This window comes from Niallia taxi (assembly GCF_004005475.1).
Taxonomy (GTDB): Bacteria; Bacillota; Bacilli; order Bacillales; family Cytobacillaceae; genus Niallia; species Niallia taxi.
In genome coordinates, this window is record NZ_RZTZ01000001.1 from 115344 (window position 1) to 173014 (window position 57671).

General features: G+C 39.5%; 53 protein-coding genes (2 of these 53 cut by a window edge). All 53 read right to left on the reverse strand.

Translation table 11 applies throughout. The features are described 5' to 3' along the window. A protein-coding gene (gene recA / locus EM808_RS00690) for a recombinase RecA (RefSeq protein ID WP_127734443.1) crosses the window boundary here: on the reverse strand, positions 1-500 show its start. The gene continues 550 nt to the left of window position 1, outside the view; the window shows 500 of its 1050 coding nt (coding positions 1-500); it begins with the start codon at positions 498-500; its stop codon lies beyond the left edge, outside the window. A gap of 177 nt (positions 501-677) precedes the next feature. Beyond that, entirely contained in the window at positions 678-1919 is a 1242-nt protein-coding gene (locus EM808_RS00695) for a competence/damage-inducible protein A (RefSeq protein ID WP_127734445.1), read from the reverse strand. Positions 1920-2004: 85 nt separating this feature from the next. Further along, a complete protein-coding gene (pgsA, locus tag EM808_RS00700) occupies positions 2005-2583 on the reverse strand; it encodes a CDP-diacylglycerol--glycerol-3-phosphate 3-phosphatidyltransferase (protein ID WP_127734447.1) in 579 nt (192 codons plus the stop codon). A gap of 243 nt (positions 2584-2826) precedes the next feature. Then, the gene (locus EM808_RS00705) at positions 2827-3747 is read right to left on the reverse strand and encodes a RodZ domain-containing protein (RefSeq protein WP_127734449.1); all 921 of its coding nucleotides are present in this window, start codon (positions 3745-3747) and stop codon (positions 2827-2829) included. Between the two features lie 20 nt (positions 3748-3767). Further along, the gene (locus tag EM808_RS00710) at positions 3768-4559 is read right to left on the reverse strand and encodes a YmfK family protein (RefSeq protein ID WP_127734451.1); all 792 of its coding nucleotides are present in this window, start codon (positions 4557-4559) and stop codon (positions 3768-3770) included. 281 nt (positions 4560-4840) lie between these two features. Then, on the reverse strand, positions 4841-5101 hold the full coding sequence (locus tag EM808_RS00715; RefSeq protein WP_127734453.1) for a DUF3243 domain-containing protein: 261 nt from the start codon (positions 5099-5101) through the stop codon (positions 4841-4843). 96 nt (positions 5102-5197) lie between these two features. After that, the gene (gene ymfI, locus EM808_RS00720) at positions 5198-5920 is read right to left on the reverse strand and encodes an elongation factor P 5-aminopentanone reductase (RefSeq protein WP_127734455.1); all 723 of its coding nucleotides are present in this window, start codon (positions 5918-5920) and stop codon (positions 5198-5200) included. A gap of 78 nt (positions 5921-5998) precedes the next feature. Continuing rightward, positions 5999-7285 (reverse strand): EF-P 5-aminopentanol modification-associated protein YfmH, encoded by a 1287-nt coding sequence (gene yfmH, locus EM808_RS00725; protein ID WP_127734457.1) that lies wholly within the window; start codon positions 7283-7285, stop codon positions 5999-6001. Beyond that, on the reverse strand, positions 7285-8562 hold the full coding sequence (gene yfmF, locus EM808_RS00730; protein WP_127734459.1) for an EF-P 5-aminopentanol modification-associated protein YfmF: 1278 nt from the start codon (positions 8560-8562) through the stop codon (positions 7285-7287). Before yfmF ends, yfmH begins: the two co-directional genes overlap by 1 nt. Before the next feature lie 191 nt (positions 8563-8753). Then, positions 8754-9716, reverse strand: coding sequence for an ABC transporter permease (locus tag EM808_RS00735; RefSeq protein ID WP_127734461.1), 963 nt, complete (start codon positions 9714-9716; stop codon positions 8754-8756). Continuing rightward, entirely contained in the window at positions 9717-10775 is a 1059-nt protein-coding gene (locus EM808_RS00740; RefSeq protein WP_127734463.1) for an ABC transporter permease, read from the reverse strand. After that, positions 10768-12303: an ABC transporter ATP-binding protein gene (locus EM808_RS00745; protein ID WP_127734465.1), complete on the reverse strand. Its 1536-nt coding sequence runs from the start codon at positions 12301-12303 to the stop codon at positions 10768-10770. Before EM808_RS00745 ends, EM808_RS00740 begins: the two co-directional genes overlap by 8 nt. A 268-nt stretch (positions 12304-12571) precedes the next feature. After that, a complete protein-coding gene (locus EM808_RS00750; protein ID WP_127734467.1) occupies positions 12572-13633 on the reverse strand; it encodes a BMP family lipoprotein in 1062 nt (353 codons plus the stop codon). Between the two features lie 75 nt (positions 13634-13708). Further along, positions 13709-14440, reverse strand: a complete 732-nt coding sequence (locus EM808_RS00755; protein WP_127734469.1) for a GntR family transcriptional regulator — start codon at positions 14438-14440, stop codon at positions 13709-13711. 303 nt (positions 14441-14743) lie between these two features. Beyond that, complete coding sequence (locus EM808_RS00760) at positions 14744-17113, reverse strand: DNA translocase FtsK (RefSeq protein WP_127734470.1); 2370 nt, start codon at positions 17111-17113, stop codon at positions 14744-14746. Positions 17114-17253: 140 nt separating this feature from the next. Beyond that, positions 17254-17466 (reverse strand): YlzJ-like family protein, encoded by a 213-nt coding sequence (locus tag EM808_RS00765; protein WP_127734472.1) that lies wholly within the window; start codon positions 17464-17466, stop codon positions 17254-17256. Then, positions 17463-18134, reverse strand: a complete 672-nt coding sequence (locus tag EM808_RS00770; RefSeq protein WP_396898630.1) for a ClpP family protease — start codon at positions 18132-18134, stop codon at positions 17463-17465. Before EM808_RS00770 ends, EM808_RS00765 begins: the two co-directional genes overlap by 4 nt. A 262-nt stretch (positions 18135-18396) precedes the next feature. Further along, the gene (locus EM808_RS00775; RefSeq protein WP_127734476.1) at positions 18397-18552 is read right to left on the reverse strand and encodes a DUF3934 family protein; all 156 of its coding nucleotides are present in this window, start codon (positions 18550-18552) and stop codon (positions 18397-18399) included. 148 nt (positions 18553-18700) lie between these two features. Continuing rightward, positions 18701-20389 (reverse strand): ribonuclease J, encoded by a 1689-nt coding sequence (locus EM808_RS00780; RefSeq protein ID WP_127734479.1) that lies wholly within the window; start codon positions 20387-20389, stop codon positions 18701-18703. Positions 20390-20571: 182 nt separating this feature from the next. After that, on the reverse strand, positions 20572-21909 hold the full coding sequence (locus EM808_RS00785; protein ID WP_127734481.1) for an amino acid permease: 1338 nt from the start codon (positions 21907-21909) through the stop codon (positions 20572-20574). Positions 21910-22150: 241 nt separating this feature from the next. Next, positions 22151-23014: a 4-hydroxy-tetrahydrodipicolinate synthase gene (gene dapA / locus EM808_RS00790; RefSeq protein WP_127734483.1), complete on the reverse strand. Its 864-nt coding sequence runs from the start codon at positions 23012-23014 to the stop codon at positions 22151-22153. 37 nt (positions 23015-23051) lie between these two features. Continuing rightward, on the reverse strand, positions 23052-24278 hold the full coding sequence (gene dapG / locus EM808_RS00795; RefSeq protein WP_127734485.1) for an aspartate kinase: 1227 nt from the start codon (positions 24276-24278) through the stop codon (positions 23052-23054). A 224-nt stretch (positions 24279-24502) separates the two neighbouring features. Next, positions 24503-25552 carry an aspartate-semialdehyde dehydrogenase gene (gene asd, locus EM808_RS00800; RefSeq protein WP_127734486.1) on the reverse strand — a complete coding sequence of 350 codons (1050 nt, stop codon included), beginning with the start codon at positions 25550-25552 and terminating at the stop codon, positions 24503-24505. 176 nt (positions 25553-25728) lie between these two features. Next, positions 25729-26322 carry a dipicolinate synthase subunit B gene (locus tag EM808_RS00805; protein WP_127734488.1) on the reverse strand — a complete coding sequence of 198 codons (594 nt, stop codon included), beginning with the start codon at positions 26320-26322 and terminating at the stop codon, positions 25729-25731. Continuing rightward, positions 26323-27222: a dipicolinic acid synthetase subunit A gene (dpaA, locus tag EM808_RS00810; RefSeq protein ID WP_127734490.1), complete on the reverse strand. Its 900-nt coding sequence runs from the start codon at positions 27220-27222 to the stop codon at positions 26323-26325. 178 nt (positions 27223-27400) lie between these two features. Further along, positions 27401-27652: a YlmC/YmxH family sporulation protein gene (locus EM808_RS00815; protein WP_127734492.1), complete on the reverse strand. Its 252-nt coding sequence runs from the start codon at positions 27650-27652 to the stop codon at positions 27401-27403. Positions 27653-27750: 98 nt separating this feature from the next. Further along, the gene (locus EM808_RS00820) at positions 27751-28989 is read right to left on the reverse strand and encodes a M16 family metallopeptidase (protein WP_127734494.1); all 1239 of its coding nucleotides are present in this window, start codon (positions 28987-28989) and stop codon (positions 27751-27753) included. Between the two features lie 129 nt (positions 28990-29118). Beyond that, the gene (locus EM808_RS00825) at positions 29119-30078 is read right to left on the reverse strand and encodes a polysaccharide deacetylase family protein (protein WP_127734496.1); all 960 of its coding nucleotides are present in this window, start codon (positions 30076-30078) and stop codon (positions 29119-29121) included. A 185-nt stretch (positions 30079-30263) separates the two neighbouring features. Further along, entirely contained in the window at positions 30264-32390 is a 2127-nt protein-coding gene (gene pnp / locus EM808_RS00830; protein WP_127734498.1) for a polyribonucleotide nucleotidyltransferase, read from the reverse strand. A 257-nt stretch (positions 32391-32647) separates the two neighbouring features. Then, the gene (rpsO, locus tag EM808_RS00835; RefSeq protein WP_127734500.1) at positions 32648-32917 is read right to left on the reverse strand and encodes a 30S ribosomal protein S15; all 270 of its coding nucleotides are present in this window, start codon (positions 32915-32917) and stop codon (positions 32648-32650) included. A gap of 199 nt (positions 32918-33116) precedes the next feature. Further along, positions 33117-34064: a bifunctional riboflavin kinase/FAD synthetase gene (ribF, locus tag EM808_RS00840; RefSeq protein ID WP_412973735.1), complete on the reverse strand. Its 948-nt coding sequence runs from the start codon at positions 34062-34064 to the stop codon at positions 33117-33119. Positions 34065-34134: 70 nt separating this feature from the next. After that, positions 34135-35052, reverse strand: coding sequence for a tRNA pseudouridine(55) synthase TruB (truB, locus tag EM808_RS00845; protein ID WP_127734502.1), 918 nt, complete (start codon positions 35050-35052; stop codon positions 34135-34137). A gap of 141 nt (positions 35053-35193) precedes the next feature. Next, a complete protein-coding gene (rbfA, locus tag EM808_RS00850; RefSeq protein ID WP_127734504.1) occupies positions 35194-35550 on the reverse strand; it encodes a 30S ribosome-binding factor RbfA in 357 nt (118 codons plus the stop codon). A 20-nt stretch (positions 35551-35570) separates the two neighbouring features. Beyond that, on the reverse strand, positions 35571-35852 hold the full coding sequence (locus EM808_RS00855) for a DUF503 domain-containing protein (RefSeq protein WP_127734506.1): 282 nt from the start codon (positions 35850-35852) through the stop codon (positions 35571-35573). Further along, complete coding sequence (gene infB / locus EM808_RS00860; RefSeq protein ID WP_127734508.1) at positions 35849-38008, reverse strand: translation initiation factor IF-2; 2160 nt, start codon at positions 38006-38008, stop codon at positions 35849-35851. The genes EM808_RS00855 and infB overlap by 4 nt, the downstream gene beginning before the upstream one ends. A gap of 19 nt (positions 38009-38027) precedes the next feature. Beyond that, positions 38028-38330 carry a YlxQ family RNA-binding protein gene (locus tag EM808_RS00865; RefSeq protein WP_127734510.1) on the reverse strand — a complete coding sequence of 101 codons (303 nt, stop codon included), beginning with the start codon at positions 38328-38330 and terminating at the stop codon, positions 38028-38030. Further along, positions 38327-38614, reverse strand: a complete 288-nt coding sequence (gene rnpM / locus EM808_RS00870; protein ID WP_127734512.1) for an RNase P modulator RnpM — start codon at positions 38612-38614, stop codon at positions 38327-38329. The genes EM808_RS00865 and rnpM overlap by 4 nt, the downstream gene beginning before the upstream one ends. Positions 38615-38623: 9 nt before the next feature. Next, a complete protein-coding gene (gene nusA / locus EM808_RS00875; RefSeq protein WP_127734514.1) occupies positions 38624-39754 on the reverse strand; it encodes a transcription termination factor NusA in 1131 nt (376 codons plus the stop codon). Positions 39755-40271: 517 nt separating this feature from the next. After that, a complete protein-coding gene (gene rimP / locus EM808_RS00880; RefSeq protein ID WP_127734517.1) occupies positions 40272-40742 on the reverse strand; it encodes a ribosome maturation factor RimP in 471 nt (156 codons plus the stop codon). A 300-nt stretch (positions 40743-41042) separates the two neighbouring features. Next, entirely contained in the window at positions 41043-45365 is a 4323-nt protein-coding gene (locus tag EM808_RS00885; protein ID WP_127734519.1) for a PolC-type DNA polymerase III, read from the reverse strand. Positions 45366-45560: 195 nt separating this feature from the next. Beyond that, complete coding sequence (locus EM808_RS00890; RefSeq protein ID WP_127734521.1) at positions 45561-47261, reverse strand: proline--tRNA ligase; 1701 nt, start codon at positions 47259-47261, stop codon at positions 45561-45563. 95 nt (positions 47262-47356) lie between these two features. After that, positions 47357-48625 carry an RIP metalloprotease RseP gene (gene rseP / locus EM808_RS00895; protein WP_127734523.1) on the reverse strand — a complete coding sequence of 423 codons (1269 nt, stop codon included), beginning with the start codon at positions 48623-48625 and terminating at the stop codon, positions 47357-47359. 15 nt (positions 48626-48640) lie between these two features. After that, positions 48641-49783, reverse strand: a complete 1143-nt coding sequence (locus tag EM808_RS00900) for a 1-deoxy-D-xylulose-5-phosphate reductoisomerase (protein ID WP_127734525.1) — start codon at positions 49781-49783, stop codon at positions 48641-48643. A gap of 89 nt (positions 49784-49872) precedes the next feature. Then, positions 49873-50667: a phosphatidate cytidylyltransferase gene (locus EM808_RS00905; protein WP_127734527.1), complete on the reverse strand. Its 795-nt coding sequence runs from the start codon at positions 50665-50667 to the stop codon at positions 49873-49875. A gap of 16 nt (positions 50668-50683) precedes the next feature. Next, on the reverse strand, positions 50684-51460 hold the full coding sequence (locus EM808_RS00910; RefSeq protein ID WP_127734529.1) for an isoprenyl transferase: 777 nt from the start codon (positions 51458-51460) through the stop codon (positions 50684-50686). Between the two features lie 404 nt (positions 51461-51864). Then, on the reverse strand, positions 51865-52422 hold the full coding sequence (gene frr / locus EM808_RS00915) for a ribosome recycling factor (RefSeq protein ID WP_127734531.1): 558 nt from the start codon (positions 52420-52422) through the stop codon (positions 51865-51867). Then, positions 52422-53147 carry a UMP kinase gene (pyrH, locus tag EM808_RS00920; RefSeq protein WP_127734533.1) on the reverse strand — a complete coding sequence of 242 codons (726 nt, stop codon included), beginning with the start codon at positions 53145-53147 and terminating at the stop codon, positions 52422-52424. Before pyrH ends, frr begins: the two co-directional genes overlap by 1 nt. A 216-nt stretch (positions 53148-53363) precedes the next feature. Beyond that, positions 53364-54248 carry a translation elongation factor Ts gene (gene tsf, locus EM808_RS00925; protein WP_127734535.1) on the reverse strand — a complete coding sequence of 295 codons (885 nt, stop codon included), beginning with the start codon at positions 54246-54248 and terminating at the stop codon, positions 53364-53366. Between the two features lie 229 nt (positions 54249-54477). Beyond that, positions 54478-55179, reverse strand: coding sequence for a 30S ribosomal protein S2 (gene rpsB, locus EM808_RS00930; protein ID WP_127734537.1), 702 nt, complete (start codon positions 55177-55179; stop codon positions 54478-54480). A gap of 144 nt (positions 55180-55323) precedes the next feature. Next, positions 55324-55953, reverse strand: coding sequence for a hypothetical protein (locus EM808_RS00935; RefSeq protein WP_127734539.1), 630 nt, complete (start codon positions 55951-55953; stop codon positions 55324-55326). 15 nt (positions 55954-55968) lie between these two features. Next, positions 55969-56277 carry a hypothetical protein gene (locus tag EM808_RS00940; protein WP_127734541.1) on the reverse strand — a complete coding sequence of 103 codons (309 nt, stop codon included), beginning with the start codon at positions 56275-56277 and terminating at the stop codon, positions 55969-55971. A gap of 11 nt (positions 56278-56288) precedes the next feature. Further along, complete coding sequence (locus EM808_RS00945; protein ID WP_127734543.1) at positions 56289-57053, reverse strand: FliA/WhiG family RNA polymerase sigma factor; 765 nt, start codon at positions 57051-57053, stop codon at positions 56289-56291. Positions 57054-57567: 514 nt separating this feature from the next. Then, on the reverse strand, positions 57568-57671 hold the end of the coding sequence (locus tag EM808_RS00950; RefSeq protein WP_127734544.1) for a chemotaxis protein CheD. It continues 394 nt past the right edge of the window; the window shows 104 of its 498 coding nt (coding positions 395-498); the start codon falls outside the window, past its right edge; its stop codon occupies positions 57568-57570.

Sequence of the window (57671 nt, forward strand, 5' to 3'; positions counted from 1 at the left end):
CGGGCCTGCAAACCAACATGGGAGTCACCCATTTCCCCTTCAATTTCAGCTTTTGGCACAAGTGCTGCAACAGAGTCAATAACTAGGATATCAACTGCGCCACTTCGAACCAATGCTTCAGCTATTTCAAGCGCTTGTTCCCCTGTATCCGGCTGAGAAAGAAGCAATTCATCAATATTAACACCTAGCTTTTGTGCATAAACAGGATCCAGCGCATGCTCAGCATCGATAAATGCAGCTTGTCCTCCTTTTGCTTGCACTTCTGCGATTGCATGAAGGGCAACAGTAGTTTTACCAGAACTTTCAGGACCGTAGATTTCAATAATACGGCCTCTTGGATATCCGCCAACCCCAAGCGCTGCATCCAGTGCTAATGAACCACTAGGAATAGTGGATACAACTCGGTCTGCCTGTTCTCCGAGTTTCATGATGCTACCTTTACCAAATTGTTTTTCTATCTGTTTTAATGCCATTTCTAAAGCAGCTTGACGATCGCTCAAAAAATTCTCCTCCTTAATATATAAAAATGAATCATTCTCCATTCGGTAGATTCATTTGGTGTTCAAGAATATATATTAAATATACTCCTTTTCTTCGAGTTTGTACAGTAAAAAGTAGAACATTCATTCGTTTTTTTACAGCCCATAAAGATGCATAAGGAGACTAAAAGAAATCGCTTATAGCTTCTGTAATTCTTTTAGCAGGAAGAATTGACCGTATTTTGCCGACCTGCTTCTGTTTGCGGACCGCCCGCCCCCTAGAAGAAGCTTTTCACAAGTTGTCGGCTGGCCTTTTATGGAAATACCAATATAAACAGTACCTACAGGATGACCTTCTAATTCATCTGGCCCTGCTACACCTGTGAAGCTAATGCCGATATCTGTGTCAATCAGCTTAGCAACATTTTCCGCAAGCTCAATGGCACACTGTTCGCTCACAACACCATCATTGGCTATGGTCTCCTCTTTAACAGAAAGGACATTTTGTTTTACTTCATTTGTATAACAAACAACTCCGCCGCTAAACACATTTCCTGCTCCAGGGATGTTCGTCATCTCCTGCTGGAACAGTCCGCCTGTCAGGCTTTCTGCTGCAGAAATTGTAAGGCCGTGTTTTCCAAGCTCCTTAGAAAGCTCTTTGGCAAGCGTTGTGTCGTCGTATCCATAGAAGAACTCGCCGACGCGTTCAAAGATTGCCTTTTCCGCCTCATCTATGAGTCGTTCTGCTTCCTCCTGTGAATCATGCTTGCACGTAATGCGAAGTGTAACCTCCCCTTCTCCTGCAAGCGGTGCGATTGTTGGATTTGATTGCTTTTCAATCAAGTCGAGGATTTCTGTTTCCAAAAGCGATTCTCCAATTCCGAAGAAGCGTAGCACTCTGGAAACAATCAGCTCTTTCGTTGTCAGCTTCTCTTGAAGCGCGACATATCCATATGCGTCAAACATCGGCTGCATTTCCTTAGGTGGTCCTGGCAGAAGCATATAAAAACGGCTGCCTTTTTCCAAAAACATTCCTGGTGCCATGCCGTGATCGTTAGCAAGGATACGCGATCCTTCCAAAACAAGCGCCTGTTTTTTATTGTTTTCTGTCATTTGTCGCTTAGAGCGGACAAAATACTGCTCAATAGAGTGAAGGGCAGCTTCATCAAAAACAAGCTCTTTTCCAAGATGGCCTGCTATAGTTTCCTTTGTCAAATCATCCTTTGTAGGACCAAGCCCACCTGTAAATACAAGAAGATTAGAGCGAGATTCAGCAACCTCAATGGCTTCCTTTAAACGGGCTGGGTTATCTCCAACCGCTGTATGAAAATATACGTTAATTCCTAATTGAGCCAATTGCTTTGAAATGTATTGTGCATTCGTGTTAGCTATCTGCCCTAGTAATAATTCGGAGCCAACCGCTATGATTTCTGCATTCATCCGTCTATTTCCCCTTTCTTTCCCTCGTTATCTATATAACCTTATTCCCTTACTACATGAAACTAAAAGTTTTTTCCAATTAAAATTACTTAGAATTAGCAAAAACATGTTTATTTTTGTTGAAATAATCCCACCCAGACCAAATCGTAAAGATTAAAGCAACCCACAGAGCAATATCACCAAATGGAAGTCCAACTAATTGGAAAATCATATTATGTAAAAGCAACGCGGAAATCGCGACGATTTGTGCCCATGTCTTTATTTTTCCGAGCATATTCGCAGCAACCACTTCTCCGCCGCCTGCAAGGATAGCACGAAGCCCTGTCACAGCAAATTCTCTGCTTATGATGACAATAGTGATCCATGCTGAAGCCATATCATAGTTAACAAGCACAACAAGCGCTGCAGATACTAGCAGTTTATCTGCAAGCGGATCAAGAAACTTCCCTAAATCTGTGACAAGATTATATTTTCTCGCAAAGTATCCGTCGACCCAGTCTGTTGTCGATGCTAATATGAACAGCAGCGCTCCAACAAAATGAGAAACAGGCAATGTCACGCCAAGTAAAGTCATTTCGCCCCATGAAAAATCAGCGAGCATAATGACAAGAAATACCGGTATTAACAGTATTCTCGAAACAGTTATTTTGTTTGGTAAATTCATCTTACTTCCTCCGTTTTATGTACAAAAATATCGATTTCTCAAATATTGGCTTGAAGTCTTTTTAATTCTCTTAATAAAAGAACGGAAAAGAAATTAGCCAAAATAGTATGAAAACATTAGTATTATACCCAAAAATAGTAGAAAAAGCGAAAAATAGCCATCAGAAAACGATGACTCTCCTACACTTTTCTATTAAAGCAAAAGCAAGAAAGAGCTGATTACACAGCCCTTTATGCTTAACTTTTACTCTTTTTCTTCTTTCACATACTTTATTGTAATATCCTGTCGTACAGAATCTGACGGGGAAACAGCAAAATCAATTTTCTCGTCATTAACATAAACATCTGTTTGGCTGCTGTTGCCAATAACTAGTACTGCTTCTGTTTCCTTTGAGTAATCAACTGTCTTCGAATCTTCCCCAGCTTTATCTAAAATGCCCTGATAGAAGGAATATCCTTTGCCGTTTTGCATGTTTACCCATGTTTGCCCTGTTGAAACAAGCTTAACACTGAACTTGTCCGCATTTTTCAACTCATAAACCGTAGAGCTTCCACTTGTTTCCGCAACCTTTATTTCCTGCTTTGGCGTTTCTTTTTCCTTCTCTTCTTCCTCGGCAGCTTGCTCTTTATCAGCATCTGTGTCTGCTACCTTTTGGTCCGTTGCATTTTCATCCGTTTTCTTTACTTTTTCAGCGTCCTTTAATGTCGCTGACTCTTCATACTTAGCTCCAGTTTGATCGTTTGTTGTGTCTGCAGCAGAATCATCACTTCCACGATTTTGGATTAAGTACCAAGCAAGTGCAATAACACCGACAACAAGTAATGTGATCAGAACTTTAGGCAATATATCCATTACCTTCGATCCGCCTTCTGACATGGTTTGTCTTGATGTTACTCTTGACAGCTTTTCTGGAATTTCCTCATTGCCGCTTGACGGAATTTCACTTTTATACTCCTCAAACAAATCCTCCGGAGGCAAATCCACCGCTTCGGCATATTGTTTGATGAATGCTCTAGCATAAAACTTCCCTGGCATCATACTAAAATTGCCCTCTTCAATCCCTACCAAGTAACGGGTTTGAATTTTTGTCATTTCTTGAAGCTCCTCAAGACTTAAGCCTTTGGCGAGCCTCGCTTCTTTTAATCTGTTTCCTAATTCACTCACAAATAACACCTTCCAACTTGCTAAAAATCAAATCCTTGAAACTCATTTTCTAATAGTAGTGCATTCTTTTTTCTGACATCGAGTATAATTTCTTCATTCGGCTCATGTCGAAGCTCAATAATATAATCAAAATCATCAAGCGTATATTCTGTATTATGTACAAACACATCTGGATGCTCGACCACTTTAACTGCAGGAAGTCTCATCACTTCCCTAATAAGCTGCCAATGCTTCTCATTAATCTGCTTGCTTGAAACAACTCCATCTATAATAAAAAGATTGTTTTCACTATACTCATCTTGTATTAACGTACTCCTGACAGTCTGCTTCAGTAACGTAGAGCTGATTGGCAGCCATCGCTTGTTGGAGCTGACGCTCGCTGCGACAATGGACTCTGTTTTACCAACCCTTGGCATCCCTCTTATACCTATTAGCCGATGCCCTTCTAACTTAAACAATTCTGCCATAAAATCGACCAATAGCCCCAGTTCGGTTCGAACAAACCGAAAAGTCTTCTTGTCATCTGCATCCCTTTGTATGTATCTGCCATGGCGAACGGCCATCTTGTCCCGAAGTGTCGGTACACGAAGCTTAAACACCTTAATCGTATCCATCGTATACAGGATGGATTCCAGCCTTTTCACCTGTTCATCATCTGTTGTAGTCATAAGCAAGCCGCGTCTGCCATCATCCACTCCATTAATCGTAATGATATTAATGGAAAGCATACCTAATAACGATGCGATTTCCCCTAAAAGTCCAGGTCGATTTTTTTGAATTTCATACTCTAGATACCATTCCTTCTCGCTCAAAAAATCCTCCCCAAATCATGTTCTGTTCGTTTTTTTAACTCTATATAATAATAAAGGAAAGTCCATAAAGATGAAAGAAAAAACCAAGCACTTTCCGATAAAATTAAAAACCATTGTCCTTATGTATAAATTCTTTATTATATTTAACAAAAATTGTCATTATCATGGAAAAAGAGGCAGCTCATCAACAAGGTGAGCATAAAAATAAAAAAAGGAATAGCTGAAAATGCCTTCTTGCTTTTTACGTTCTCCCTATTTGATAAGCCGCCCCTAAAAGCTAATTAACGGTCAGATCCGTTGTTTTGAACAAGCTTGACCATAATGTTCGCAATTGCATGCTGCTCTTCTTCAGATGCAACAGACCAAAGATCAGCAAGGATTCTTTCCTGATCATTTTTTGGTTCTACTTGATTGGACAAGTAATCACCAATTTGGAATGCAAGATCGCCAATAACGCCTTTATTCATTCCATCATTTTGAGCATGATGAAGGCGGTCACCTAAAAAGTCTTTCCATTGATCCCAGTTTTGCAATATAGACATAGTGGTACTCCTTTCCATTCTATAAGTTGTATTACATAGTTATTTTGGATTGTTCGTCTCCATAATATGCATCAACTTACAGGAAAAAAAATTCATTTACATATGCCAGCCGCCATTAAGGGATAAAACTTGTCCAGTCATATAGGAAGAACTGTCTGAAAGGAGAAACAACACACTTTCTGCTACTTCCGCTGCACTTCCTAGCCTCCCCATCGGAATTTCCTCTGTCATCCATTCCTTTTCTTCTGCAGTAAACATACTAAGCATTTTTGTGTCAATTGCTCCTGGTGCAACTGCATTGACGCGGATACCGTTTCTTGCCATCTCCTTGCTTAATGCTTTAATAAAGGCTATTTGGGCACCTTTTACTGTAGAATAAGCAACCTCCATTGAAGCACCAACCTGTCCCCATATGGAGGATACGGCAATAATACTGCCAGCTTGCTTTTGCGTCAGTTTGGGCAGCAGTTCCCTTGTTATCGATATAAGCGAGGCAACATGGAGGTTCCAAAGCTGATCAAGTGTCTCATCCTGTAAATCTGCTAGCATTCCATACACACTGACACCACTCGCATACACAATTCCATCAAGTGCAAAAATAGAGCTTGTTACATGTCTATAGGCATCACGTTTGCTTAAATCAGCCTTGATTGGAATATATTCCTGTCCATATTGTGATAGGTCGTTTAATAATGTGCGGAGACTCTCCTCATTTTTGTGATAATGCAAGTATAAAGAATAGCCTTTACTTGCCAAAAGCTTTGCGACACTTGCACCGATTTCTCCAGTTGCACCTGTTATTAAAATATGTTTCCCCATTGTTTTCCTCCGAAATTCGATTATGTACAGCAAAAAAGGAAGTGGGCGAACCCAATTCCTTTACAACTTTACAATCGGTTATGCCTTTGGCACAACCTGACATACAGTCATTCTGTTCTCGTCAATAAAACGCTGTGCAGCAGCTTGTATGTCTTCTACTGTAATTTGCTCCATTGTTCCAACAACATCAAATAAATTCATGCCATTAAAGGAATACCTTGTAAACTGGTTTGCAATATACTCAGGCGAGTTTACTGCTCTTAAAAAAGCACCAATTCGTTTCTTTTTTGTTCTTTCCAGTGTATCCTCTTGGATGTTCGTTGATTTTGCTTCAAGTAAAATCTTTTGAATACGATCTGCAAGCTCATCAGGCTTGCCTGTATCTCCGCCTATCATGGCAAAGCCGAAGCCCTTTTCCTGTGTGTAATCATAGGAGAACGTATCATCGATTAAACCTTCTGAAAACAAATCCTGGTAATTTTCCGAGCTATTTGAGAAAAGCATATCAAGCAATGTATTAATACTAAGCTCATTTTTAAGCATTTCAGCACCTTGCTGCTCTACATCCAGTGCTTTAATGCCAACAAGACATTTTGATGTTTGCACATTCATTTTAAGCACTTGCTTTTTCTTATCAACCGCTTCTGGCTCTTCCTCGAACCTTCTTTTAATTTCAGACTTTTTCGTGTAGTCCTTTTTCTGTTGGTTCATTCTAATATTCTTCATATATTCTTCTGGATCAACAGGACCTACAACGAATAAGAGCATATTGCTTGGGTGATAAAACGTGTCATAGCACTCATATAGCAAATCCTTCGTGATAGGGGTAATAGACTCAATCGTTCCAGCAATATCAATTTTAACTGGATGGTTGGCATACATATTTTCAATTAAACCGAAATATAAGCGCCAGTCTGGATTATCATCATACATCGTAATCTCTTGACCAATAATGCCCTTTTCCTTTTCCACTGTTTTTTCAGAGAAATAAGGATCCTGCACAAAATCAATTAACGTCTCTAAATTATTTTCGACATTTTGCGTACTTGAAAACAAATAAGCCGTTCTTGTAAATGAAGTGAATGCATTAGCCGACGCACCATTTTTGCTGAATTCCTGAAAAACATCGCGATCCTTTTTCTCAAATAGCTTATGCTCTAAGAAGTGTGCGATGCCATCAGGAACCTTTTTATATTCGGTGCCATTTAAAGGAACAAACATATTATCTACAGAACCATAATTTGTTGTAAACGTACAAAAGGTTTTATTAAAGCCTTTTTTCGGAAGAATATATACTTTTAATCCGTTGTCTAGCTCCTCAAAATATAGCTCTTCCTGCAGCTGCTCAAAAGAGATTTTTTCCATTAGTTATTCCCCTCCGATCCTGATAGGAAATAGATTGTATCTAATTCGATTTTTTTGGCCACATTTTGTATTTCTTCTTTTGTTACCTTGCTAATTGATTGAAGCCAATGGGACATATCTACGTCTACTCCACTAACAGCATTATGATAGAAAACCTCAATCATGCCTCTTGATGTATCGAGAGTTTCCAGCATTTGATTATGGGTAACTGCCTTTGTTTGCATGATTTCATCCTCTGTAAAATCACCTTGCTTCATAAGCTCAAGCTGCTCCTTAATAATGGAAACTGCCTTTTCATAATTTTGCTGGTCAATACCGGACAATACCATTAATAAACCTTTATGGCTTTCAATACGGCTCGCCGCATAATAAGCAAGACTTTCTTTTTCCCTAACATTCAAAAACAGCTTCGAATGAGAAAAACCGCCATAAATCCCATTGAAAACCTGCAAAGCAAAATAATCCTCATCCCCGTATAATACATTTGTTCTGTATCCAATATGAAGCTTACCTTGTTTAACATCTTGGACTTCCTTTACTTCCTTTTCCTTTACTTGGTTATGTACCGCTCTTTCTCCTGCGGTAACTGTTCGTTGTTCAAACGGCAGCTTTTCATTAATGTAGGAAGCAATTTCATCTTCCTCTATATCTCCAACAATAAAAATGTCAATCTGATCCTCCTTGCGAGCTGTTTCGTAATATTCATACAGCTTTGCTGAGGTAATTGTGTCGACTTTCTCCGCCTCGCCGTTTACTCCTAAAGCATAAGGCTCTCCTTTGAACATTTCTTCAATAAGGCGAAAATTTGCATATCTCATTTTATCATCATATATCGATTGAATTCTTTGCTTTAATGCCCTTTTCTCATCATCCACAGGTTTTTGTGCAAATGATTTACCATCAGCATTTGGATGAAAAAGAATTTCCGCTAAAAAGTCGACCCCTTTTTTCAGGAGTGGTTCTGGATCACTTAAAAATTTTTCATTAGCAATTTCCAAGGAGAAAGAAATGACTTGATAATCCCCTTTTTTCGATAAATCAATAAAAAATGTCGCTCCATATAATTCCTCTAAATACGAACGAAGTGCTGCCGTAGTTGGGTACTTGTTTGAACTGTTTTGAAGAACATACGGCAAAAGTGCCCTTAATGTAGCTGTTTCCTCTATGATAGGTGCCTTCCACTTTACTACTATAGTATTCGTTTTAAATTTATCTGTCTTGACAGTATGCAGATTATATCCGTCATACTTCGTGACTTTTTCTTCCGCAACACTCATTGGCTACCTCCTAGGTTCACTGCAAACATGCAAATTTTTTATAGCTTTAGTATTGACTCAATTTGTAAGGATATTCTTACTATAACTTTGTTGAACTCTGTTTTTCAAGTTTTTGGGTATATGAATATATTTATCAAAAAAATAACATAAAAAAACTCCTGCTGCATTTTTGCAAACAGGAGTTTTTATTATTATCTGCTTCCTTTAATATAAGGCACACCAGAAGCTTTCGGAGCGTCTGCTCTGCCAATAAAGCCTGTAAGTGCAATGATTGTCAACACATATGGAGCAATCAGCAGGTACACATTCGGAATATTCTCAAGGAATGGAAGACTGCTTCCTACAATGCTCAATGATTGGGCAAATCCGAAGAACAGTGCCGCACCCATTGCACCTAATGGATTCCACTTTCCGAAAATCAATGCTGCAAGTGCCATGAAGCCTTGTCCGCTGATTGTAGAATGAGTGAAATCATTTGTAATAGACTGGGCGAAAACACCACCGCCGATACCACCTAAGGCACCTGACAGAATAACACCGATATAACGCATTCTTGTAACATTAATACCCATTGTATCTGCAGCCATAGGATGCTCCCCAACAGCACGGAGACGGAGACCAAATGGTGTTTTAAACATTACAAACCAAGATAGAATTGCGACAATAATCGCAAGATAAGATGTCCAGTACGTATTTTGGAAGAACAGTTCCCCAATGACAGGAATGTCTTTTAGTACAGGAATATCCACTTTTTTGAAGCTGTATTGAATCGTTGCAGTTTGTCCTTTTCCATCATATATCAGCTTCACAAGGAACATCGCAAGACCTGCTGCTAGCAAGTTAATCGCAACACCAGAAACAGTTTGATCAGCACGGAATGTGATGGACGCAACTGCATGAAGTAAGGAAAAGAGCGCGCCGACAACCATCGCACATAATAGTGCAACCCATGGTGTCCAAGCTCCTAAACTATCTGCGAATGTTAAATTGAATACGATGGAAGAGAATGCCCCCATCAACATAAGCCCTTCTAGCCCGATATTAACAACACCGGAACGCTCTGAGAAGTTACCGCCTAGGGCAGTAAAAATCAGCGGAGCAGCCCATAATAGCGAAGAAGGAATGACAATTAATAATACATCCATTAATCCCACTTACTTCTCCCCCTTTTTACTTTTATTTTTGCTCAATTTCTCTAAGAAGATACGAATCATATAGTTAGCTGCCACAAAGAATACGATTAATGCGATGATAATATCAACCATCTCATTTGGCACACCAGCTTCTAGAGGCATATTTAACGCGCCGACTTTCAAAAAGCCGAATAAAGCGGCTGCAAATACGATTCCAAGAGGTCCATTTGCACCAAGAAGAGCTACGGCGATTCCATCAAAACCTACCCCTGTAAATCCAGCTTTATTGCTTACATATTCAAATGTTCCTAAGCCTTCCATTGTACCTGCAAGACCTGCAAACGCACCAGAAATCACCATGGAAAGAACAATATTTCTATTAACATTCATCCCTGCATATTGTGATGCGTTTTGGTTAAAGCCAACTGCTTTCAGTTCATAACCTTTAACTGTTTTCTCAAGGATAAGCCACATGATAAGTACACACGCAAGGGCAATCAAGATTCCCCAATGCAAACGGGAATAGTCTGTAATGCTGCTCAAGAAATCTGAGCGCAGGGACGCAGATGCTGGAATATTTTCCGTGCGGTCTGCTTTATCTGTTAATACATTACGAATTAGGTAGTTAGATACATGTAATGCGATATAGTTCATCATAATACTGACGATTACTTCATGCACACGGAAGCGGGCTTTTAAAAAGCCTGGCACAAATGCCCATAATGCACCTGCTGCCGCTCCTGCAAGGACTGCTAACGGCAAATGAATGATCTTCGGCAAATCAAATGCGACACCTACCCAAACTGCTGCAAGCCAGCCGACAATTAATTGACCCTCTACCCCGATATTAAACAAGCCAGTGCGGAAAGCAAATGCTACCGCAAGTCCTGCAAGGATTAACGGAGTAATCTGACGCACTACTTCACCGACAAAGTATACTTCACCAAATGCTCCGTTCCATAACGCTGTATATGCTGCAGCAGGATTATAGCCGGTAACGAGCATGATGATTGTTCCAACTATGACACCAAGCAATACCGATATAACAGGTATACTAATTTTTCTGATTGTATTAGACATTCTTCTCCACACCCACTTTTTTATCTTTCGATCCTGCCATTAATAAACCTAATTCTTGTTCTGTCGTATTTTTCGGGTCAACCTCTGCAATGATATTCCCTTCAAAAATAACAGCAATTCGGTCACTCACGTTTAAGATTTCCTCGAGTTCAAAGGAAATAAGCAATACTGCTTTCCCTTTATCTCTTTGCTCAATGAGACGTCTGTGAATAAATTCAATCGCCCCAACATCGAGTCCGCGAGTCGGTTGTGCTGCGATTAAAAGATCAGGGTTTCTGTCCACTTCTCTTCCGATAATCGCTTTTTGCTGATTTCCTCCTGATAAAGCTCTCGCAGGAGTATGTGCACCAGGTGTTCTGACGTCATACTCTTCAATCAGTGTTTTCGCCTTCAAGTCAATTTCTCGTTTGTTAAGGAAGCCTGCTTTAGAGAATGGCTGCTTATAATACGTTTGCAGCACCATGTTTTGCCCAATTGGGAAATCAAGCACCAAACCGTGCTTATGTCGGTCTTGCGGAATGTGGCCAATGCCGCTTTCTGTGATTTTCCTTGGTGTCAGCACACTGAGTTCCTTCCCATTTAGCTTAATGCTGCCATTATCTTTTTTAAGCAAGCCTGTGATTGCTTCAATCAGCTCAGACTGACCATTTCCATCAACCCCGGCAATTCCCACAACTTCACCTGCACGAACGTTTAAGCTAAGTGAGTTTACTACAGGTACTCCTCTATTGTCCTTAACGGTTAAATCAGAAATTTCCAGAACCGTTTCTTTTGGCTGTGACGCTATTTTATCTGTTTTAAACGTAACTTCTCGGCCGACCATTAAGTTTGCCAGTTCTGTAGGATTTGTTCCGCTTACATCGTATGTACCAATACCTTCACCCTTACGGATAACTGTTACTCGGTCACAAACTTCCATGATTTCTTTTAGCTTGTGTGTAATTAGGATGATGGATTTGCCTTCCTTAATTAAGGTTTTGAAGATGGCAATCAGCTCCGTAATTTCCTGTGGAGTTAGTACGGCAGTTGGTTCATCGAATATAAGAATTTCTGCACCGCGGTACAAGGTTTTCAGGATTTCTACCCGTTGCTGCATCCCGACAGAAATATCAGAAATTTTCGCTTTTGGATCAACAGCAAGGCCGTATCTCTCACTAATTTCTCTAACTTCCTTTTCTGCCTTCTTTAAGTCTATTTTCCCTTTACTTACTGTTTCTTTTCCTAAAATAATGTTTTCTGTAACAGTAAATGTGTCAATCAACATGAAATGCTGATGGACCATCCCAATGCCCAATTCATTTGCGACGTTCGGGTTGGAAATGTTAACGACTTTCCCTCTTGCTTTGATTTCTCCTCTTTCCGGCTGGTAAAGACCGAATAAGACGTTCATCAATGTTGATTTGCCTGCACCGTTTTCCCCTAACAATGCATGAATTTCACCCTTTTTCAATTGAAGGTTTATATTGTTATTGGCAACAATTCCTGGGAATTCTTTTCGGATATTCAGCATCTCAATAACGTATTCCATCTAACTCACTCCTTCTTATCCACAAACGATTATCAAAAAATTAAAATTAGAGCTGGTAAAAAAATACTTAAACGGAAGCAGTGTGGAAGAGTTTCTGCCACCTTTATTCATTCATTATCTTGCTATAGTTTCACCATCGTAAAATTTTTAATAAAAAACAGAAATTTTCTGCCTTTTAGTTAAAATTCTAGGTTATGGTCGTAAAAAAGGAATAAGTGTTTGCCATGCAAACCACTTATTCCTGTAAAAAACTTTTTAATGAAGAAAATTATTGTACAGTATCAGGAACAGTGTACTCACCGTTTTTAATTTTGTCTGTCCATTCTTTAACAGCAGCTTCAATATCTGCTTTGTTTTCGACTTCGTCGTTGATAGCTGCCAAGCCTACACCATCTTCAGCAAGACCGTATACAGAAGTTTCTCCACCTGGGAAGTTTCCTTCTTTAGCTTTAGTAGAGATATCTTGTACTGCAGCAGATACTCCTTTAAGTGCAGAAGTCAACACAACATTGTGGTCTCCGACAACACCTTCAGATACTTGGTCAGAGTCAACACCGATTGCCCAGATTGCTCTTGAAGGATCTTTTTCTTTCAATTCACGTGCTTCTGTGAAAAGACCAGCACCAGTTCCGCCTGAAGCGTGGAAAATTACGTCTACATCAGAAGAGTACATTTTACTTGCAATTGTTTTTCCAACTTCTGGCTTATCAAATGCACCAGCATATTGGGAATCGATTGAAGCATCAGGGTTTGATTCTTTCACACCTGCTTCAAAACCAGCTTCAAAGCGTGTGATTACTTCACTTTCCACCCCGCCGATGAATCCGATTTTGTTAGTTTTTGTTGCTTTACCAGCAGCAACTCCAGCAAGGAAGCCTGCTTCTTGTTCTTTAAATGTAATGCTTGCTACGTTTGGCTGATCAACTACAGCATCAACAATTGCAAAATGAGCATCTGTTTGTTGTTTTGCAATTTCCTCCACTGCACCTTCCATCATGAAACCAATACCATACACTAAGTTATACTTTTGACGAACTAAGCTGTTCAAGTTCGTTGAATAATCAGAATCTGATTGTGATTGTAAATAGTCGATACCATTACCTTTATCAAGTCCATTTGCCTTACCGAAAGCTTGTAGGCCTTCCCATGCTGACTGGTTGAATGATTTGTCATCAACACCACCAACATCTGTTACCATTGCTACGCTGAAAGAATCACTCTTGTCTTCGCCAGAAGATCCTTTGTTGTCATCGCTTTTACCACAAGCCCCTAAAACAGTCCCAGCAGCAAGTACTAAGGACAGCGCTAAACCAAATTTACGCTTTTTCAAGGTTTGTACCCCCTAATTTTTTGTTTTTTTTGAATTTCATAGTGAGAAATGCAATAACGATAGTTTCTCCGATTGTCACGAATAAATTCGTTTTCTTAGCACTTGAAAGCTAAACTTATCGGCCCTAAAGTAATTGACTGAAAACAGAATCGGCTCATCCCTATCATCATAATGCATCTGCTTTAGAACTAGCAGAGCAGTTTCAGGCTCGCATTGTAAGATGGGAGAGATTTTCTCGTGATATCCGATTGGCTCAATTTGCGCGACAGCATATGTAATATTCTTCTGTGCATCCGATTCCAAAAATTGAAAAATCGAGTCATTTTCATACGAAAATTTATCTGGCACGATTTTCTGCGGAAGCTTGTCTATGCAATATACAACCGGTTCACCATTAGCGGTTCGAACACGTTCGATTACCACTAGCTCCTCGTCTTGCGGGCAGGAAAATCGCCTAGCATCTTCTTCAGTTGAACCCTGAGTTGTTGAGCTTAGAAAAATGGTTCCTGGATTCATACCAGCTTGCTTAATCATGTGGGTCACACTGTAGAGCTGTTCAATGCCTGAATTAAAAAGCGGCTTGCTGTTGACAAATGTCCCGACGCCATGACGTCTTATGATGACATTTTCCTCTTCTAATGTGCGCAGTGCCTCTCTTAATGTGGCTCTGCTGACACCTAAAGTTTTGGCAAGCTCAAATTCAGAAGGGAATTTTTCTTTTTCTTTATAGATCCCTTTCTCAATATCCCGTTTCAGTCTGTCCACAACCTGCAAATATAAATGCCTTGTATCTGACTTAATTAGCATGCTATTTCCTCCAAAAACTTTCTAAGACATCAGACATCTGATGTTCAATCATTCCTACTAATCGAAAATACTATAACACTTTTTTACTAATAAATAAATAGAGAATTGTGAAATAAGTCGAAAAAAAAAGAGAAAAGAAACAATTGTCCGGAAATGACTTCCAAATTTCTAGTTTCTTTCTCTTAATATTCGCCTTTATAACATAATCTATCCTTTAATCAAGTAAAACATTTGTATGGAAATGACCAAAACCGAACAATATAAGTATAACCTATTTCGCATCTCGAAATATATTATTTCTTCTTAATTTATTTCTTCTGATACTTTTGGCACAAGAACAGTCCTCGGTTTACTTCCCTCATATGGGCCGACAATTCCTCTTGCTTCCATTTCATCGATAAGTCGTGCTGCTCTTGTATAGCCGATTCTAAACCGTCTCTGTAGCATGCTGACAGATGCCGTCTGCATCTCCACTATCAAATCAACTGCCTCACCGTACAAATCATCCTCCACATCCTTAGCAGTTGTTTCGGTGATTTCATCAGGAATCATTTCCTCCTGATATTGTGCCTTCTGCTGTCCAATAACAAAGTCGACAACCTCTTCTACCTCTTCATCTGACAGGAACGCACCTTGTACACGGACAGGCTTGCTCGCACCATATGGGAAGAACAGCATATCACCTCGTCCAAGAAGCTTTTCTGCACCGCCCATGTCGAGAATTGTTCGAGAATCTGTTTGTGATGACACAGCAAAAGCAATTCTAGAAGGAATATTCGCCTTAATGACACCTGTGATAACATCGACAGAAGGACGCTGTGTAGCAATAATTAAATGAATGCCCGCAGCACGTGCCATTTGCGCAAGCCTTGTAATAGCATCCTCTACGTCATTTGAAGCAACCATCATTAAATCAGCAAGCTCATCAACGATTACGACGATGTATGGCAATAATGGCTGCTTTTCGTCTTCCTCTGCATTATACCTATTCACATAGTCATTATAGCCTTCAATATTACGAGTGCCTGTATGAGAAAAAAGATCATATCTTCTTTCCATCTCACTGACAACCTTTTGCAGCGCCTGAGAGGCTTTTTTTGCATTTGTAACAACAGGTGCCAGAAGATGAGGTATACCATTATAAACATTCAGCTCAACCATCTTCGGATCAATCATCATCATCTTCACTTCATGGGGCTTTGCCCTCATTAAGATGCTTGTGATAATACCATTAATACACACACTTTTCCCGCTTCCTGTTGCACCGGCAACAAGAAGATGGGGCATTTTATTAAGCTCTGCACAAACAGCATTTCCCGTAATATCTCGCCCGAATGCAATCATCAGCTTGCTGTCTGGCTTATCATTTTTGTTTGTTTCAAGCACTTCCCGCAGTGAAACCATCGCAACCTCTGAATTGGGCACTTCAATTCCAATCGCTGATTTCCCTGGAATCGGTGCTTCAATACGAATATCTTTTGCAGCAAGCGCTAATGCTAGATCATCACTTAAATTGACGATTTTACTTACCTTAACACCTTCACTAGGGTGAACCTCATATTTAGTAACAGCTGGTCCAAGATGTACCTCTGTTACCTTCGCCTTTACACCAAAGCTGTGGAAGGTTCGCTCAAGCTTCGCCGCATTCGCATGTATCTGTTCATATTCGCCGCTTTGATCAGCCTTTTTCGGCGCCTTCAATAGTTTAATAGGAGGCAGCTTATAATCCTTGTTCTCTACCTCTGTGAAGGTAATCGGTACAATCGCTTCTTCCTCTGTATCATTTTCCGCAGGCGCTTGGCTTACTTCCTCCTGTGGTTGTGTATCTTCATAAGCATTTGCAGTAAACGATGAGATTATCGGTTCAGCATACGGCTCCTCGCTGTGCGCAATCGGAGGATTGACGATTAAAGGCTGCACCTCCTCTTCCTGCAGCTGTTCTTGTTCTTGCGTTCTTTGTCTTCTTTGTGACTGCGATCTTGCTCTTGAGGCTTGCTTGTCCGCTTTTTTCGCTTCCCGCTTTGCCGCTGCAGACTCCTTCCACTCTCTTATATCCTCTATAAATGCAAGCCACTGTCGTTTGATGAAATTCCACACGGATAGCATCATTTTGCGAAAAGCCCCGCTTAATGTTTTACCTGTCAGCAGAATAACACCTGTTATAATTGCTAAGAAACTGACAATCTGTGTTCCGGCAGTATCAAACAGGAAATGGAACATTGCGAACAGGACTGCACCAACCATGCCTCCCCCTAAATCCATCCCAGTAGATTTACCGTTCACCTCAAGCCAAAACAGCTCCCAAGTATTGAAAATAACACTTGGATTGTCGAATCGCCCTTCACTTGAGAGCATATTAAACAATGTGACATGACTTAAAAGCAGAATCGCACCGACGATTAAGTAGATTCCATTTAATTTAGTATGAAATAAATACGGCTTCTCCCTCTTCCACATTAAATAGCCGCCGTATACGATCAGCCCAAGGAGACAGAGAATATACCATTCTCCTGTAAAAAAACGAAAGAACAGCACAATAGTCGTACCAACTGCGCCCAGCTTTAATATAGAGATAAAGCTTAATGTGATTAAAATAAGTGCAGCAAGCTCAAATTGAATTGTCTTTTTGAGATGCTGCTGCTTTTTCGTTTTTCTGGTTTTTCTTTTTGCCATGTTATCACCTAATGTTTCTATATGTTTTCTTTTCGTTCGCTTTTGTTTTTTGGTTTATGTACGAAATAAGCAGCCTTGTTTCGGCTGCTATAATTTTGGTTATTCTATTTTTCATTATATCATAAGATGAAAAAATACAGCTATATTAATGGTATTTTTGCTCCTGGCTGAACCGGCGCATGCAGGTAATGACTTGGATCTGTTGAAAGGACACGGACCACTTCATATTCATGCATGTCGTTTTTTGCCACAAGTAGCGGAATACCATTATAATCAATCACCTGTTGCTTTTCAAATGTCTCTTGGCCAATGGGAAAAATCAATTCATCTGGCATCATGGTATACATTATCATTGCACTAAACCTTCATTCTTGTCTTTTTTCAAATCAATAAGTTCATTCAGCTTTGTCATTGCTTCTCCAACACCGCCAACACTGTCAATTAATCCAGATGTTACAGCATCAGCGCCAATTACATTTGTCCCAATATCTCTTGTCAGGTTGCCTTTTGCAAACATTAAGTCTTTAAAGCCCTCTTCTTCAATGTTGCTGTGCTTTGTGACAAACTTAACGACTCTTTCCTGCATTTTGTCTAAGTATTCAAAGGTTTGTGGCACACCGATTACAAGCCCCGTTAATCGAATCGGATGGATTGTCATCGTCGCCGTTTCAGCTATAAAGGAATAATCGCACGATACGGCAATTGGTACACCTATAGAATGTCCTCCACCTAAAACTAACGATACAGTCGGTTTAGACAGAGAAGCGAGCATTTCTGATATAGCTAAGCCTGCTTCCACATCTCCACCGACCGTATTTAAAATAACTAATACGCCTTCAATTTTCGGATTTTGCTCAATCGCAACAATTTGCGGAATAAGATGCTCATATTTCGTTGTTTTATTTTGCGGTGGGAGCTGTAGGTGTCCCTCTATTTGTCCGACAATTGTTAAACAATGTATTTTCGAATCCTGAGATAGCTGAGGCACATTTGTTTGTCCTAGCTGCTGGATTTTTTCCATAAGCGTAGACGATGGTTTATCTTCCTTCGGCTGCTGCTCTTCTGTATTATTATAATTCTCATTTCGGTTAGCCATTATTTTCTCCCTTCCTACACATTATGTTTTTATTATGAAGCTAGAAAGGGAATTTCATGCGAACCAAAATTAAATTTCCATCGGCAGCATTGCTTATAAACAGCTTTTGGGCTACGCAAAGCTAATCTGTTAAGGTTTGTCTTATTAAAAGAAAGGGCCGTGCTTTATCAGCACGACCAGTTTTGTTCTATTCTTGCTCAGTACCGCTGTCTTTATTGTGTTTTACACCTTTGCTTTTATAAGGTTTCGCACTTTTGGCTTTTTTCGCGCCTGCTTGCCAACGATTCCAGCCTTTTTTACCAGTACCTCTGCCAGTACCGCCCTTACCCTTTGCTTTGCTCATTTTTGTCACCTCTTATGTTGAGTGCTTCTTCATCATTGTTTTCATCATGTCTCTCCTACATACAGACATGCATAAAAAATGCACCTCCAATTGTTTAGCGTCTTCGGTAAACAATTGGGGTGCACATTAAAAGAATGCGCTAAATTACTTACTTCGTATCCTTATTTCTTGGCGTTTTCACTTCCATAATAATTGGAAGTATCATCGGTCTGCGTTTTGTTTTTTCATACAAGAACTGATTCAGTGTATCTCTTATGTCTTGTTTGATGCCCGTCCAGTCAAAGCTGTCTTTGCTGATGCTTTTTTCGACGATATCTTTAACACGGTTTGCAGCCTCTTCCAAAAGCTGCTCGGATTCCCTTACATACACAAATCCTCTTGTAATAATCTCAGGTCCTGCAGAAATCTTGCGCTCCTGTTTGTTTAATGTAACAACAACCGTCAAAATTCCGTCCTGAGACAAGAGCTTACGATCTCTTAAAACGATATTGCCGACATCACCAATACCGCTGCCATCAATTAAAACATTGCCAGCAGGAACCTTTCCGCTTGTACGAAGCTTGCCGTCTTTAATTTCCATCATTTCTCCCTGTTCAGGAATATGGATATTTTGCGGCAGAACTCCACATTTCTCAGCAAGCTGCGCATGTGGTTTTAATACACGATACTCTCCGTGAATTGGAATGAAGAACTTTGGCTTCAAAATATTAATCATAAACTTAAGCTCTTCCTGACTTCCGTGGTTAGAGCTGTTGAATGTCTTGTTACCAGTAAGAACACTTGCACCTAAACGGTAAAGCATATCGATTGTTTTGCCAACAAACACTTCACCACCAAGCAAGGAGGATGCTGCAAACAAAATAGTATCTCCATCACCGATGTTTACTTGTTTATGGTTTTTCCTTGCCATTCTATGCAATGCTTCAACTGGCTCACCCTTGTTGCCTGTTGTTAAGATGATTGTTTCGTTTTTCTCACGACCTTGAATCTCTTGGAACGAGACAAGGATATCTTCTTGAATATCAATATAGCCATGCTTTAGCGCAATATTTAATATAACTTGAAGATTTTTACCCATTACAGCAATCTTACGGTTTGCTTTTGCGGCTGCATCAAAAATATGCTGAATTCTGTTTAGATCTGTTGCAAAAACAGTTGCGATGATTCTGCCTTTCGTACGAAGGAAGGCATTTGTCAATTCCTCTGTTACAACTGAATCTGAAGTAGAGTAGCCAGGCTTGTCCGCATCTGTACTGTCAGATAACAAACATAGAACGCCTCTTTCACCTAGTTTTGCCATCTCAGCATAACCTGGTTTATACAGGTCACCAGCAGTTTGATCAAATTTAAAGTCCCCAGTGTGTACTATTGCCCCTTCAGATGTATGAATGACAATAGCAATGCTATCAGGTATACTGTGGTTCACCTTGAAGAACGACACAGAAGCAGAACCGAATTTCAATACTGATTTGGAAGTAATAATTTCAAAACGAACTTGTCCTTTAAAGTCTTGCTCCTTCATTTTCTCTTTCGCCAATTCAGCCGTAAGCCTTGTAGTGTAAACAGGTACGTTCAGCTCTCTAAGAAAGAAGGATAGTCCCCCAATATGATCTTCATGTCCGTGCGTTAAGAAGATTCCCTTCACTCGTTCTTCGTTTTGTTTTAAGTAAGTGATATCTGGAACGACAATATCGATTCCGAGCATCTCATTTTGCGGATACATTAAGCCAGCATCAATTACAAATATGTCTTCATCGACTTCGACTGCAAACATATTTTTACCGTTCTCCCCTACTCCTCCGAGGGCAACCAGCTTTATCTTTTCATTTTTCTTCACTTTTTGTTTCCTCCTATGTTGAGTTAGCCGACCATTGATCAGTTAACAATATTATACTTTATCTATTTAAATGTTTACAACCAATTTCAAAGAAAACGCGTACAGCATGGAGGAAGAAAGCAAGAGCAACCAGTTACTGACTTTTCCAGTAGTGTTGATGAAAAGCCAATCAACAGGTTACATCATTTTACTTTTTTGAATTTAAAAATAGACATAATGATCAAAAATGCCAGTACAACCAAACAAGCAATAATACTGATTCTGTTATCCTCATTCATGATAAAGCTGATACTTATTAGTGCAAGTGCTGCTGCTGCAAGCCCTGTAATATATGGATAACCCCATAAACGAAAACTTGGCATTGTTGTATAGCTCTTACGCAGTTTAATTTGAGCTAGGCATATACTTATCCAAACAATTGAAACGACAAAGCCTGGGAATGCCATCAGCAGTGTAAATACTTCATTTTGTGCAACAAGAGCAATCATTGATCCAAGCAATAATACGACACCTGTTAAAACAAGGCTATATGTCGGAACACCGCTTTTTGAAAGCTTACTGAACGCTTTTGGCGCCTCTCCCTCTTCTGCAAGAGAGTGAAGCATTCTTGTACATCCATAAATGCCAGAGTTAGCTGCAGACAATACAGCAATAATCAAGATAAAGTTCATGATATGTGCAGCACCTTGCAGACCTGATATGGACAGTACTTGTACAAACGGACTTGATGATTCCGTTAATTCATTCCATGGAATTAATCCACAGATAATTAAGATTGGCAATGTATAAAAAAGGACGATTCTGAAAATAAAGCTTTTAATAACCTTTGGCAGTATTTTCTCCGCGTCTTGGGCTTCCGTTACCGTAACACCGATAAGCTCAGAGCCTCCATATGAAAACATTACAACTAAAAGAGCAGCAAAAATGGATGTAAAGCCATTCGGGAAGAATCCGCCATGCTCTGTGAAATTCCGGAAATAATTAGAGCCGTCAGAAGGTATAATACCAAATAAAATCCCTGCACCTAAAATAATAAATACAATAATCATAGCAATTTTTATGCCTGCAAACCAAAACTCAAACTCTCCGTAGTGCTTAACATTCATTAAGTTTATACTCAAAATGAAGATAGTACAGATAATACTTAATAACCATAATGGCACATCTGGAAACCAATATTGCAAAAAGCTTCCGGCAACAACTACCTCAATAATACACACCGCCAGCCAAAGAACACAATAAAGCCAGCCAATAATAAAGGACATTCTGCTTCCAAACGCCTTTAAAATAAATCCCTTCATGTTTGTGTTTGGATAAACGATCGCCATTTCAGCAATGGCGCCCATCACAACCAATAACAATAAACCTGCAAAAATATAGGCAACAACTACTCCAGGTCCAGCAACGCCTACCGTTTCACCGCTCCCTTTAAAAATGCCTGTCCCAATAGCTCCACCCATCGCCATTAAGCTGATATGTCTCGGCTTCAGTTTTTTCTGCAGCGTATTTTTTGTTTCCATTTTGCTCCTCCTTCATTTAATAAACCCTCCAATTAGCATCAATCAAACAAGCTTTAGTATATATCCATTTGCTGTTCAGAAATAAAAATAACCAAATTTCCCGAAAAACCCTGTTCCACTGCCGATGCAGTAGGGATTAACGGGAAATCTGGTTTTATTTCTATAAACCTAAATTAAACTGATTCGTCTATATGGATAGACTAGCTATGTAATACTGATCTACCCATCAAAATAAGCTTTATTAGAAAAAGCTTGCCAGTTTTGTTCTTTCCTCTTCTGTCAGTGGTACAAGAGGCAATCGGACTGAACCGACATCAATGCCTTTTAATTGAAGAGCTGTTTTAACTGGTACAGGGTTAGGTGCAGCAAATAGTGCTGTCATAACTGGCAGCAATTCTTGATGCATCTGTGCTGCTTTTGCGATATCTCCCTCAAGGAATGCAGCTACCATTGCCTGCATCTCAGGACCAATTACATGTGAGGCAACGGAAATAACACCTGTTCCGCCGACAGACAGCAATGGCAATGTTAAACTATCATCTCCACTATATACATAGAAATCACTTGGCGTACCTGCAATAATTTTTGTGATATTATTTAGGTTGCCACTTGCTTCCTTAACTGCCACAATATTTTCAACAGCTGATAATCGAATAATTGTTTCGGGTTCGATATTAACAGCAGAACGACCTGGAATATTATAAATCATAACAGGAAGGGATGTAGCATCTGCAACTGCCTTCACATGCTGATACAGCCCTTCTTGGTTAGGCTTGTTATAATATGGGCCTACAACCATTACAGCATCAACGCCTGCCCGTTCTGCTTCTTTTGTCATCTCGATGGAGTCATAAGTGTTATTACCACCAGTCCCTGCGATGATTGGAACTCTCTTTTCCACTACCTTTACCACATGCTTAAATAATGCAATCTTTTCTTGTTTTGATAATGTTGGAGATTCGCCAGTTGTTCCTGCAACAACTAAGGAATCTGTTCCATTTGCAATCAAATGATTAACAATCTGTGTTGTTTTCGGAAAATCAATATGTCCCTTTGCATCAAATGGTGTAATCATGGCCGTTGACACTCTACCAAATAAACCCATCGTTCCACTCCTATTCTCATTTTCAATCTTGTTGTGTTTAATGCTGTTCCTTATCTAATTCAAATGAATCATGCAATACGTTTACAGCGCGGATTAAATCCTCCTGTTTAACGAGGACCCAAATAGTCGTATGGCTATCCGCAGATTGTAAAATGCGAATTCCTTTATTAGAAAGTGCTGTGACAATTTTTGAAGTAACGCCTGGCACGCCTGCCATGCCGGCACCAACCACTGAAACCTTCGCACATTCTTTCTCTACTATTGGCTCATAGCCCATTTCCTGTAATACAGCTGTTGCTTTTTTTGCCATTTCATCTGTTACTGTGTATATCACACTGTTCAGTGAAATATTAATGAAGTCAACACTGATTTCTTCATTGGCCATAGCCTTAAATACTTGAGATTGCAGATCATACTGGTCTTTTTTTGCAAGAACCTTAATCTGCGTTACGTTTGCGACATGAGCAATTCCTGTCACAGGTCTTTCTTTAATATCACTGCCTTTATTCTCATGGCTGCTTGATGTTACAAGTGTTCCTGTTCCTTTTGAATGTGTGGAACGGATGCGAATTGGAATTTCCGCCTGCATAGCAATCTCCACCGCTCTTGGGTGAATAACCTTTGCACCTTGATATGCCATATTGCAAACCTCCGTATACGTCACAACGGAAAGTGGTCTTGCATTTTCAGCAATTCGCGGATCTGCCGTCATAATACCTTCCACATCTGTGAAGATATCGATTACTTCTGCATTTAACGCGGCACCTAATGCAGCAGCGGACGTATCACTTCCGCCTCTGCCCAATGTTGTTGTATCACCGTTTTGAGCAGCCCCCTGGAAGCCGGCAACAACTACGACATCATAAGTTTCAAGCTCTTGATGAACGCGTGTGCAATCCATTTCTAGTATCCTTGCATTAGTGAAATCATCATTTGTAACAAATCCGGCTTGAGCGCCTGTAAGTGCTGTTGCTTTTATGTTGTTTTCCAGTAACAGCTGTGTAAACACGACACTGGAAATGATTTCTCCACAAGACAATAGCAAGTCATTTTCACGTTTGCTTAACTGACTCTCAGAACCACCGATAAGAGATAAAAGAGTATCTGTTGCATACGGTTCCCCTTTTCTTCCCATTGCGGAAACGACTACTACTACTTTTTGGCCATTTGCTAAGGCATCTTGTATATGCTCTTTAGCTTGATTACGGCTTTGTTCATCCCTTACAGATGTTCCACCGAATTTTTGTACTACTATTTTTGTCATTGCTATACACCTCTGTACACCTAAAAAAGTGTTTTCTATTAAAAAGGGGCACATCCGAGCATCCGCATCTTCGTATAACAGAAAGCTGCAGTTTCTCAAGACATCCCCTTATTGCTATTATATGAAAACAGGTGGCCGTATTTTTGCTCTCATCTGCGGTTTTTCGACCGCCTGTTTTAGCGAATATAATAAAGAGATGTGCTGCATTAGATGTGTTAGTCTGTTTATTTCACTAGTCCTAGCTTAACAAGACTTTCAGCAATTTGAACTGAATTCCAAGCAGCACCTTTTAGCAGGTTATCTGAGACAACCCACATATGAAAACCGTTTTCTGCATCTAGGTCTTTGCGAATTCGTCCAACAAATACATCATTTTGTCCGACACAATCAGCCGGCATTGGATATACTTGGTTTTGGATGTCGTCCTGTAGGATAACACCAGGAGCCGCTTTAAGCAAGCTTTGAACATCACTTGCTGTTACGTCTGCTGCATCCACTTCAAAGTAAACAGACTCAGAATGACCTGTAGCAACAGGAATTCTTACACATGTTGCAGCAACCTTCAGGTTCTCGTCATGCATAATTTTTTTCGTTTCGTTGATCATTTTCATTTCTTCATACGTAAATCCATTTTCCGTAAATACATCAATTTGCGGAATGGCATTAAAAGCGATTTGGTAATGCTTTTTATCGCTTTTAACTGGAAGGATTGCCGGTTCAAAGCTTTCTTCATTAATAATGGCTTTTGTTTGGCTGTGAAGCTCCTCAACAGCAGCAGCTCCTGAACCAGATACAGCTTGGTATGTGGATACAAGTACTTTTGACAAACCGTATTTTTCTCTCAACGGCTGTAATGCAACAACCATTTGGATAGTCGAACAGTTTGGGTTTGCGATAATTCCATTATGCTTGTGCAGATCCTCTTCATTTACTTCCGGAACGACTAAAGGTACATTCTCATCCATGCGGAATGCACTTGTGTTGTCAACAACGATTGCCCCGTGGGAAACAGCATGTGGAGCTAGCTCCTTCGATACACCACCGCCTGCTGAGAACAATGCAATGTCAATTCCTTTGAAGCTCTCAGGTGTTGCCTCTTCTACAGTAATTTCAGTATCTTTATAAGTAACCTTTGTCCCTGCAGAACGCTTTGAAGACAAAAGAGTTAATTTTGAAATAGGAAAATCTCTGCTTTCCAATGTTTTAATCATTTGTTGTCCTACTGCTCCAGTTGCTCCAACTACTGCTACATTAAATCCTGTTTTCTGCTCCATAAAGGGTCCCCTTCTTTCAGGTGTTTTCTCTGTATATTATACAATAATGACGGCGACAAGCTCGCCGCCAAATGAATATTCTCTATTTTAACATATTCGCGCTATATGAACAGAACCTTTTTTCTTGAAATGTGGCAAAAAGTTAAAAATCATGCATAATTATGCTATTATTTCTACTAATCTAAAAATTTCTCGATAATGACAGGCTGAATTTGTTTCCCTTCTATTGCCGCATCAATCGTTTCAGCAAGACTACTCATTCTTGCAACCATGGAATTTGGTTTTTTGACCGGATCGTCCTGACCGAAAGGAATGAAATATATATGTTTGGTTGCCATCAGACGCATTAAGTTAACTCCGTTTAGCCCTAAAGCATCATTTGTTGATATTCCTAAAACAACTGGCTTTTGATTTCTTAATGTTGCTTTTGCTGCCATAAGTACTGCATTGTCTGTCATGGCATTAGCGAATTTGCTCATGCTGTTTCCGGTAAGCGGGGCAATTACCATGCAATCAAGCGGAATTTTCGGACCAAGAGGCTCCGCTTTGACAATGCTGTCAATAATCTCATTACCTGTTACTTCTTCCAGTTTGCCAATCCATTCCAATCCTTTGCCAAATCTTGTATCTGTATTTTGCACATTCCCTGTAACAACTGGAACTACTTCAGCCCCAAGACTAACAAGCTTTTCTACTTGCGGCATTACTTCTGCATATGTGCAGTGGGAGGCAGAAATTCCGAACCCAATACGTTTTCCTTGTAAGCTCATTTATGATTGCTCCTTTCGACTTTGCCATTCTTCTTGCAGCAGCTGTGATAGTACCTCTGCTAAAATATTCCCAGCAGTCTTAGGCGCGACAATTCCAGGTAAACTTGGTGCAAGCAACGCCTTTACCCCTCTTTTTTCTGCATATTGGAAATCCGTTCCTCCTGGTTTTGAGGCAAGATCAATGATCAAGGTATGCAGCGGCATTTTTTCAATGACAGGGGATGTGACAACAAGATGGGGAATTGTATTAATGCAAATATCTATATCACAAACTGCACTCTCTAGTTCATTTAACGGAATAGGTGTAAGACCCATTTCCAATATTCTGGCCAGGTGCTCACTTTCACTCGCTGCAACCTTCACCTTTCCTCCTAGTGCATGAAACGTTCTTGCTACACTCATTCCAACACGCCCTAAACCAAGAACAAGTATATTGGAGCCATGAATGGTCGTATCAGTATGCTGAATGGCCATCATTATCGTTCCTTCAACTGTTGGAATACTGTTGAGTATTGCTACATCATCTCTGTTGAACAACTGAACTAACACAGTATTTGTTCTTTTGATGATACCATTTAAATAGTCATTGGTGATTCCCGAGTAAATAGTGCAATGGGACGGTGTCTTTTCTAGCATTTCTTCTGTTAAAAAAACCTTTTCATTCGAAAAGATAGTATCCACCTGTCCGTTTAGATCGGTTCCTTTAACAGGCAGAATGATTGCATCAATCATTGAAAAATCTACATTATCGATTTTTTCTTTTGTAGCTCCAGCAAAAGCATGATCCAGCTGTTCAAAGCCTACTAAAGAAAGCTGTGCATGCTGCTCTGTCAGTTTGCGGACAATTTCGAGCTGCCTTGCATCGCCGCCGATAATGGCGATTTTCATCCCTGTCAGCATGTATATTTCACCTTCTTTTTTAAAGATCCTAACACTTATCAATCACTACTCCAACATACTATGTCATGACCTTGTTTTAGGTGATTTGCTTTATTTATTTTCCTGTAAAAACGTTAAATATAAAAAAATCCGGTACAACTATCCCTGTAAGTTTGGGATAATTGCACCGGACCTTTGTTTAAGTCGGTTCATCCTTATTTGGTATATCAATAATAATCATGTCAGTGCCGATTTTTTTTATGTGGGACCAAGGCACTCGCAGTTCATCCCCTGTTTTGCGGAAACCAAACCACTTTAGAGAAGGGATCAGCAATGTTTTAATTTGCCCATCCTTTTCATTAATCTCCAAATCGGTTTGTCCGAGCATGCCAAGGCGGACGGCGTTTTTGACATCCACTAGCTCTTTTCCGCTCAATTCGCTTAGTCTCATCCTCTTATTCCTCCTTAGATATGTTTATTCTATTAATCATATCGCTCGGTGGAAGGATTTAGACTAGCTAAAAGTATTTTTATGTAACTCCTTCTATATTATAGAAGGCTTTTTGGCAGTTGACCGTCTGGACTGATAAGGGATACAGAATAGGAGTCAGTGAAAATTTGATGTGCCATTTTATTCACGTCCGCATTAGATACCTTATCTATCTTCGTAATTATTTCGTCTAATGTATGATGTTTACCAAGCAGCAATTCATTTTTGCCATTTCGGCTCATTCTGCTGTTTGTGCTCTCTAAGCTTAACATCAAGCTGCCTTTTAATTGTTCCTTGCTGTTCGCTAACTCTTTTTCTGTAATGCCGTCTCGTTTGAGAGTCTCAAGCGTTGTCTGAATCGTTTCATATAGCTCATCAAGCTGCTTTGCACCAGTTCCTCCGTAAATCGTTACAATTCCACTGTCTTGGAAGGAGGAATGATAGGAAAAGACAGAATACGCTAATCCCTTTTGCTCCCTTACATCTTGGAATAATCGGCTGCTCATGCTTCCGCCCAAAATATTATTCAGAGATATTAAACTATACATGTCTTCATGACCAACCTTCAGTCCTTCATATCCAAGACAAAGATGCGCCTGTTCTGTTTCCTTTTTACGTGAAACCCTGTTCGTATGGAAGGCTGGTTCACTGATTACCGCTTCACTTTTGCCAGCTTCAAACGCGCCAAAGTATTTCTCTACTTCCGCAATAAAGCTTTCCGTAACATTCCCAGCAATGGAAATAACCGTGTTTTCCGGTGTATAGTGGTCAAACATATATTCTCTTAATGTATCGCCATTAAAGGTACTTAACGTTTCCTCTGTTCCTAAAATAGGATATCCAAGCGGGTGCTTTTCATAAACTGCCTGACTTAATAAATCATGAACAATATCATCAGGAGTGTCTTCATACATTTTTATTTCTTCATAAACAACATTTTTTTCTTTCTTTAGCTCTCCCTCTTCAAAGGTAGAATGGAAGAACATGTCTGCAAGCACTTCAAGTGCAAAATCAGAATGTGTATCAAGCACTTTTGCATAATAGCAAGTATACTCTTTTGAAGTAAATGCATTTACTTGCCCGCCAATGCTATCAAAGGATTCTGCAATTTCTCTTGCATTTCTTGTTTTTGTTCCTTTAAAAAACATGTGCTCCAAAAAATGGGATACTCCATTGTTTTTTTCGTCTTCATTTCTTGAACCAGTGCCTATCCATACACCAATAGCTACAGAGCGAACGGTAGGTATGTTCTCCAGTACTATTCTTACACCGTTTTGGCAAGTATATCTTTTAATCAAGTAAGTTCCTCCTGTTCTCGTTTGCCAAAGTTAACTGCTTGCGACTGCTAGTATATCTCATTATTCGTATTTTTACCAAAAAGTTGTTTCATTATCAAAAATAATTGAATGTGAGATAAATTTTTCCTATCATTCGTTATCTGACATGGAACGTTCCTCGCTAAGCATTTCTGTGACAGTATTAATCTCTAAATCCTTCTGCTTTATTTCGGTTATGAGCTCATCTAAGCTGCTAGAAGTAGATTCTGTTGGATGCATTAATATCATTGCACCATTATGGACCTTGCTCATGACACGCTGCAGCAGCACATCGCGACTTGGTTTTTGCCAATCAATCGTATCAACTGACCACATTAAGGTGCCAAGCTTCTGTTCTTTTGCTATACGGACCACCGCATCATTAAAATAACCGCTAGGAGGCGCAAGCCATGTCACCTGTTTTCCAGTGGTTGCTTCAATCACATCATTTGTCTTCATAATTTCTTGTCTGATCTTCGCTTCACTTATTTTACTCATATCAGGATGTGTATAGGAATGGTTGCCAACCTCATGCCCTGCTTCCACAATCATTTTTGCCAGCTCGGGATTTTTTTGGACCCATCTTCCTTCAAGAAAAAAGCTTGCCTTGACATTTTGCTTTTTTAACGTTGCCAAAATATCTGGTAAATACTCATTTCCCCATGCAACATTAATGAGGAAGCTTACCATTTTTTTATCAGGGTTGCCTTTATAAATAGGAGATGCGGATAAATCGTTGAGGTGAACCTTCGGCTTTAATTGTTTATAAACGAGTTTATGTTCATCAAAAACGCCATCTTTTTTCATCTTATTATAGGAAGCTTTAATGTCGACCTCAAGTCCATTTATGCCTGGGATAGCTTTCCATACCGGATCAATTTTAGCGTCGACAGCATCTATACGATACTTCTTTGCATTACTTTCAATTGTTTCTAATAAATTGCTCTCTTTAGATACTGTAATACTTTCACGGTTATCAACCAAACTTGCTACATATGTATTGGATAATGGATTGTTTACAACAAGCCATGCTGCTAACAGGATTCCAGCCATCGGAATTATTCTTTTCATTCTAAATCCCCTCCTCATAAAACTTTATGTAGAAGGAGGACAAGGTAGAACGATTTGAAAATTGTAATTAACGGAATAACAATTTTGGCTATAAAAAAAGGCAGACCCTTACAATTACCTGCCTGTGCGCAATTGCTGCGTAAAATACAGAAATCATTAGAGTCAAACCTGATTTTTTTAACTTATTATTTTGCGTCTTCTGCTTGTTCTTTTTGCTCTTTTTGTTCTTTTAACACGGCTTTGCGGGAAAGATTTACTCTGCCCTGCTTGTCGATTTCTGTTACCTTCACAAGAATTTCATCTCCGATTGCAACAACATCCTCGACCTTACCGATACGCTCTTCTGCAAGTTCAGAAATATGAACTAGACCGTCTTTACCGTTGAAGATTTCCACAAATGCACCGAATTTTTCAATTCGTTTTACTTTACCAAGATACATTTGTCCCACAACAACCTCACGGACGATATCTTCAATGATTGATTTTGCTTTTTTGTTCATTTCATCGTCTACGGATGAAATAAATACTGTTCCATCTTGTTCGATATCAATTTTAACGCCAGTTTCTTCAATGATTTTATTGATTTGCTTACCGCTTGGCCCAATAACATCACGGATTTTATCTGGGTTAATTGCCATCATCAAGATTTTTGGTGCATATGTGGACAATTCTTCTCTTGGAGTTTGAATTGTTGCCAGCATTGATTCAAGAATTTGCATACGACCAATTTTAGCCTGTTGTAATGCTTCTTCTAAAATTTGTCTTGATAACCCATCAATTTTAATATCCATTTGCAGTGCTGTAACACCCTTAGATGTACCAGCTACTTTAAAGTCCATATCGCCAAGGTGGTCTTCCATACCTTGAATATCTGTTAAGATGCTGTAATGCTCACCTGATTTAATCAGACCCATAGCAATACCAGCAACTGCAGCCTTGATAGGCACACCAGCATCCATCATTGCAAGCGTACTTGCACAAATGCTCGCTTGAGAAGTTGATCCATTAGATTCCAATACTTCTGAAACAAGGCGAATTGTGTATGGGAAATCCTTCTCAGAAGGAATAATTGGTTCTAATGCTCTCTCACCAAGGGCACCATGTCCAATTTCACGACGTCCAGGTCCACGCATTGGTCCTGTTTCCCCTACGCTGAAGTTAGGGAAGTTATAATGATGCATAAAGCGTTTTTCCTCTTCTACACCAAGACCGTCCAAAATCTGAACATCTCCTAATGCACCTAATGTACAAATGCTAAGTGCTTGCGTTTGTCCGCGTGTAAACAAACCAGAGCCATGCGTACGAGGAAGTAAATCAACCTCAGATGACAGTGGGCGAATTTCTTCCAAACCGCGTCCATCAGGTCTTACTTTATCTTCTGTGATTAGTCGGCGAACTTCATTTTTAACAAGTTTATCAAGAATTTGCTTCACTTGCTTCAGCTTGTCCTCATCCGCTTCTTCTGCTTCGAATTTCTCAATAACAGAATTTTTCACTACTTTAATTGCAGCTTCACGTGCATGCTTTTCTTGAACTCTGATTGCATCAAGCATTTCAGCTTCGCAAATCGAGCGAACTTCTGCTTCAATATCTTTGTCAAGCTCATAAAGAACTACATCCACTTTTTCTTTGCCGATTTCTGCCACGATTTTTTCTTGGAACTCAATCAGCTTTTTAATTTCGTCATGTCCAAACATAATTGCTTCAAGCATTACTTCCTCAGGTACTTCTAAAGCGCCTGCTTCAACCATGTTAATAGCATCCTTAGTTCCTGCTACAGCAAGGTTGATATCGCTTTTTTCAGCTTGTTCCACTGTCGGGTTAATGACGAACTCTCCATCAATTCTTCCAACATAAACACCAGCAATTGGTCCGCCAAAAGGAATATCTGATACAGATAAAGCCAATGATGATCCAAACATTGCTGCCATTTCAGACGTACAATCTTGATCAACGCTCATTACAAGGCTGACAACTTGAACTTCATTACGGAAACCATCTGCAAATAGCGGACGGATTGGTCTGTCAATCAAACGGCTCGCAAGGATTGCTCTTTCACTTGGTCTTCCTTCTCTTTTAATGAAGCCGCCAGGTATTTTACCAACTGCATATAGACGCTCTTCATAGTTAACTGTTAAAGGGAAAAAGTCTAAATTTTTCGGTTCTTTAGATGCTGTTGCAGTACTTAGAACAGCTGTATCCCCGTAACGCACCAATGCTGCGCCGTTTGCTTGCTTAGCCAATTGGCCGATTTCGACTGTAAGCTTCCTTCCAGCCCAGTCAATTGAATAGACATGTTTATCTTGTCCCATTCTAAAAACCCCTCTCTGCTCATTTCACTTGTTAGAGGTTTTGGTTATTTAAGTACTACCTAAACCTACATGGATATTTTTTATCATTATCAAAATACTTATTACATATTATTTCAGTTATATTCACTTATGTCAAAGTCAGTATTCACCAACAATTATGTAATTAATCTGTTATATATATATGTCAATAGTTATAGTAGTCTTCTTGCACAAATTGCACAATAAAAAAGCGGGAAAAAGTATCCCGCTTTTTTAAACTATCTACGTAGACCAAGTTTAGTGATTAAAACACGGTAACGTTGAACGTCTTTATTACGTAGGTAAGTTAGTAGATTACGACGTCTACCTACCATTTTCAAAAGACCACGACGTGAGTGATGATCCTTTTTATGTGTACGTAAATGATCATTCAGATTGTTGATAGACTCAGTAAGGACAGCGATTTGAACTTCTGGAGATCCAGTATCGTTCTCATGCGTTTTGTACTCATTGATAAGTTCGTTTTTACGTTCTTGAGTGATTGCCATCCTGTTTCACCTCCTATATCCTATTACACTAATCCCCATTTACTGAGCAAAACGTTGGTGACTCGATTTTGCCAAGCAAAGGTTGTTTTTAGTACGTTTATAAGAATAACCTTTTTTTATAAAAAAAGCAAGAAAATCATCTATTAATTTTTCGTATTGGGGAATACTCTTACACTATCATTCCCAATCTTTTCTTATTTTAAACATTAAGTGTAGCAAAATATTCAACTGCTGTCTGTTTATCCTTGGCAATTTGCTCAACAAGCTCTTGTATGCCATTAAATTTCTTTTCGCTTCTTATCCTTATATGCCATTCAATCGTAATCGTCTTATCATATATCTCTTGATTAAAATCAAAGATATGCGCTTCAATGGACTGAACTGTTTTTTCTGGATGGAATGTAGGCTTCGTACCAACATTACAAACTCCTTCATACCATTTCCCGTCAACTAACACTTTAACTGCATAAACCCCTTTTGGAGGAATAATTTCCTCACCAGCAGCCTCCACATTTGCTGTCGGAAAACCAATTGTTCTTCCGCGCTTATCTCCGTGAATGACACGGCCATGGATGCTGTAATAACGACCAAGCAGCATCGGGATCTTATCCATAGCTCCAGTATTAATATGGGACCTGATAAGAGTTGAGCTCACTTTCTCTCCTTCGAAGGTTTCCTTATTAATTATCGTTATCCCAAATTGGCCGCGGGAATGCTCCTCTAATGTGTCAGAAGTGCCAGCTGCCTTCATGCCATACGTATAATCAAAGCCTGCCACAACATGCTTTGCATGAAGTCCAACTAAGTATTGATCAACAAACTGTTGCGGCTCCAAAGCGGCGAATTCCTTTGTGAAATGAATAATAAACAAGTAATCAACGCCCAGCTTTTCCATCTCAGCTATTTTTGTATCTAATGAAGTAATAAGACCAATTTGCTTTTTTTCTTTTGACAAAACGAGTGACGGATGAGGATCAAATGTCATGACACCTGTTTTTATTCCTAATTCATCTGCTACTTTTTTTGCTTCCCCTATGACCTTCTGATGGCCAAGGTGGACACCGTCAAAGTAGCCCAATGCCATAACTAGGGGAGGAAAATCCATGGAATGCATGTTTTCAATATTATCTATTCTTGCTACTTTCAAACTTGACTCACCTTTTTCCAGCACTAAATAATTTTATTGTTATGCCTGTCTATTTCAAAAACGCTGCTTGCTACTCCAATACCTTCAAGATTTTAGAAGGTTTTATCATTCCCTCTTTAGATGGATGATGTATATAAATGGCCAAAGCCTCTCCCTCTTCTGAAAAAACTGCAATAGGACCATCAACATCCATTAAGTGTGGAGGAGTTTCCAGCACGGCACCGTTCCTGACTCTCATAGCTAATGTATCATTTATTTCGTATTTCGGCAAATAACTAAGCGCATCCTCTATCGGTCTTAAGCTTTGCTCCAATACACCGATGCTTTGCGCCTCTTCAATCTGCTCCAATGTAAGACAATCATCCAATGTCATTGTGGCAGAACGTGTTCTAGAAAGATCCGACATATGAGCAGGGTAACCAAGCTTTTCTCCAATCATTACGGCAAGTGTTCTTATATACGTCCCCTTGCTGCAATCAACCTTAAATCGAAAAGAAACTTTATCTCCTGAAAGAGAATCCCACTCTTCAAGCAATTCAATTTTATAAATAGTCACATTCCTTGTTGGTCTTTCTACTTCTATTCCAGCTCTGGCATATTCATAAAGCCTTTTGCCATTTACCTTGACAGCAGAATACATTGGCGGTGTTTGTGAGATAACACCTGTTAATGATTGTAGAACCTCTTCAACCTGTTCTCTTGTAATACTGCCTTTCACCCTTTTTTCTTCTACTTTTTCACCAGAGCTGTCTTCTGTTGTCGTAGAATATCCGATTGTAACCTCCCCTTCATACGACTTTCCAGCATCAGTTATGTATTCAGCAACCTTTGTCGCCCTTCCTAAACAAATCGGAAGAACACCAGTAACATCAGGATCTAAAGTACCTGTATGACCGATTCTTTTCATGCGCAATATTTTACGAAGCTTAAACACGCAATCATGTGATGTCATGCCCTTCGGCTTCCATAATGGTAAAATACCCTCCATATATGCAAATCCTCTCCTTCAAAGCTTAATGCTTTTATTAAATAAAATGACCCCTATTGTCTATTGTTTCAAAAACAAAGAGAGCGTACTCTCTTTGTTTTTGAGAACAGAAGGAAATAGGAGTCATTTACAGAAAAAGTCTTATTTATCTGAATCAGATTCTTTTGCAATTTGATGTAGCAATGTATCAATTCTGTTTCCATAATCAATAGACTCATCAAATTCAAAAGTAATCTCTGGTGTTTTGCGCAAGCGGATTCTTTGTCCAATTTCTGAACGTATAAACCCTTTCGCTTTTGCAAGCCCGTTAAGGGTATTTTCTCGTTGCTCTTGATCTCCAAGTACAGAAATATACACAGTTGCCTGTTGCAAGTCTCCTGTTACTTGAACATCTGTTACAGTAACAAAGCCTATGCGAGGATCTTTAATTTTTCTGCTAATGATCTCACCAAGCTCTTTTTTCATTTGTTCACCAACACGGTTTGGTCTAAGGCTCATAACATTCTCACCTCATTCTATTAAAGCCATTCTATAGCTGTAGTCGCAGCTTCGATTTCCGGGAAAGAATCAATCAGCTTTAAAGCATTCTGAAGCTCTCTTTCTGCTGCAACCTTTACAGATGCAACCGTTACGATAGCGATCTCTGCCCGTTGCCACATATCCTGGAAGCCAACCTCCGACACAGCTATATTATATTTTTGTTTCAAGCGATCCATGATTCGCTGTAAAACAGCACGCTTCTCCTTCAGTGAATGAGCATCATAAATGATACATTCAACTGTCAGCAGACCTGTTATCATTTGCGCTCAATTTCTTGCATGATATAAGCTTCAATGATGTCTCCTTCTTTCATATCATTGAAGTTCTTAATAGTAATACCACATTCGTATCCTTGAGAAACCTCTTTCGCATCATCCTTGAAGCGTTTTAATGCATCAATTTCACCCTCAAAGATAACAATGCCATCTCTGATAATGCGAATACCGCTGTCTCTTGTGATTTTACCATCTGTTATATAAGAACCAGCAATTGTTCCGATTTTAGAAACTTTGAATGTTTGGCGTACCTCAGCCTGGCCGATAACTTTCTCTTCGAATTCAGGATCAAGCATACCCTTCATCGCTGCTTCAATCTCTTCAATTACTTTATAAATGATGCGGTGCAAGCGTACATCCACTGCTTCTGCATCTGCTGCTCTTTTCGCATTGACATCAGGTCTTACGTTGAAGCCGATAACGATAGCATTAGAAGCTGCTGCAAGCGTGATGTCAGATTCATTAATAGCACCAACACCTGTATGGATGATTTTAACATTTACGCCTTCTACTTCGATTTTGTAAAGTGCTGCTGCAAGCGCCTCAGCTGAACCTTGAACATCTGCCTTCATGACGATATTCAAGTCTTTCATTTCACCTTGCTTCATGTGCTCAAACAGATTGTCTAGGCTAATTCTAGCCTTTTCTGATCTTTGTGCTTGGATCGCATCAGAAGAACGTGCTTCCCCGACTTGACGTGCTGTTTTTTCGTCTTTAAATACAACGAAACGGTCGCCGGCTTGTGGTACTTCATTTAAGCCAGTTATTTCAACTGGTGTAGATGGACCAGCAGTTTTAACACGACGTCCAAGGTCATTAACCATTGCACGAACACGACCAAATGTGTTACCGACAACAATTGGATCACCAATATTTAATGTTCCATTTTGTACTAACAGTGTTGCAACAGAACCTTTACCTTTATCCAATTCTGCTTCAATAACAGTACCAACAGCATTGCGATTTGGGTTTGCTTTATATTCTTCTACTTCACTTACAAGTAGAATCATTTCAAGCAGTGTATCAATTCCTTCACCAGTTAATGCAGATAGCGGTACAAAGATAGTTTCTCCACCCCAAGCCTCTGGTACTAATCCATGTTCTGTCAATTCCTGCATTACTCTATCAGGGTTTGCAGTCGGCTTATCCATTTTGTTAACAGCTACGATAATTGGAACCTCAGCTGCTTTCGCATGGTTAATTGCTTCGACAGTTTGTGGCATTACTCCATCATCTGCAGCAACTACAAGGATAGTGATATCCGTAATTTTTGCTCCACGTGCACGCATTGTTGTAAACGCAGCATGTCCCGGTGTATCAAGGAATGTGATTTTTTTGCCGTTATCTTCGATTTGGTATGCACCGATATGCTGTGTGATTCCACCAGCTTCGCCAGCAGTTACCTTCGTGTTACGAATGCTGTCAAGCAATGTTGTTTTACCATGGTCAACGTGACCCATAATTGTAACAACAGATGGACGTTCGATAAGCTCAGCAGCTTCATCATCCCCAAAGTAAACTTCAAGGTCTGTCGCATCCACCTTAATTTCTTCTTCTACTTCTACACCATAATCTCCAGCAATCAATTCAATTGCATCTTTGTCAAGATCTTGGTTGATCGTAGCCATTACACCAAGCATGAATAATTTTTTGATGATTTCAGAAGGTTCACGATGCAGTTTTTTTGCAAGCTCTGCAACCGTTAAAGAATCACTGAACGTAATTTTTGTTGGCAATTCTTTTTCTTTTTTAGGAGCTGGAGGAGCTACTGGAGCTTGTTTCCCCTTGTTGCGATTATTGTTGTTTCTGTTTTTATTATTGTTGTTATTATTGCTTTTTGGTTTGTTGAAACCTGGTTTTGAATTATTGTTTTTTGTTTGAGTTGTTTTTCCTTTTTCAGCCATTGCATCACTTTCTTCTTCATAAGTTGCCGCTATATTTTTCGACCCAGCAATCTTATTGTTATTTTGTATTGCTTCAGTACTTTTATTATATACGCTATCTAATTTCTTAATTGCGTCGTCTTCTAATGTTGTCATATGGTTTGACACTTCTACGTTCATGTCTTTTAGTTTTGTAATAACATCTTTACTTGATATGTTGAATTTTTTTGCGTATTCGTAAACTCGCATTTTACTCATCATTTCACCCCCGCAAGAATTAATCGAGCAGTGTTAAAAGTTTTTTTGCAAATCCATTATCCAAAACAGCGACAACCACTCTTGCTTCCTTGCCAATCGATTGTCCGAGCATTTCCCTGTCTGGCACCATTTTCACTGGAACTTTATAGGAATTGCTCTTGTCCATGATTTTTTTGGCCGTGTTTTGTGAAGCATCTTCCGACAATAATATTAGTTTTGCATTTCCGCTTCTAATTTCTTTTACGGTAAGTTCCTCACCTGAGGTAATTTTCCGTGCTCGATTTGCTAAGCCAAGTAATGACATCCATTGATTATTTTTCATTTGGATTGTCCTTGCTCCTTCTCTATTAAATCCAGCAGCTCTTCGTATACCGAATCCTCAATTGCCACGTCAAGCTGGTTTGCCAGAATATTCTTCTTCTTGGCTAAAAGTACCGCTTCTTTATCCTTAGAAAGATAAGCGCCACGTCCCGATTTCTTTCCGGTTAAATCAACCGATACTAGACCTTCTTTCGAGCGAACGATGCGAACCAGTTCTTTTTTTGGTCTCATTTCACCTGTAGCAACACATTTGCGCATTGGTACTTTTTTGCTGTTCACACTCATTCACCCCAATCAATCTAAATCTTCACTGTTTAAGCGAAACTCTTCCTCATCCTCGTCTGCATCATCAAATGTCAACAAAGATGATTCTGTTGGATATATCCCAGCTTCTCTTGCATCAGTTTCTGATTTGATATCGATTTTCCAGCCAGTAAGCTTTGCAGCCAGACGAGCATTTTGTCCTCTTTTTCCAATTGCAAGTGACAATTGGTAATCAGGAACGATTACTGTTGTAGCCTTTTCTTCTTCATCCACAATTACTTCAAGCACTTTAGATGGACTTAAAGCATTAGCAACGAACACTTTTGGATCCTGGGACCATTGTACAATATCGATTTTTTCGCCTTTTAGCTCATTAACGATTGTCTGTACACGCGTACCTTTAGGACCAACACATGATCCAACTGGATCCACCTCTTCGTTTTCAGAGTGAACGGATATCTTCGATCTGTCACCAGCTTCGCGCGCAACAGATTTAATTTCTACAGTACCATCATAAATTTCAGGCACTTCCATCTCAAACAATCTCTTCAACAAGCCTGGATGTGTTCTTGAAACATAAATTTGTGGACCTTTTGTCGTTTTTTCAACTTTTGTTAAAAACACTTTAATTCGGTCATGTGGCTTGTAGTACTCATTTGGCATCTGCTCATTTGCAGGCAGGATTGCTTCAATCTTTCCTAAGCTCACATAAATGAATTTGCTGTCTTGACGTTGAACGATACCTGTCATGATATCTTCTTCGCGATCAATAAATTCAGAGTAAATGATTCCTCTTTCCGCTTCACGTACACGCTGTGTAACAACCTGTTTTGCTGTTTGTGCAGCAATACGGCCGAAGTCCTTCGGAGTTACTTCTAATTCAACAACGTCTTCCACTTCATAGTTCGGATTTACCTTTTGAGCATCCTCCAATGAAATTTCCAAACGCGGATCAAATACTTCATCGACAACTTCCTTACGTGCAAACACACGCATAGTGCCGGAACCTAAATTTAAATCTATACGAACATTTTGCGCTTGATTGAAATTTCTGCGATATGCTGAAATTAGAGCAGCCTCGATAGCTTCAATAATAACATCACGCGAAATCCCTTTTTCTTTCTCAAGCAATACCAGAGCATCAACTAATTCACTGCTCATGAGAGTGTATCCCCCTTTAACCTCAATGGAAAAATATAGAGCGGAAGCCCTTTGCTCAAACCTGAGAGACGCTGGAGAGTCGGGACAGGAAGTCGTTCTTTGACTTCTTGGCCCGACTTGAAGTGTTCGAAGGTTTAAGGGCTGACGCTTGTTTGATATAGAGCGGAAGTGCCTGGATAAAGGATGGACGGCTAAAATCCCCACGTCCTGTGGGAACGCCGTCCTGACCGACATCCTGTCGCCCCTCGACCAGCATAAGACAAGATGAAGCGGAAAGCCGTCTTTTGCTTTCCGGTCAGCTTGACTTATGACCTCGAGAGGCAAGGCACTGCAGCTCGACTAAATATAGAGCGGAAGCCCTTTGCTCAAACCTAAAGAGACAGCTTACGAGTCGGGACAGGAAGTCGTTCTTTGACTTCTTGGCCTGACTTGAAGTGTTCGAAGGTTTAAGGGCTGACGCAAAAATAAATAAGTGCAAAAGTGCTTGGCTAAATTAGGCCAAAGCACTTCCTTGTTCTTATGAGAAGATTACTGCAAGTCTTGCTTTTGCAATTTTTTCATAAGGAATTTCAATGGTTTTCTTTCTCGTTTTGATTTTCACTTCAACTGTGACAACATTGCCATCAAAGCTTGTAAGAATTCCTTCAAACGTTTTTTCGTTGTCAATCGGTTCATATGTTTTAATATGTACATTTTTCCCAATTGCTTTTTGGAAATCCTTGTCTTTCTTTAGTGGTCTTTCGGCACCAGGAGAAGATACTTCTAAGAAATAGTTTTCTGGAATCGGATCAACTTCATCCAGTTTTTCGCTTAGTTTTTCACTGACTGCTGCACATTCATCAATATCCACACCGTTGTCCTTATCAATGAAAACACGCAAAAAGTAGTTAGGACCTTCCTTTACATACTCAATGTCAACTAATTCTAAGTTTAGATCATCTAATATGGGATTAACCATTTCTTCGACTATTCCTGTTACTTTGCTCAAACTTTTTCCCTCCTTAAGCAAGGAACAAATTAATTGAGGCAAGAATGCAAACTATAGTGGGATGCTTTTCTTGTCTAACCTAATTTTAGTGATTATTTCGCAGATTTGCAGGCATTCTAGTCATGCAAACCTATATGCAAAAAGCTGCATACAACAGGAAAGAGTGGGTTGCCCCACTCTCCATTCGCGAAAGTTATCCTTAGTATTTCCAACTAAACTATACCATAACCACACTATTTATGCAAATAGAAGTCTGGTACAGCAAGGTTCGTTGACCTCATCAATCAGCGCATCCCTATCTTAGAATAATGACAGCTGGTTTTGATCAGGCATGTCACCTAAGCAGCCATGGTTATCCAAATATTCCATGATTGTTTTGGACACCTTTCCGCGCTGCTGTAGATCTTCTTTTGACAGGAATTCACCGTCTTGTCTAGCACGTACAATATTCAATGCCGCATTTGTTCCTAGTCCAGGAATACTGTTGAACGGAGGAATTAAAGAGTCCCCTTCAATAATAAATTCGCTTGCACTTGATTTATATAAATCAACCTTTTTGAAGGTGAAACCACGCTCTACCATTTCAAATGCCAGCTCCATAACAGTCAGCAAGTTTTTCTCTTTCGTTGATGCATCAAGCCCTTTGCCACTAATTTCATCAATGACTGACTTAATGCTTTGTGAACCCTTCACCATTGCATCAACGTCAAAATCTTCAGCCCTTACAGTAAAGTATGCTGCATAGTAAAGGAGTGGAAGATGCACTTTAAAATAAGCAATCCGTACGGCCATTAAAACGTAGGCAGCGGCATGCGCTTTAGGGAACATATATTTTATCTTTTTGCACGAATCTATATACCATTCCGGCACTTCATTCTTGCGCATTTCCTCTTCCATCTCGTCAGACAAGCCTTTCCCTTTACGCACACTTTCCATGATTTTGAAAGCGAATGCTGGCTCTAATCCCTGATAAATCAGATATACCATGATGTCATCACGACACCCGATAACTTCACTCAAATTACAAATATTATTGTGAATGAGCTCTTGGGCATTACCAAGCCAAACGTCTGTACCATGTGAAAGTCCAGAAATTTGGACAAGCTCTGAGAAAGTAGTTGGTTTTGTATCTTCAAGCATTTGGCGCACGAATTTTGTACCAAACTCCGGGATACCGAAAGTACCTGTCTTACAATTTATTTGTTCTGCTGTAACACCTAACGAATCTGTGCCACTGAAAATTTTCATTACTTCAGGGTCATCTGTCGGGATTGTTTTCGGATCAATACCGCTCAAATCCTGAAGCATCCTAATTACGGTCGGATCATCGTGTCCAAGAATATCAAGCTTCAACAAATTATCATGGATGGAATGGAAATCAAAGTGCGTTGTTTTCCATTCTGAATTTCTATCATCTGCCGGAAATTGAATCGGCGAGAAATCATAAATATCCATATAATCCGGAACTACGATAATTCCGCCTGGATGCTGACCAGTAGTTCGTTTTACACCAGTGCAGCCTGCTGCAAGCCGGTCAATTTCAGCACCTCTGATTTGTAGATTATTATCCTGCTGGTATGCCTTTACATACCCATAAGCTGTTTTATCTGCAACAGTTCCTATTGTTCCTGCACGGTAAACATATTCCTCACCAAACAGCACCTTTGTGTAATTATGGGCTTTTGGCTGATATTCTCCGGAGAAATTCAAATCTATATCGGGAACCTTATCTCCTTTAAATCCAAGGAAGGTTTCAAATGGAATATCATGTCCGTCCTTTTTATATCTGATTCCGCAATTAGGGCAGTCCTTGTCAGGCAAATCGAAGCCTGAACCGACAGAACCGTCATTGAAGAATTCTGATTGCTTACAGCTTGTACACACATAATGTGGTGGCAGCGGGTTAACCTCGGTGATTTCTGTCATTGTAGCAACGAATGATGAACCGACAGATCCACGCGATCCTACCAGGTATCCATCATCCAAGGATTTTTTAACGAGCTTGTGAGAAATCAAGTAAATAACGGCGAATCCATGGCCGATGATACTTTTTAATTCCTTCTCTAGCCTTGCCTCTACTATTTCAGGGAGCTCATCACCGTATATGCTTCTGGCCATGCTGTAGCTCATTTCCCGCATTTCTTCGTCTGCACCTTCAATTTTCGGTGTATACAAATCATCTTTGATCGGCTTGATTTCATCAATCATGTCGGCAATCTTATTACTGTTTGCCACTACAATCTCTTTTGCCTTTTCTTCTCCTAAGAAACGGAAGCCGTCGAGCATTTCATTTGTCGTCCTGAAATGAACATCAGGCAGCTTATGCCTGTTCAACGGGTTGGCACCGCCTTGTGAGCCGACCAATATCTGTCTGTATATTTTATCGTTCGGATTATGATAATGCACATTGCCTGTTGCGACAACTGGAATATCCAGCTTTTCGCCTAGCTTAACGATATTGCCAATAATCTCTTCTAATGCCTTCTGGTCCTGAACAAGCTCCATTTCGATTAAATGGGCATACACTTCTTTCGGCATAACCTCTAAATAATCATAGAATGGCGCTACACTCTCTACTTCTTCCGGCGCTTTTTGCATCATAGACTCAAATACTTCCCCTTTATCGCAGCCAGACCCGACAAGCAGTCCTTCTCGATGCTTTTGCAGGACAGAACGCGGGATACGCGGTACACGGTAGAAGTAGTTTAAATGGGATATCGAAACGAGTTTAAACAAGTTCTTCAATCCGACATCATTTTGAGCGAGCAGTGTACAATGATATGGACGGGCTCTTTGATAAGCATTCCCTTGTCCCATATTTTCGTTTAGCTGATTATGGTTTATAATGCCTTTTTCCTGTGCATCCTTCAGCATTTTTAATGCTAGATAACCTGTTGCCTCCGCATCATAAATCGCGCGGTGATGCTGTGTTAATTCAATATCGAATTTTTTGGCAAGTGTATTCAAGCGATGGTTTTTCATCTCTGGATACAAGAACCTACCAAGCTCTAACGTATCTATGACAGGATTATCTGCTTTTGGCATACCTGCTTTTTGATAGCCAACATTGATGAACCCTACGTCAAAGGAAGCGTTATGAGCAACAAGAATATCGTCTCCGGCCCACTCTTTAAACTTGCGTAAAACAATATCGATTTCAGGAGCACTCTGAACCAAATCATCTGTAATTCCAGTCAAATTGATAGTTGTAGCTGACAGTCTGTGATGGGGATTTGCGAATGATTCAAAACGGTCAATAATTTCTCCATTATGAATTTTCACTGCCGCCAATTCAATAATTGTATTGTAAACGGCAGATAAACCAGTCGTTTCAACGTCAAATACTACGTAAGTCGCATCTTCTAAAACCAAGTCCTTTTCATTGTAGGCAATTGGCACACCGTCATCAACTAAGTTTACTTCTACACCGTACAGAATCTTCACGTCATTTTTCTTTCCAGCACCAAACGCTTCTGGGAATGACTGTGCAACTGCATGATCTGTAATAGCAATTGCTTTGTGGCCCCATTTTTTCGCTTGGCCAACGAGTGCGCCGACAGATGAAACAGCATCCATTTGGCTCATAGGTGTGTGGAGATGGAGCTCCACTCGTTTTTCGCCTTCTTTAGCTGTATCCTGTCTTTCCACAGGCTTTATTTCATTCAAATCATTTCCGATCATTACCAGGTCTCTGACAAAGGTATCGTTTTGAATACTGCCTCGGGCTCTTAGCCACATTCCCTTTTTAACAAGCTGGAATAATGCAGCATCTTCCTTATCTCTTGAGAACATCTTCACCATAATAGAGCTGGTGTAATCTGTGATCTTGAATGTCAGTAATGTTCGTCCACTACGAAGCTCTTTTGTTTCTGCAAAGAAAACATATCCTTCAATCGTTACGCGTCTTTCCTCATCAATAATTTCCTCAAGACGTCGGTAGTCGCTGTCATCCTTGATTGTTAAGCCGATGGAAAGTGGACCTGACGGAATACTTGCATCTCCCGCTTCTTTGTCAGCCTCCATCTTCTGAATATCAAGCATTGCTTGTTTGCCGCGTTCCTGGTCCTCGATTTTTTTCGCTTCAAGGAACTGTGCATACGCGTCATTCGCTTCCTGTTGAGTCACTTCTGTATCAATCATTAAGGTCGGGAAGCCAAAGTACTGATAAGCATTCGTTATCATATCAGCATATTTACGCTTAATGGCCAAGCCTTCCATTTCGTTGTTAACGAAGATGGTTAATTTGTTCCCCTGGATTTTCGGCACTTGTTCATTAAGTAGTTTAATGAGCGGTGGAGCAATTCCCTGCATTTGTTCAATACATGCAGACCAGTAATCCCTTATAAGCAATTCATCTGCAAGACCTTGCTGGACATTTATATTAAATGTCACAGATGCAATATGCTCAAAGTTGCTGATTAGCTTACTTGTAAACAGCTGGTATATGTTATAAGGAATAATGTTTTCAAACAAAAAATGAAAATGCCATTTCTTCGCTTTTCTTTCAATAATAATCTTGTCAATTTTAGCATTTTGAAAATGGGATACAATCGCATCATCTGTTAATTGAAGCTGCTGCAATAGCAATTGAAATCGTTCCAATTTCCCTTCTATTCCTGCCATTTGTTCTCCCCTAACTTTTCTTAATATCTATACTGGCACAATGTCCAAGCTACATTATATCATAATCCTTTTTTACTTTTAGGAATAAAGACTGCTTAAATGTTGGCAATTTAAAGAACTAGTACGACTTTCCTCACATCAAGCAATTCATGAAAAAAGCTACAGCCTATTAACGAAGGCTGTAGCTTTATTTACTTAGTTAGCAAGAAGCTTAGAAATAGTTTCAAGCAGTTCATCTACATGAACTTCATGTACTTCACCGTTGCTTCTTTCTTTCAACTCAACAATACCTTCTGCCGCTTTTTTACCAACAGTTATGCGAATTGGTAAACCGATTAAATCAGAATCAGCAAACTTAACTCCTGCTCTTTCTGCACGGTCATCAACAAGCACATCATATCTGTTGTCCTTCAAGCTTTTATATAGCTTGTCTGTCAACTCTGTTTGAGCCTCATCCTTAACATTAACTGTGATCAAATGCAAATCAAATGGTGCAATTGTTTTCGGCCAAACGATACCTTTTTCATCATTAAATTGCTCTACAACTGCTGCCATTGTTCTCGAAACGCCAATTCCGTAGCAGCCCATAATAATAGACTGTGAACGACCATTTTCATCAAGGTAGCTAGCACCCATTGCTTCGCTATAGCGTGTACCTAGCTTAAAGACATGACCAACCTCGATACCTTTTGCAAATACGATGGAACCTTTGCCATCTGGAGAAACATCTCCTTCTTGGATGAAACGCAAATCTGCATATTGGCTAACAGCAAAGTCTCTGTCTGGGTTAACATTAATATAATGATAGTCTTCATCATTTGCTCCGCAAACACCATTAACAATATATTGGACTGCACTATCAGCAATTACTTGCACGTCTTTGACACCGATTGGGCCTAATGAACCAACACTGCATCCTAGGATTGTTTTTGTTTCCGCTGCATCAGCTAGCTCAACATTTGTAGCTTCAAGCAGGTTTTTCAGCTTAATATCGTTCACTTCATGATCGCCGCGAACTAACACAAGAACATGGCTTTCATCTACTTTGAACAGCAATGACTTGATGCATTTATTTTCAGCCACATTTAAGAATGATGCAACTTGTTCAATTGTTTTAACATTTTCCGTCTTCACTTTTTCTAGCGCACCATGAGGCTTGTCCTCTTTTTCATAGGAAGTGATAACTGGTGCCATTTCAATATTAGCCGCATAACTAGAATCCGTAGAATAAGCGATTGTATCTTCTCCAACTTCAGAAAGAGCCATGAATTCATGTGTATCTTTACCACCCATCGCTCCGCTGTCAGCGATAACTGCACGGAAATTCAAACCGCATCTTTCGAAAATATTGCAGTATGCTTGGAAGATAGCATCATATACTTCACCTAAGCTTTCATGAGAGCTATGGAAAGAGTAAGCATCCTTCATGATGAACTCACGTCCGCGTAAAATCCCAAATCTAGGGCGTTTTTCATCTCTGAACTTTGTTTGAATTTGATAAAGAGATAGTGGCAAACGTTTGTAAGACTTAATTTCATCTCTAATTAGGCTAGTGATTACTTCCTCATGTGTTGCACCAAGCGCAAACTCCCGATCATTACGGTCATTCAAACGCATTAATTCTGGTCCGTATGAATACCATCTGCCAGACTCCTGCCATAGCTCCGCTTGCTGCAATGCAGGCATTAGAAGTTCTACAGAGCCAGAGTTGTCCATTTCCTCACGGATAATATGTTCTATTTTTTTAAGTACTTTATTAGCCAATGGAAGATAGGAGTAAATTCCGCTTGCATTTTGTCTAATATACCCTGCGCGCAAAAGTAGCTGATGGCTTTTGATTTCTGCATCTGCTGGAACTTCCCTTAAGGTCGGGATTAACATTTTACTTTGTTTCATTATTAGCACCTCTATTTAAATTTTACAAACAGGCCATGAAGGAAGGTGAGGTCCACGTTCTCCTCACCCATTCAGTCCTTTTAAAAAACAATTATTTATTTAAGAAAGAATCGTTGAATATCGTTCCAAGTAACAACAATCATCAACAGCATCAGCAATGCAAAGCCAATAAAGTGGACAATTCCTTCCTTATGCCTATCAATCGGCTTTCCTCTAATTGCCTCAATCGCAAAGAAGATCAATCTTCCGCCGTCAAGAGCCGGCAGTGGCAATAAGTTCATAATTCCAAGGTTAATACTAAGTATAGCAGCCCATCTCATCAACGAATAGATGCCTGATTGCGCAACTGTGTCCGTTGATTTATAAATGCCGACAGGTCCACTCAATGCATCAATCGAAAATTGCCCTGTTACCAGTTTTCCAACTGCACCGATAATGGTCTTTGTCCAAGTATAAGTTTCAGTAACACCATACTGGAATGCTTTTAACGGTGATTTTTCCATAGGGCTGTATACACCAACAAGTCCAATCTTTTCTCCGTCTTCCACTTCTGTTTCTTTAGGAGTAACATCAACAGTCATTTCTTTCCCGTCACGGACTAGTAGGAATTCCAGCTCTTCACCCGGGCTCTTTTGGATGATTGACACTACATCATTCCAAGTAGAAACCGATTGACCATCAATACTTAGAACAGTGTCTCCTTCTTTTAACCCAGCACTTATTGCTACACCATCATCCGTTAATTTCCCTAGCTGAGGTTCATTAGATGGCATGCCTTGTGTTAGTGCAATGATGACAAACACGACGAACGCTAGAACAAAGTTCATCATTGGTCCAGCGAATATTGCTATTGTACGCTGCCATAACGTTTTGCTATTAAACTGACGGTCATATGGAGCGATTTGTGTTTCAATACCATTTTCGATAATAACTGCTTCTCTGTTGATCTGAAACACTTGCAGTTCTTCATTAATGTCGTCTTCTGCATATCCTTTCACCACTAAATCATGATCTAGATCTGCAGCTTCTACATTAATTATTCTGGCATCTGGATATTTTTCTTTATTGTTGAGAATAAGCTTCTCAACTTTTCCATCTTTGCCAAAAAGCAGTCCAATTCGATGTCCTGCTTTAATCTCAATCATTTCAGCGTCTTCTCCCGCCATGCGTACAAATCCGCCTAATGGAAGAAGACGAATCGTGTACGTGGTTTCTCCTCTTTTCTGAGAAAAGACTTTCGGACCGAATCCTATTGCAAATTCCCGACAGAGAATGCCTGCCCTTTTTGCAAACACGAAGTGCCCTAATTCATGAAAAAACACTAACGCACCGAAAATGATAATAAAAGCAACTACTGTATACAATATATAACCACCTTTTTATAGAAGTGTGCTTGCATTTTTTCTCGTTTCTTGATCAACCTCTTGTATAATAGCAAGGCTTGGATTTGTAATAGAACGATGATTATTCAACGCGCTTTCGATCAGCTCCTCAATTTGCAGGAAGCTGATTTCCCCTTTCAAGAACCTGGAAACAGCCACTTCATTGGCAGCATTAAGGACAGTCGGTAGCGTACCGCCAGCTTTTCCCGCTTCTATGGCAAAATGCAGGCAGCGGAAGCGTTCAAGATCCATATCTTGAAAATGCAGCTTCCCGATTTTCGCCAAATTCAATCGTTCTGACGACTGTAGCGGCAGCCTATCCGGATATGTCAGTGCATACTGGATAGGTACCTTCATATCTGGTGTGCCAAGCTGAGCGAGAACACTGCTGTCATGGAACTCAACCATTGAGTGGATGATACTTTCCTTATGTAATAAGACATCAATTTTATCATAAGGCAATCCAAATAACCAAAATGCCTCAATAACTTCCAACCCTTTGTTCATCATTGTTGCCGAATCAATCGTAATTTTGGCACCCATTGACCAGTTTGGATGCTTCAAAGCATCCTCCACTGTTACATGCTTTAAATCATCTCTGGACAAATCACGAAAGCTTCCGCCAGACGCTGTAATAATTAATCTGTCAATATTCTTTTCTCTTTCACCTTGTAAGCATTGATAAATGGCTGAATGCTCACTGTCAACAGGCAGGATGGAAACATTATTCTTTTTTGCTGCTTCCATTACCAAATGACCTGCAGTCACCAATGTTTCCTTATTAGCAATGGCAATTGTTTTTCTAGCTTCAATCGCTTGCAAAGTAGGATAAAGGCCAACACTACCTAATACAGCATTGACGAGTACTTCTGCTTTATCAAATACAGCAACCTCGACCAAACCTTCTTGGCCAAACATTATTTTTGTATTTGGAAATTCAGCTTTTAATGTATCACAATCTTTCTTTTCAAAAACCGATACAAGAGAAGGCTTGAATTCTGAAATAATCTTTCTTGTCAGCTCCAAATTTTTGCCTGATGAAAAGGCAACAAGCTTAAAGCTTTCCGGATGCTCTCTTATAACATCCAACGTTTGTGTCCCAACCGAACCGGTTGCTCCCAATAAACTTATATGTTTCATTGTCTCACTCCCAGACCATGTTGCATTTCTTTTTTCCTTTGTTATTTGTATACATTGTTAAATAAAAGCAGTCTTCCAAGATTATTCGATTATAGCTTACCTAGCATGTCTAAAATAAAATACAGCAATGGCCATACAAATAATAAACTGTCGAAACGGTCTAAAATACCACCGTGTCCAGGCAATATTCTCCCGGAATCTTTTACACCGTAATGGCGTTTTAATGCAGACTCTGCCAAATCACCAATTTGTCCAAAAATAGACAAAATAATTGTGATTAAAGGTATTATAGACCATTCTATGTAGCCGAACACATAAAATAGAACCGCAACTACTACAGCACATACAATGCCCCCAACAAAACCTTCAACTGTTTTATTTGGACTGATTTCCGGCCATAACTTTCTTTTGCCGAATGCTCGTCCAATGAAGTAGGCCCCTGAATCTGTAGCCCAAATAATAAATAAGGAGTATACAAGCATTGTCAGATCATTATTGCTTATCTGTACAAAGAAATGGAAGCCCACGCCTATATAGAGTACGGAAAGGACAGAAAAGCCGACGTCGTCAAATGTAAACTTGTTTTTAGATGCGACCATGTAGGTTAAATAAAGGAGGATTGCAAGCAATCCGATTTCTGTTTTGGACAAGTTCCAGTCAGCGAGAAAACCGATGTACTCATCTGGAAGAATAAATATCCATGTTACTAGCAAGGAAAGCACACCGCTAAATGACCATAAGTGCAGTTTTCTCATTTTCAGCAGCTCATATAAAGCGATGGCGCCAATTAAAAATGTGAACAGCACTAAAGGCATATCACCAAGCAGGATAAACAGGATAAACACAGCTGCTGCAAGTACTCCTGTTATAATTCTCTGTTTCATACATTCACAACCCTTATTAGACTCCTCCAAAACGCCGCTGGCGATTTTGGAATACTTCGATTGCTTCGATTAAATGCTCTTCTTTAAAATCTGGCCAGAGAACATCTGTAAACCAAAGCTCTGTATAGGCAAGCTGCCACAACATAAAATTGCTTATCCGGATTTCACCGCTTGTGCGAATGAGCAAGTCTGGATCATTTAATCCGCCAGTCATCAAGTAAGATGAAAAAACTTCCTCTGTAATTCCATTTGCATCAAGCTCTCCGGTTTGGCTATCTTTAACGATGTTGTTAACTGCTTGCAGAATTTCTGATCTGCTTCCATAATTCAAAGCAAAATTCAAATTCAAGCCAGTATTATTTTTTGTTTTTTCCACCGCATTATCCAAAGCTTTTAAGGTATGTTCCGGAAGCTTTTCTGTATAGCCAATTGCCGTTACACGAACATTCTTCTCCATTAGCTCTGGCAAGAAGGTGCTTAAGAATTGTTCTGGCAGTGACATTATATAATCAACTTCCGTTTTTGGCCGTTTCCAATTCTCAGTAGAAAAGGCATATAGGGTCAAAACTTTTATTCCCAATTCATCGGCCATCTTTGTAATACGTTTTACACATTTCATTCCTTCATGATGGCCAGCTATTCTTGGCAGCTTTCTTTTCTTTGCCCATCTCCCATTACCATCCATAATAATGGCGACATGCTCTGGAATTTTCTGCTGCTTCACATTGCTTATTTGGTCTTGGAGAGTTTTAGTAGTGGTCCCCGTTTTCCATAACCTTAATTTGTTAAACATACTATTGTTCCTCCAAAGTAGATCCTCTCACATCATCTATATCCTTCATTACATTCTGTTCTTATATAATTAACTAAATAAACTTCAAAATTACCTGTAAATGCAAGCAAAAGTGAGGGCAGGCTTACATGTTCCCTTTATATCTTAAAGGAAACTAGTCTTCATAAGCAACCAAAAATAAAAATAGCCGATAATAATGCGAAAAAACCCCCTAATAATAGAGGGTTTCAGACTTTACTTTTGATCCCATCTCCTGTTCCAGACCATTTATATTAACTATTAAATGTCCTGTTGGCATGGCTGATGGCAGCACCTAGCCTTAAGCATTAACCAGCAAGGCATTGATGGTAAAGGTCAGTCATCTTCGTATCGGCAATTATGTTTTTTGCAACAGCAGTCAACAATTATACCTCTAAAATTTCTTTTTCTTTTTCTTTAGTCAATGCATCAACTTTACTGATATATTCATCTGTTAACTTTTGAATGTCATCACTGAAGCCGCGAAGTGCATCTTCCGTTATGTCACCATTCTTTTCAAGCTTCTTCAAGTCATCATTTCCGTCTCTGCGGATGTTGCGGATAGCAATTTTTGCATCTTCAGATTCTTTTTTGACGTTTTTCACAAGCTCTTTACGGCGTTCTTCTGTCAGCATTGGGATTGTCAAGCGAATGATGTTACCGTCATTCGTTGGATTTAAACCAATATCAGACTTCAAGATAGCTTTTTCAATATCACCTAAAATGGATTTATCATATGGTTGAATAACAAGAAGTCTTGCTTCAGGCACGCTGATTCCAGCCACTTGATTTACTGGTGTCGGAGCACCATAATAATCTACAGAAATTCTGTCAAGAAGGGCAGCATTAGCTCTTCCTGCACGGATACTTGCAAGCTCACGAGAATAGCTTTGAATTGCTTTATCCATTCTTTCCTTTGTACTTGAAATAACTTGTTTCGGCATTATTTTTTCCCCCTTACTAATGTTCCTATTTTTTCACCCATAACTGCTCTTTTAATATTTCCTTCATCCGTGATAGAAAATACGATCAGTGGAATATCATTGTCCATACATAGGGATGATGCGGTTGAATCCATTACAGCAAGTCCATCCTTAATCACATCAAAATATGTCAGCTCATCATACTTTGTTGCCTCTTTGTCTACTCTTGGATCTGCTGAGTAAACACCATCTACATTGTTTTTCGCCATCAAGATAACTTCTGCTTCGATTTCTGCAGCTCTTAAAGCAGCAGTAGTATCAGTTGAGAAGTATGGATTTCCTGTACCTGCCGCAAAGATCACGACACGTTTTTTCTCAAGATGACGAATGGCACGTCTTCTGATGTATGGTTCAGCTATTTGTCTCATATCAATTGATGTCTGCACACGTGTTTCAATGCCCATTTGTTCTAAACTGTCCTGCAGGGCTAAAGAGTTCATGATAGTGGCAAGCATGCCCATATAATCAGCATTTGCTCTGTCCATGCCCATTTCCTCACCGATTTTACCTCTCCAGATATTACCGCCGCCAACAACTACTGCTGCTTCCACACCTAGTTCAGCAATTTCTTTTACTTGCTCTGCTACATCTTTGATAACTGTAGGATTAATACCAAAGCCTGCTTCTCCAGCTAATGCTTCCCCACTCAATTTTAGAACAACACGTTTATATTTTGGATTACTCATGGAAACCTCCGTATGTATTAAATGTCTTTAAAAATAGGGAACACAATGTGCTCCCCTTCTTAAACTTGTCGAAACACTCTCAAAAGCCATTCCATGCTGCAGAGCATTAATGCTTGCAGAGGTTTTGATTAAGAGCGCATTCAATCAAATAACCATTTCATGAATGATTCATGTTATAAGGAACACAGATGTGTTCCTATATTGAAGTCGACAATATTATTTTTTGTTTACTTGGTTCATAACTTCTTCAGCAAAGTTATCTTCACGTTTTTCGATTCCTTCTCCTACTTCGTAGCGAACGAATTCACGTAGAGTTGCACCTTTAGATTCAACGAATTGACGAACCTTTTGGTCAGGATTTTTAACGAAAGTTTGGTCAAGAACACAAACGTCTTCGAAGTATTTGCCAAGACGGCCTTCAACCATTTTCGCAACGATGTTTTCAGGTTTTCCTTCGTTAAGTGCTTGTTGTGTTAATACTTCTCTTTCGTGCTCTACTTCTTCTTGAGAAACTTGGTCACGAGAAACGTATTTAGGGTTAAGTGCAGCGATATGCATAGCAATATCTTTTGCAGCAGCGTCATCAGTAGATCCTTCTAATACTGTTAGAACACCAATGCGTCCGCCCATGTGAAGGTAAGCACCGAAAGCATCGCTATCTGTTTTTGATTTGATTTCAAAACGGCGCAATGAAAGTTTTTCACCAATTTTAGCCATAGCAGTATTGATGTGTGCTTCTACAGTTGTTCCTTCTGTAATATGTTGAGCAGTAGCTTCTTCTACAGTAGCAGGTTTGTTGCTTAGAAGATGTGCTGCAAGTTCTTTAACAAGTACTTGGAAACCTTCGTTTTTAGCAACAAAGTCTGTTTCTGAGTTAACTTCAAGGATTACTGCTTCGTTACCTTCTACAGCGATGTAAGTAGTACCTTCTGCAGCAATACGGTCTGCTTTTTTAGCAGCGCTAGCGATACCTTTTTCACGTAGGAAATCGATCGCTTTTTCGATATCACCGTTTGTTTCAGTTAGTGCTTTTTTACAATCCATCATTCCAGCACCAGTTTTTTCACGAAGTTCTTTAACCATTTGAGCTGTTACAGCCATGTTTGTTTCCTCCTTGTAATATCCGTATGTACGTATACTTATTGTTTGTCCATTTATTATTGCTTTTAAGCAATTCTCTTTAAAAAAAGGTGATAAGAGGGCTGCTCTTTATCACCTTTTCTACAAGTCCCTAAACTAGAGTGTCTAGCAAAAGACTACTAGGTTGATAAAAACCACGGTGTGATCTCTATGCTCTGTTCGTTTTTGTAGCAGACACAGTTATTTTGACTTAAGCAGTTGTTACTTCTTCGCCTTGTTTAGCTTCAAGAATAGCATCTGCCATTTTTGCAGTTAATAGTTTCACAGCACGGATTGCGTCGTCGTTCGCAGGAATAACAACATCAATTTCGTCTGGATCACAGTTTGTATCAACAATTCCAACGATTGGAATATTCAATTTATGCGCTTCAGCAACTGCAATGCGCTCTTTGCGTGGATCTACAATGAACAATGCATCTGGCATTTTTTTCATTTCTTTGATTCCGCCCAAGAATTTTTCCAAGCGCTCAAGCTCTTTGTTCAATTGAACTACTTCTTTTTTAGGAAGTACTTCAAAAGTACCGTCTTCAGACATTCTTTCGATATCTTTCAAACGAGCAATACGTTTTTGGATTGTTTCAAAGTTTGTTAAAGTTCCACCCAACCAGCGTTGGTTAACATAGTATTGACCAGAACGGATAGCTTCTTCTTTAACTGAATCTTGTGCTTGTTTTTTAGTTCCTACGAAAAGAACAGTTCCGCCGTTACCAGCAAGTTCTTTCACATAGTTGTAAGCTTCTTCAACCTTTTTAACTGTTTTTTGAAGGTCGATGATGTAGATACCGTTACGCTCCGTGAAAATGAATTTTTTCATTTTTGGGTTCCAACGGCGAGTCTGGTGACCGAAGTGTACACCAGCTTCAAGCAATTGTTTCATTGAGATTACTGACATGTTTGTTCCTCCTAGTGGTTTTGTTTTCCTCCGCTTTTTTCATATTCAATCAAAACTGTAGCAATACAGCACCAATGATTAAATCCAAAAGCGTGTGTATTAACACCGTTTTTTAATATAGCATATGTATGATAGACAATCAAGCTATTCGTGATTATTTTGTCTAAATTTCAACAATAATTCTATTTCTGTCTTTCCTTTGTTCAATTGTTTAGCAATTTCTTCAATCGTTTTCCCTTGCTCCTCAAGCTCTGTCACTACCTCAAGCAGAGTCTTTTCCTTTTCCTCTGGCTCTTCTTCTTTTTCGACAATTGCTTCATCTGCAATATCCTCTTCTTGAACAGCCTTTTCCTTTTCCTTTTCCTTTTCCTTTTCCTTTTCCTCTGGATTTTGCGGCAAGATTAAGTCCAGCAGCTCTTCTACATCATCATTGCCTGCAGATTTCTCAAAGGTTTGATAGGATTTGGCCGCTGCTTTATATGTATTGATCATCGGTATTGGTTTCGGTTCACTAACTTCTAACGTACTTCGCGGCTCTTCCATTTTGCTTTCCTCTAAATTATCATCAAGCCTTTGAACTCTATCAAGAAACAATTCATTTTCCTCTTTTATTTCTGCAATAAAGCTCGAAACGATTTCTTCCATTTCTTCTAGAGCCTTTTCCTGACGACTTTCAAATGCTGCCAGCCTGTTTTGTCTTATAAACAGCAACGCAATGCATAGCAAGGCCAAAATATTTAATGCAATACTAAAAACAAGCAGAAAATTCACCATTGTTTTTACCTCAATCTATCCACTATAGTCAATATTATTTCCTTTATAAGGGTGTTCAGAAAGTAACAGCTCCTCATCTCTATTCTGTTTTCTCTTTCCTTGAGAATCAGAGCGGTTCTTTCCATCTTTGTGTCTATTACTGGAGATATTCCCTTTTTCTTCTCCTTTAATAACAGTTGTTCTTTTTTTTATTTCTTCTTGCAAGGTGGCCTGCAGGGCATTATTGTTCATCAATTGCCCGCGCTGATCCTGCTGGTCCTGTATTTTCCCTGCGTCAAATGTTCTCGGCAAGGCCACCTGCATTTCGATTGCTTTTAAACTCATATTCGAAGCCTCTATATTACCTTCTCTAAAGAATGTCTTAGTTTATAAATTGCCTTTGAGTGGATTTGGGAAATACGGGAAGTAGATAGGTTCATCACTTGGCCAATTTCAGTTAGTGTCAGTTCTTCTTTATAAAATAAGCTAAGGACAAGCTGCTCTTTATCATTCAATGTTTCAATCATGGACGCCATTTCCTGTATCAATTCGTCTTTCATCACTTTCTCTTCCGGTATTTCCGTTTTATCGTCTCTAATTGCAAATGTTGGGCCTTCCTTTTCGTCCGACTCATTCAGCTGCTCATCAATCGAAAGGACGTTGGCAAAAAAGTGCTCATTCATGGTTGAGTATACTTCGTCTGTGGATAAATCCAAGTCATCAGCAATTTCTTGAACTGTTACGTTTCTCATCATTTTCTGTTCAAGCTTTTCAATTGTTGCCTCAATTTTCTTTGTCTTTTCTCGAGTTCCTCTTGAAAGCCAGTCTTCCTTTCTCAAGCCGTCAATAATGCTGCCTCTAATGCGAAAAGACGCATATGTGTCAAATTTCAAGTCACGCTTCGGATCAAATCTTTCTAGAGCATCATATAGTCCAATCATGCCTAAACTGTTCAACTCTTCTCTTGAGACGCTTTTAGGAAGACCTACAGAGATGCGCTGGACGTGAAAACTAACAAGCGGCATATACTTTTTAATTAACGTATTGCATGCATCTGTGTCCCTATTTGTGTTCCACATCTCCCATGCATTCTTCTCCTCTAATGTCGTCTCATTTGCCATAAACATCCTCCTCGAACAGCATTACTATTTATTAGTTATATTATTTCTTTATTTTGAACTCTCTCGACCATATCCATACTAAAAACCTTCTTTATCTATAAATAGAAGAGGTTTTATGCTTATCTCCCCTGTACAGAAGATAAAATCTGTTTTATTTAATAACTACAAAACAAAATAGTGCTTTCCTACCCAATATGAGAAATGCACTATTCAATCCAATAAGACGCATATCCTATATTAATTTAAAAGGAAAACAACTAAATTAAAAGATGGAAACCTGTATCTTCAATGATTGTACAGCTCTCCGCCTCTTAAACTTTACCACTGTCGAAATTTCTGCGGAATAGTACTTTAAACCTATTTTTGTTGCAAATTTACTATATGTAAAAAAAGGATGGTTTTTTCATTCTTTTATAGTTCTTTAATCCTGTTTTTCCTAATTGAAAAAAGCCTGCACTTCATCAGTGTTGACTTTACTATATTGTCCACCTTATGGGATATTTCAGATAAATCTTTATATAATATGTGTTCCTTTATTAACAGTACGTATCATCAGTTCATGTGTTGCTGGATTAAACTCGATTGTTCTCCCGCTGTTACCGCCGACATCTTCTGCCC

Coding starts and splice junctions, on each gene's coding strand:
- EM808_RS00695 (WP_127734445.1), bottom strand. CDS start 1,919: ATGAATGCAGAAATCATAGCGGTTGGCTCCGAATTATTACTAGGGCAG.
- pgsA (WP_127734447.1), bottom strand. CDS start 2,583: ATGAATTTACCAAACAAAATAACTGTTTCGAGAATACTGTTAATACCG.
- EM808_RS00715 (WP_127734453.1), bottom strand. CDS start 5,101: ATGTCTATATTGCAAAACTGGGATCAATGGAAAGACTTTTTAGGTGAC.
- ymfI (WP_127734455.1), bottom strand. CDS start 5,920: ATGGGGAAACATATTTTAATAACAGGTGCAACTGGAGAAATCGGTGCA.
- yfmH (WP_127734457.1), bottom strand. CDS start 7,285: ATGGAAAAAATCTCTTTTGAGCAGCTGCAGGAAGAGCTATATTTTGAG.
- yfmF (WP_127734459.1), bottom strand. CDS start 8,562: ATGAGTGTTGCGGAAGAAAAAGTCACGAAGTATGACGGATATAATCTG.
- EM808_RS00740 (WP_127734463.1), bottom strand. CDS start 10,775: ATGTCTAATACAATCAGAAAAATTAGTATACCTGTTATATCGGTATTG.
- EM808_RS00745 (WP_127734465.1), bottom strand. CDS start 12,303: ATGGAATACGTTATTGAGATGCTGAATATCCGAAAAGAATTCCCAGGA.
- EM808_RS00755 (WP_127734469.1), bottom strand. CDS start 14,440: ATGCTAATTAAGTCAGATACAAGGCATTTATATTTGCAGGTTGTGGAC.
- EM808_RS00760 (WP_127734470.1), bottom strand. CDS start 17,113: ATGGCAAAAAGAAAAACCAGAAAAACGAAAAAGCAGCAGCATCTCAAA.
- EM808_RS00765 (WP_127734472.1), bottom strand. CDS start 17,466: ATGATAATGTATACCATGATGCCAGATGAATTGATTTTTCCCATTGGC.
- EM808_RS00770 (WP_396898630.1), bottom strand. CDS start 18,134: ATGGAAAAAATCCAGCAGCTAGGACAAACAAATGTGCCTCAGCTATCT.
- EM808_RS00775 (WP_127734476.1), bottom strand. CDS start 18,552: ATGAGCAAAGCAAAGGGTAAGGGCGGTACTGGCAGAGGTACTGGTAAA.
- EM808_RS00785 (WP_127734481.1), bottom strand. CDS start 21,909: ATGGAAACAAAAAATACGCTGCAGAAAAAACTGAAGCCGAGACATATC.
- dapA (WP_127734483.1), bottom strand. CDS start 23,014: ATGGGTTTATTTGGTAGAGTGTCAACGGCCATGATTACACCATTTGAT.
- dapG (WP_127734485.1), bottom strand. CDS start 24,278: ATGACAAAAATAGTAGTACAAAAATTCGGTGGAACATCTGTAAGGGAT.
- asd (WP_127734486.1), bottom strand. CDS start 25,552: ATGGAGCAGAAAACAGGATTTAATGTAGCAGTAGTTGGAGCAACTGGA.
- EM808_RS00805 (WP_127734488.1), bottom strand. CDS start 26,322: ATGAGCTTACAAGGAAAACGTATTGGGTTCGGAATTTCTGCCTCCCAC.
- dpaA (WP_127734490.1), bottom strand. CDS start 27,222: ATGCTGACAGGGATGAAAATCGCCATTATCGGCGGCGATGCAAGGCAG.
- EM808_RS00815 (WP_127734492.1), bottom strand. CDS start 27,652: ATGAGACTAAGCGAATTGAGCGGAAAAGAGCTAGTGGATGTCAAAAAC.
- EM808_RS00825 (WP_127734496.1), bottom strand. CDS start 30,078: ATGAAAAGAATAATTCCGATGGCTGGAATCCTGTTAGCAGCATGGCTT.
- pnp (WP_127734498.1), bottom strand. CDS start 32,390: ATGGGACAAGATAAACATGTCTATTCAATTGACTGGGCTGGAAGGAAG.
- rpsO (WP_127734500.1), bottom strand. CDS start 32,917: ATGGCAATCACTCAAGAACGTAAAAACGAACTTATCAATGAGTACAAA.
- truB (WP_127734502.1), bottom strand. CDS start 35,052: ATGGAGGGTATTTTACCATTATGGAAGCCGAAGGGCATGACATCACAT.
- rbfA (WP_127734504.1), bottom strand. CDS start 35,550: ATGAGCCTTAGACCAAACCGTGTTGGTGAACAAATGAAAAAAGAGCTT.
- EM808_RS00855 (WP_127734506.1), bottom strand. CDS start 35,852: ATGATAACAGGTCTGCTGACAGTTGAATGTATCATTTATGATGCTCAT.
- infB (WP_127734508.1), bottom strand. CDS start 38,008: ATGAGTAAAATGCGAGTTTACGAATACGCAAAAAAATTCAACATATCA.
- EM808_RS00865 (WP_127734510.1), bottom strand. CDS start 38,330: ATGAAAAATAATCAATGGATGTCATTACTTGGCTTAGCAAATCGAGCA.
- rnpM (WP_127734512.1), bottom strand. CDS start 38,614: ATGAGTGTGAACAGCAAAAAAGTACCAATGCGCAAATGTGTTGCTACA.
- nusA (WP_127734514.1), bottom strand. CDS start 39,754: ATGAGCAGTGAATTAGTTGATGCTCTGGTATTGCTTGAGAAAGAAAAA.
- EM808_RS00885 (WP_127734519.1), bottom strand. CDS start 45,365: ATGGCAGGAATAGAAGGGAAATTGGAACGATTTCAATTGCTATTGCAG.
- EM808_RS00890 (WP_127734521.1), bottom strand. CDS start 47,261: ATGAAACAAAGTAAAATGTTAATCCCGACCTTAAGGGAAGTTCCAGCA.
- EM808_RS00900 (WP_127734525.1), bottom strand. CDS start 49,783: ATGAAACATATAAGTTTATTGGGAGCAACCGGTTCGGTTGGGACACAA.
- EM808_RS00905 (WP_127734527.1), bottom strand. CDS start 50,667: ATGAAACAGAGAATTATAACAGGAGTACTTGCAGCAGCTGTGTTTATC.
- EM808_RS00910 (WP_127734529.1), bottom strand. CDS start 51,460: ATGTTTAACAAATTAAGGTTATGGAAAACGGGGACCACTACTAAAACT.
- frr (WP_127734531.1), bottom strand. CDS start 52,422: ATGCCGAAACAAGTTATTTCAAGTACAAAGGAAAGAATGGATAAAGCA.
- pyrH (WP_127734533.1), bottom strand. CDS start 53,147: ATGAGTAATCCAAAATATAAACGTGTTGTTCTAAAATTGAGTGGGGAA.
- tsf (WP_127734535.1), bottom strand. CDS start 54,248: ATGGCTGTAACAGCTCAAATGGTTAAAGAACTTCGTGAAAAAACTGGT.
- rpsB (WP_127734537.1), bottom strand. CDS start 55,179: ATGTCAGTAATCTCAATGAAACAATTGCTTGAAGCTGGTGTACACTTC.
- EM808_RS00935 (WP_127734539.1), bottom strand. CDS start 55,953: ATGGTGAATTTTCTGCTTGTTTTTAGTATTGCATTAAATATTTTGGCC.
- EM808_RS00940 (WP_127734541.1), bottom strand. CDS start 56,277: ATGAGTTTAAAAGCAATCGAAATGCAGGTGGCCTTGCCGAGAACATTT.
- EM808_RS00945 (WP_127734543.1), bottom strand. CDS start 57,053: ATGGCAAATGAGACGACATTAGAGGAGAAGAATGCATGGGAGATGTGG.